This is a genomic window from Planctomycetota bacterium (assembly GCA_016125255.1).
In the GTDB taxonomy this organism is placed as follows: Bacteria; Planctomycetota; Phycisphaerae; order Phycisphaerales; family Zrk34; genus RI-421.
This window is the reverse complement of sequence record WGMD01000006.1, coordinates 57,672-115,342: the sequence shown is the minus strand read 5'-3', so window position 1 is coordinate 115,342 and position 57,671 is coordinate 57,672. Positions and strand designations below refer to the sequence as shown.

The window sequence follows — 57,671 nt, the reverse complement described above, 5'->3', positions numbered from 1 at the left end:
GTTCATTGGTTATTACGAGAAATATGAACCGCAAGTGAAGGCGAAACTCGACGCGCGGCTGGCAAAGCAGGACGCGGATGCAGAGTTTTATGAAGAAGCATTCCAAGGTCGGCTGTATTCGACGGATGGTATCAAATGGGTGGCTGCCGAGTCGCCCGAGGGATTCAAAATCGTCGAAGATTTGATGAAAAAATGTCCCGAAAAGCAGCTTCATTATTGCCCGCCGGATTGACATTTGTCGATCAGTGAATGCTCAACGTCGGCGCTTCGGTTTCGGCGTCGTGGGCTTCGATCTGTTCGAGGAAGCGGTCGACGAGGGCGTTGAGTTCGGCGGCGAGTTTGTCATCGTCAAAGTTCGCGGTCGGATTGCCGGCGTCGGAGTTGGCGCGGAGGGGCATGCTGATGGGGACCTGGCCCAGGACGGGGAGCCCGAGGCGCTGGGCCATCTGCGTCGCGCCGCCTTTGCCGAAAATGTCGTACTCCTTGCCGTCGTCGCCGATGAAGTAGCTCATGTTCTCGACGACGCCCAGCACATCGACCTCAAGCTGCTTGAACATCGCCGCGGCGCGGACGGCGTCATCCTGCGCGACTTTCTGCGGCGTGCAGATGATCACCGCGCCGGTGAGCGGCACCATCTGCGCCATCGTAAGCGGCACATCGCCCGTGCCCGGCGGCAGATCGATGATCAGAAAATCCAGATCGCCCCAATCGGTTTGAAGGGCGAGTTGGCGGAAGGCCCCGTGCGCCATCGGGCCGCGCCAGATGAGCGGCTTCTCCGGCTCGACCATCTTGCCGATGGTCATCGCCTTGATGCCGTGCACCTCGAAGGGGTAGAGCGTCTGCTGCGACCCGGTGAGCTGGGCTGCATGCAGGTCCAGCAGCGTCGGCGCCGACGGGCCGTAGATGTCGCCATCGAGCAGCCCGACGCGCAGCCCCCGCCGGGCGAGGCCGACGGCGAGGTTGACGGACACGGTGCTCTTGCCGACGCCGCCCTTGCCCGCTCCGACGGCGACGACGTGACGCACCTTGGGCAGAGGGTTGTCCTTGCGGGCGTTGTGCTGGGCGGACGGGGGGGCGGGCGGATTGACGAAGTCGATGTCGATCCGCTTGATCTCCGGGCCGAGCGTGCGGACGGCGGCCATGATGTCGTTACGGATCCGGTCGCGGAGCATGTCCGCAGCGGCGATCCGCAGAGCGACGTTGCCATCGCAATACGCCACGTTCGCCACCATGTTGAGCGTCACAATATCCTGCTGGCTCCGGGGTTCGTGCACCCGCTTGAGCGATTCGACAATGTCCTGCTTGGTAAGGGCCATGGGCTTCCTTCGTCTGATAAACCGGACTAAATTGGTACGGGATCATAGAGACATGCATCCGACACGACAAGGCGGCGGGACGATGCGTAAAGATCGGCAATACCCGCGTGTGATTAACGTTGGCCTTGTGGAAACACCTTTCGGAAACAACCCTTTCGGAGATCCGCTCATGAAGCTGCTCACGGCGATGATGATCTGCGTTCTGACGTTCACCATGGCGCTCCGCGCCGAAGACAAGAAGCCCGCCGAGGGCGATCGGCCCCGGCATGCCGAAGGCGACCGCCCGCACCGGCCCGACGGCCCCGGCGACGGCGAACACCGCCCCGGCGAGCGGATCATGGGTCTGCTCAAGGACTTGAACCTCACCGACGATCAGAAGGGCAAGGTCCATGAGATCGTCGCGGCCTTCGGCGAAGAGATGAAAAAGTTCCATGAGGAGCACAAGGCGGAGCTGGAGCCGCTCTTTGAAAAGATGAAGGCGGCGCGCGAGGCCAAGGATCGCGAAGCGGCGATGGCCGTCGGCAAGCAGATTCGCGAGATCATGGAAAAGGGCCCCAATCCGCGTGACCTGATCGAGAAGATTTCGGCCGTGCTGACCCCTGAGCAGGCCGCCAAGCTCAAGGAAAAGGCGGCGGCGATGCGTCCCGACGGTCCGCGCGAAGGCGGTCCGCGTGACGGCGGCCCCCGCGGCGGCGAAGGCGATCGGCCCAAGCATGGTCCGGCCGAAGGCAAGGACAAGTGATCCGACGCCCGTTCTGATATGGCGATCAAGGCCATCCCGCGACGGGGTGGCCTTTTTTCATGGATGGGCGGGAACGGCCGTGCGGGAATGCGATGACTTGAGCGATGCGCCCAAGTCGTCTATCCTCAACGGTAGAAGCGATCAACGGCAGGGGATCGGCGCCTATGGTTTCCCGCAATCAACTCAAGGAGCGCTACCGGCAGCTCATGGACCGCGTCGGAGCCGCCGCCGAGCGCAGCGGTCGCCGCGCGGAGGATATCGTGGCCGTGGCGGTCACGAAAATGGCCAGCCCCACGCAAATCCGCCAGCTCATCGAACTGGGCCACTGCGACCTGGGCGAAAGCAAGGTCCAGCAGCTTCAGCAGCGCGTCGCCACCACCGAGGAGTTCCTCGCCCGCCATCGCATGCTTTCCAGCGGCCGCAGCGACATGCCCGCGCAGGTCCGATGGCACATGATCGGGCATCTGCAGCGCAACAAGGTCAAGGCGGCTCTGCCCTTGATCAAACTTGTGCATTCCGTCGACAGTCTCCGCCTCGCCGAGGAAATTCAGTCACACGCCGGCAAACTCGATCACGAGGTCGAAGTTCTGCTTCAGGTCAACACGGCCGGGGAGGCCCAGAAGTTCGGGCTCGCGCCGGCGGCGGTGGGGCACCTGGCCGAGCAGATTCAGACGATGATTCATCTTAAACTGCGCGGCATCATGGCCATCGCCCCTCAATCCGACAATCCCGAGCACAGCCGCCCGGTCTTTGAGCGTACGGCTGAACTGTTCAACGACATGCGGACCGAAGGCGTGTACGGCAGGGATTTCAACATTCTTTCGATGGGCATGACCGATGATTTCGAGGTCGCCATCGAGTGCGGCGCCAACATCGTCCGCGTCGGGCGGGCGCTGTTCGGGGACCCCGTGGCGGCGGCGAGCGACCTTTCGAGCACCGGTGGTTGATGTACCCAGTCACGAACGCACAACACAACGCGACCGCCCCGCTGGCCGTCATCACCGGCGCCTCCAGCGGTATCGGCCGCGCGACCGCACAGGCCCTCGCCCGGCGCGGATACACGACCGTGCTTCTGGCCCGGCGGGACGATCGGCTCGCGCCCGTGGCGCGCGAGCTTGTCGCGCATGCCCCCAGCTTCGCCTATCCGCTCGATGTGTCGCAGCGGCAGATGGTGCAGACGCGCTTCGCTCAGATCATCGACCGACACGGCCCGCCGCGCGTGCTTGTCAACGCCGCGGGGTACGGCCAGTATCAGGCCTTCGCCGATATGACCCTTGATGATCACGATCGGCTCATGCGCGTCAACTACTTCGGCACGCTCTGGTGCATTCACAGCGTGCGGCAGGCGATGCTCGATCACGGCGGCGGGCACATCATCAATCTCGCCTCGATCGCGGCGCGCATGGGGCCGTGGGGACACGCCGGGTACGCCGCCGCGAAGGCGGCGGTCGTCGCGCTGACGCAGAGTCTTGCCGGCGAGCATGCCCGGACGCCGCTGCGGTTTTCGGTGGTCTTGCCGGGTATTGTCGACACCGCCTTTTTCGACAAGCCCAGCTACGCCGCCCTCGCCCCGCAGGCGTTGCGCCACGCCATCACCCCCGACCGCGTCGCCCGCGCGATCCTCCGCACGATCGATCGGCCGAAACTCGAAGTCGTCGTCCCCGGTCACTACCGCGCGCTGGACGTCATCAAGCTCTGCTCCACCAAACTCGCCCACCAGATCGTCACCGCCAACAGCCGCCCGATCCCGCCGTCGCCCGAAACCCCGCGCGACCCGCTCGCCGCGGAATGAGGACACGTGTTTTGGGAACGACGTAGCGCCAGGGCACAAAACTGAAAAGACGGTCAGCCATGAAGGCGCGAAGACGCGAAGTAAGACAGAAGCAGGGATTTGCAATGCCTTTCGCCGCTTTTGCCTTCCTTCGCGTCTTCGCGCCTTCGTGGCAAAATTCCCGGCTTACTCATGTTGAATTCGCTATTCCCGCCGCGTGCCGATGCAGTAAAGATTTTCGTACGTGCGGATGAAGATCTGACCATCGCTGAACGCCGGTGTGGCGCGGGTGCGCTCCTTGTCGCCGAGCGGATTTTTCGCCACTTCGTTAAATTCGCGACTCGGCACGAGCACATGCGTCACGCCCATCTGGTCGGTCACATAAAGCCGATGCAGCCCCAGCAGCATCGAGCCCCATGACGATGCGCCGACCCGCTGCTCCCAGATGACGTTCCCGCTCGCCGCGTCGATGCAGCGCGCGATGCCCGGGTCGTCGAGCATGAACACGTTGCTGTCGAGCAGCACGCCGGTACCGACGCGTTGTGCGTTTTTCTCGACGCGCCAAAGTCGATGCGTCGCCGTGATGTCGCCGCGCGCCTCGGCGCCGGGGCGGCGCAGCCCGATCGCCGGGCCGGTGAAGCCGCTCATGGCGATGACGTACTTGTCATTGACGAGCGGCGAGGTGTACACCAGATCGCTCAGCCCGCCGCAGCGCCAGTACTCCTGACCCGAATACGGGTTGAACCCCATGACCCAACCCGGCAACGACATGATCATTTCCTTCTGATCGTCGTGCTCGACGATCATCGGCGTGGACCACGACCCCTTGTACTCCTTCTCGTCCTTGCAAGCTTCTTCCGGCAACGCGTGCTCCCAGATCGTCTGCCCCGTCCGCTTGTTGAGCGCGATCATGAACGGCTTGACGCTCGGGCCCACGTGCACGATCACCATGTCCTCAAGCAGCACCGGGCTCGATGCATTGCCCCATTGATGCCGCACCGGCCCGAGGTCGCGACGCCAAAGCTCCTGACCGTTCATGTCGTACGCGATCATCCCCGCCGACCCGAACCATGCGTACACCGCATCGCCGTCCGTCGTCGGCGTCGCCGAGCAATACGGATTGTCATCGTGCGTCGGCTCGTCGCCGGCGAAATCGATGGAGCTGATCCAGATCGTCTTGCCAGTCGCGCGATCCAGACACACCACCGCCCGGCGCTTGCCCTTGTCCAACGCGGTCGTGATGAAAACGCGATCCTTCCACACGATCGGCGACGAATTTCCCGGCCCCGGCATCGCCGTCTTCCAGATCACATTCCTGGCCCCGTCCCATTCGATGGGTAGTCCGCGCTCGTAACTGACCCCGTCCCCCCGCACGCCGCGCCACGCCGGCCAGTCGTCCGCATGGACGCTCGTGACCCACATCAATCCCGCGATCAGTATGAATCGCACATGTCGTTGCATGGCTATTTGCTCGCCACCGGCACACCTGTGTCGTGCTCGCAGCGCGTCAGCGTCATCAGCGCGAAGGCGGTGCCGTACTGCTGGTGATAGTTGTAGAACGGGAAGTCCCACCATGAGCCGTCCTTTTCCTGAAGCGTCAGCAGCACGCGGGCCAGGTGATCCTGATAGAACGGCCGCTGCGTCGGCGGCAGGGCGTCGATGCAGAAGCCCGCGTAGTAGTGTCCGAAGTAGAAAAAGTAACCCGCCACCTGGAAAGGCGCTTCGTGCGGCACCGGGCGCTTGCGGCCGTTGGAGAGCCAGCCGTTACGGGCGAACAGGCGGTCGAGCCAGGTCTTGAGGATGTCATCGGTGATCGACGTATCGCCCCAAAGCCGCAGCGCCGCGTTGCACGCCTGCGACCGTCCCAGCGAACCCGGCGGACGGTTGATGGGCCGCATCGGATAATTGTCGAAATTCCCGCTGTAAAGATACGTGTTGTCGGGTTTACGCTGGTGTTCGATCGAGCCGAGCCCGCGCTCGATGAGGCGGGGGGGGATCGTGTAGCCGGCGTCCTGCGCTTCGCGCAGCGCGACCATGACCGCCGCCGTCACGAAACTGTCCGACGGGCTGCCAGGCCGCTGCGTCTCCTGATAAAAGTCGTAGTAGCCCCATCCGCCATCGACATACTCATAGCGCGTCAGCCGATCGATCTGCGACGCGACGAGATCATCGATGATCTGTCGCCGGCTTGCATCGTCGGGTTTGAGCGTGCGAAGCCGGACCAACGCCTGAATCGAGTACGTGTGAGTCCAGTTGTTGTAGAGCGCCATCGTGTTGGCGCGTTTGACGTGCGGCAGTTCTTTGAACAGCCACGCCTCCGCCCGATCCAGCGCCGCGGCGACGGCCGGTTCGTGCGCCTTGCCCGTATCGATCAGGGCGCTGATGCACATGCTCGTCACCGCCGCGCGAAACGCCTGATGCGCCCCCGGAATCGGCGCATAGATGTTGAGTTCCTTCGTCTTCGTCGGCGTGCCCCATGAGCCGTCCTTGTTCTGCGTGTCGAGCAGGAACGTCACGCCGCGGTCGATCGCCGCGTGAATCTCGCTGGGCGGGGGCGGATCGATCGCCGCGGGTTTTGGCAGCGGCTTCGTCGTCGCGCAGCCGGCGAAGATTGCCGCCGCGCAGATCGCAATGAAGGCACGTGCTCGCATCAGCCGGCGTTCTCTTTGGCGGCCGCGTCGAACCGGGTGCGGACCCATTCGCCCGCCTTGAGGCCCTCGACGATCTGCGCCTGCGTGTCCGTGCGCCAGCCGATCTTCACCGGTCGGGTGATCACGCTGTCCTTCTCGCCGCGCACCTGAAGCCGGGGGCTCAAGGGGTCGTCGAGATTCAACGCCGACAGCGGCACCGTCAGCGCCTTGTCATCGGAAAAGCTCGTCAGACGGATATTGCACGTCATGCTCGCGTTGACCATCGGCGCGGGGCCTTCGAGCTTGAGCGTCACCTCGTACTGCCCGGGCGTGACGCTTACCGGGTCGACCGATTCGACCGTCACGCGCTGCGCCGCATCGGGCAGTCCCGCCGGCGTCGCCCAGCCGATCATCTTCGGCGAAACGCGATAGAGCATCTTCTCCGGCGCCGAGGCATGCACGCGCAGTTTCTGATTGTCGACGATCGTGACGAGCGTGACATTGGGGCGGAACCCGCCGTCGAGCCGCATGTTCGCCGCCACCGCCGCCGCGTCCTTCCATCCGCCGGCTTCATAGCGCCCGTAATACACGACGCCGTCCGCCGGCGCATTGACGTACAGATTTGCCCGGTCGCGCATCAGCCGCTCGAGCACCGCGACGGACCGATCGTAGTCCTGCTGCATCTTGGCGAGCGTGATCTTCTTCTGCGAAAGCGTCAGCGGCGAAAGCGTCTGCGACCGGTCCAGCGCGACTTCCGTATCCTTGAGCCGATCCTTCCAATCCTCATCGCGCCGGGGAAGGATGACATTGAGCGTGCGCTCGGTCTGAAGCGCCACCCGGTCGAGTCCGAAACTCGCTGCCTCGACCGCCCACTGCTGTCGTTTGAGGATGATCTCCTCCGTCTCTTCGGTCAGGTCGTCCGCATCGTACATCTTCTTGAGCTGATTCAGTTCTTCCTGCGCGTAGGCGAGCGTGTGCTGGGCCTGCTTGAGGTTCTGCTCCGCCTCGCGCTGCGTCGCCGCGCGGTCGACTTTCAGGTAACTGGCGTAGTCGGCCTTCGCGCGATCCAGATCATCCTTCGCGCCTTTCTGCTCCAGCGGCAGGGAAATCTCGCTTAAGCGCACATCCTCCCTGAGCGCCGCGATGTTCGCAGACGTGACCTGCTGGTTCATCTTCGTGTCGGTGATGATCCGGTCCAGGTCGGTCGTGTCGAAACGGATGAGGTTGTCGCCTTTATGGACGGCCGTGCCCTGCGGGATGCCGGTCACGACGTGAAGGGTCGTCGTGTTCCACTCATCAAGATGCACGCCGACCGGCCACATCTCCGTTGATTCATAGTTGCCGGCGAGGTCGGCCGTGACCTTGAACGGCGCGGGATTGATCTGCTTCCAGGGCGACTCGGGCTTGGCGTCCGCGCCGGTCCCCGCCTCGGCTCCGATCGCCGCGGCGCTGATCGCCATGACCCACATCAGCGTGCCGATCCGTCGCATCATGCTCGTACCTTGCCTTTGTCAGCGGGCATGGAAGCTCGCAATCGCTCGATGGCCCGCGGCACCGTGGCGATGGCATAGTCGATTTCCTCATCGGTCGTGTAGCGCGAAAGACTCAGGCGGATGGACCCATGTGCGACGGCTTCCTCGATGCCCTGTGCGAGCAGCACCGGCGAGGGTTCGAGCGATCCGCTGGAACAGGCCGCGCCTGCCGCGGCGCAGATGCCGCGCTCGCTGAGCAGCACGAGAATCGCCTCCGACTCGAGCGGGGGGAATCCGATGTTCGTCGTGTTCCAAAGTCGCGGCGCGCCGGCCGAGTTGAGCACGCTGCCGGGGACTTCGTCTAGAATCGCACGTTCGAGTCGATCTCGACGGGCCTTGCCGACGACCGGGCCGTCGGAGGCGAGAAACTGCTGAGCCAGTTCGCACGCCACGCCGAGGCCGACGATGCCGGGCGTGTTCTCGGTGCCGCCGCGTCGTTCGCGTTCGTGCGGTCCGCCGAGGGTTTGCGGAACGAGTCCGGTGCCGCGTCGGATGAACAGGCCGCCGGAGCCCTTGGGGCCGTGGAATTTATGACCGGCGAAGCTCATGGCGGCGAAGGGCAGTTTCGCCAGATCGCAAGGCACTTTGCCGATGGCCTGCGTCGCATCCGAGAAGAACGGCACGCCGTGCTGAGCGCACAACTCGCCGATGCGCTCGATGGGTTGAATCGTGCCGGTTTCGTTATTGATCCAGTGAATCGCCACCAGCGCCACGTCGTTTGCGTTGCTGCGCAGATGCTCATCGAGCGCGTTCAGGTCGACGAGGCCGTCGATGTCGACGGGCAGATAGATGACGTTGTAGCCGTCAATCTCGGCGAGCCGGGCGCACGGCTGTCGCACGGCGGAATGTTCGAGTCGCGTGGTGATGACGGTGCGGCGGTTGGGTCTTGCCGCGAGCATGCCGCGGATGGCGAGGTTGTTGGACTCGGTGGCGCCGCTGGTGAAGACGAGTTCGCGGGGTCGGCAGTTGATGAGCCGGCAGACCTGCTCGCGGGCGAGTTCGACACGCTGTCGCGCCTGCTGACCGAAGCGGTGCACGCTCGAGGGGTTCGCCCACTCGTCGCGCAACATGACGAGCATCGCTTCGACAACTTCGGGAGCGGGACGACTTGTGGCGTTGGAGTCGAGGTAGGCGGTCGTGGTCATCCGCACATGATATGGCGGCCGGGCTCAGAAGTAATCCGGCTTGCCGAGCATCTTTTCAAGCTCGTTCTGCTGGAGGATGAGCTGCACGCGGGCGTCGCGGTGCGAGGCCTCGACCTCTTTCTGCGTGAGGGTCCAGAGCCAGTAGAGCCGCCAGTCGCGCAGCGGCTCGCCGAAGCGGCGGCGGCGCGGGCGGCGGCGGAGACGCTTGTCCGGGGCGTGGTCCTTGAGCAGCGGGTCCTGAAGGCAGAGGATGAACTGAAACGACCCGGGATCGCCTTGCCGGGCGCATCGACCGACGAGCTGGCGATCGACGCGGGCCGATTCGTGACGCTGGAGACTGACGACATGCAATCCGCCGGCTTCGCGCACGGCTGGGTCGAGCTTGATGTCCGTGCCGCGACCGGCCATGTTCGTGGCGATCGTCACAGCGCCCGGTTGACCGGCACGCGCGATGATCTCCGATTCGTCCTTGTCGGAAAATGCGTTGAGCACGTGATGCTCGATATTCATTTCGTCGAGCAGTGCGGAGAGGCGCTGACTGGTGGCGATGTGCGTCGTGCCCACGAGCACGGATCGACCGGCGTCGCGCACCTTGCGGATTTCCTCGGCGGCGGCGCGGAACTGCTCGATCGGCGTGGTGTACACGATCGTCGGCCAGCCGACGCGCCGGCACTTCTGATGCGTCGGCACCGGCATCGTCCGCTGTCCGTACACGCAGTAAATCTCCCGCGCGGCGTTGAACATCGTGCCGCTGCAACCGCACAGACGTTCGTACTGCCATAGAAACTGCTGCACGGTGACCTGCGCAAGATGGCGCGTCGGGCCGTCGAGCGGCAGGCCTTCGCGCAGCGTGATCGCTTCGTATAGTCCGTCAGACCACCGGCGCCCGGGCATGCGGCGGCCGGTCTTTTCGTCGACGATGACGATCTCTTCGTTCTCCTCGTCGACGATGTAGTTGACGTTGCGGCGGAAAAAGAGTCGCGCCCGTAGGGCGGCGAGGACGGCGGCTTCGGCGGTGATGGCCTGCTCGGTGGATAGGTCGCGCGTGATGAGGCGGCGGCCTTCGGGGGTGAGCGCGACCTGGCCGGGGCCGAGGATGTCAAAGTCGATTTCGGGGCGGAGCGGGGCGGTGACTTCGTAGGCCCACTTGAACAGCGGCGTGCGGCTGGCCGCGCCGGCGACGGACTCGGACAGCAGCATCGGCGTGCGGGCCTCGTCGATCATCACCATGTCCGCTTCGTCGACGAGCGCGACGCGCAGGCGGGGCATCGAAGGCATGGCGCCGTGGCGCGAGATGGCGATGCGGTCGCGCAGCCAGTCGAAGGCGACTTCGTGCAGCGTCGAGTAAAGCATCGACTTGCGGTAGAGCTTCTTCTTCGCTTCAGGGTCGGCCTTGGGATCAAGGAACGCCGCGGTGAGGCCCATGCGTTCGGCAACCTGTGCGCCCAGTTCGCTGTCGCGCTCGGCGAGGTATTCATTGGCGGTGAACACATGCACGGGGAAATGATCGAGGGCGTAGGAGCAGGCGGTGAGCAGGGCGGCGAGCGTCTTGCCTTCGCCGGTCGCCAGTTCGATCATCCATCCCCGCCGCATCGCGATGGCTGCGACGACCTGATTGACGTGCAGGCGGAACGTCGTCTGCCGGCGGATCGCCTCCAGCACGAGCGGGAAGTTGGAGCAGTCGGCATCCACGTCCCGCGTCTTGATCGGCCGGGCGTAGTGCAGTTGCGATCGCGAGAGCAGTTCGTGATCGCCCAGCGATTTGAGGGCGTGGGCCTCTGCGATGAGCTTGCGGGCGAGTCGACGGCAACCGGCCAGCGCGATGCGGCGGCCGGGCAGACTATGGCGATAGCGCGGGAGCGGACCCCATTTCTGGATGACGATGCTCTTGACGGGATACATGCTCATGCGCGGGCCTCACGAGCCCAAAGCATAGGCGTCATCACGTGTGATAATCGGCGTTGATGGTGATGTATTCACGGCTCAGGTCGCAGCCGAGGAATTCGCAGCGGGATTTGCCCATGCCCAGGGCGAGCGTGATGACGACTTCGGGCTGGCGCATGAGTCGGCCGAGGGCGTGCAGGTCGGCGGAAGTCGGCTGGCCGTCGCGGTAGACTTCGATCGCGCCGATGTTGACGCGGAGTTTGTTGGCGACGACGGCGGCGCCGGAGCGGCCGGCGGCGGCGGTGAGCCGGCCCCAGTTGGGGTCGCCGCCGTGCACGGCGGTTTTGACCAGCGGCGAGTCGGCGACGGTGCGCGCGACCTTGAGCGCATCGGCGGGGGACTTGGCGGCTTCGACTTTGACACGGATGACGCGCGTGACGCCTTCGCCGTCGGAGATGATCTGATAAGCCAGGTCGCGGCAGAGGTCGGCGAGGGCGTCGGCGAATTTCCTGTAGGCGGCGCCGCGCGTCTTGATCGGCGCGTGGCCGGCCAACCCGCTGGCGAGCACGGCGACGGTGTCGGACGGGCTCGTGTCGGTGTCGACGCTGATGCGGTTGAAGGAGGCGTCGGCATTGACGGCGTCCTTGAGGGCGGCGCGGAGAAGCGGGACGGAGATGGCGGCGTCGGTGGTGATGAAGCCGAGCATGGTCGCCATGTTCGGCGCGATCATGCCCGAGCCCTTGGCGATGCCGCCGATCGTGACGGGTTTGCCGCCGAGGTCGAGCTTGCGGAGGGCGGGCTTGGCGACGAGGTCGGTGGTCATGATCGCGGCGGCGGCGTCGGCATCGGGGCGCGACCCGCGATTGAGCCGGCCCACGAGCGTGTCGATTCCTTTGTTGATTTTGTCCATCGGCAGACGGCGGCCGATGATGCCCGTCGAACAGGCGAGCACCTGCTGGGGTTTGCATCCGACATGCTTGGCGACGGCGGTGCACATGGTCAACGCGTCTTCGAGGCCCGGCTTGCCGGTCGAGGCGTTGGCGCAGCCGGAGTTGATGACGATCGCCTGCAGCGATCCGCCCTTCATGTGCTTGCGGCCAAGCTGCACGGGCTCGGAGGGAATCTTGTTTTGCGTGAACATGGCGGCGGCGGCGCACGGGGCATCGGCGACGATCAGGCACAGATCGCTTTTGCCGGAGGCCTTGATGCCGAAGGGACCGGCGGCGGCGCGGAAGCCATGCGGGGCGGTGATGGAACGGTGAGCTTTGAGCATGTGCAATGCCTGCGCGATCAGCGCATCAGGAAGGGGTTGCGCGTGACGGAGCCGGGGCCGTGAATGCCTTCGGGCGCCAGGGCGATGCCGATGCTCGACACGTCGCCGACGGTATCGAAGTCAAAGGCGACCATGAGCAGCCAGCGGGGCAGCCGGCGTGTGACGGTCAGCGTGATGTTGCGGGTCTGACTTCGGTGAATGTCGAAGGCCTGGCTGAAGGCGATCTGGTACTTGGGCGTGAGCATGTATTCGAAGCCGTAGGACAGGATGAAGCTGTCGACTTCGTCGATGAGTCGGAGGGTGGTGAAGCTGGAGAGGCGGGGGTCGTGATCAAGCTGGAAGCCGATGTTCCACTGCTCGATCTCATTGCGGTCGAGGTTGTAGTTGACTTCGGTCATGGCGGCGAAGGTGTCGGTGACCTGCCAAGCGACTTCGTTGTAGAGGAAGTTATCGTAGAGACTCATCTCGGGGCGATAGTCGAAGAACCGGGCGATGTGCGATTCGCGCTGTGTTTCGCCGGTGGCCATGACGAAGTCGGTTTCGATGCGGAGCCAATCGACGGTGCGCCAGTTGCTGGGTCCGCCGCGCTGGGTCTGCAGCGTGTTGCGAAGGCCGAACTGCACGATGCCGCCCTCGGCGAGCGACTCGACGCCATAGTCGTAGACCGGCAGTTCCTCCTGATTGATCGTCGTCTGTGCGTAGAGCAGATTGACGGACGGTTCGATGATGTGACGGATCTTGTGCAGGTCGAACAGGGCGCTGTCGACGTCGCCGTAGGTCTTGCAGAACGCGGTCGACGCACGCAGACCGCCGCCGCCCCAGAGCCGCACTGCATCGTCCGACCCGCCGTACGTCGCAAAGTCATCGTCATAACCAGTCACACGGCCGACGACATACGGCGTAATGTTGACGTCGCCGATGTGCAGCGGGGCGTCGAGTTCCTGGCGCGAGTCGATGCGGTAGCGGGTCTGCTCATCGAGACCCAGACCGGCGTAGGCGACGTCGAAGGGGGTGGTGTTGGAGGCGATACCGAAGAGGGCGACGGACTGAGCAGGCGTGAATCCGCGCTGGCCGGGTTGATCCTTGGGCAGATTCAGGCGCATGACCGAAGCGCGGTTCTCGCTGTACCAACTCAGGCGATCGTCCCAGAGACTGGTGCCGATGCGGTAGTAGGCGATTTCGGGGAGTTTGTCGGTGGTGTAGCCGCCGGGCGTGGCGCCGATGCCGGTTCCGGCGGCGACGTTGCCGCGCGTCTGAAGCAGATCGGACTGGGCTACGAAGTCCTGTAGGTCATACTTGGTCAGGAAGGTGAACGCCCAATCCTCGCGCTGCTGCTTGAGATAGATGAGCGATTCGTATTCCTTGGACGCCAGCGCGTCCTGCGTGAAGAACTCCTCCAGGAACGTCGGGTCGGACAGATAGCTCAGCTCCGCTGTCGCCTCCCAGTTGTCGGGAAGCTGATGCCGATGACGCCAATTGATGCGGCCGCGGTTCTCGGCCTGCGGGTCGATGTCGTTGCGCCCGCTGGGCCGGTCTTCGCCGTCGTCATGAATGTAGTAGCTTTCGAGCGAGCCATAGGCATTGGGCACGTCGTAGTTCATATCGAGCCCGATGGCCGGCCCGCGCTTGGTGTAGCCGTCGACGAGCAGTTCGGCGTCGACGCCGTTGGGCTTGGGCTGATCGATCAGGTTGAACAGGTCCCACTTGGTTTCGAAGATCGCCCCGCGGCGATTGGACGCGCCGACGTTGATCGACTTGAGCGCGGTGTCGGTGGCGTTGCCCGTCATCTTGGGCCAGAGGAAGACGCTGTGCGAACCGACGTCGGCGGTCATGCCCTCGGCCGTGTACTTGTACTCGCGCTCCCCGCCGGGGGCTTCGTCAGCGGTGACGGTCAGCGACTTTGCCCCGATGGCGAAGTGCGGCTCGAAGAATTCGCTCGTCGTGAGCTTGGCGTTGTCCGCCGACCATTTCTCACCCGAGTGCTGCTTGAGCTTTTCCGCGCGGACATAGAGCGGGACCTGACGCTGCACGTCCCATGTGTAGAACACGGCGTCGAGCACGACGGCCCGATTGTCGGCGATGTCATAGTAGATGCGCGGACCGCGCAGCGTGTACTGGCCATCGGTGGCGATGACATTGTCTTCGAGATACACGCCGCGAATCTGCGACGCCGGGGCGCTGGTCGCCTGATTGTCCGCCGTCTGCTGCGAGACGAAGAGCACGGCCTTGTCCGCCGTCAGATTCAGCCGCCGGTTCGTTTTCGGATCGACGTACATGACCTCGATGTTGTCCATGAGGATGACGTACGCTTCGTCAGGGCCCTTCTTGTAGACGACTTTGCCGGCGTGGAAGTCGACCTGCGCTTCCGCCGACGATGCGGCGGGCACGATCGCTTCGCCCGGTGCGGGCGTCGGCGTCGTCGGCTTGGGCTTGATCACCAGCGGCGGGGGCAGCGTCTCGGGCTTCACATCGCGCAGCTCCGTCCGCCGCTCCTTGCGATGATCGAACGTCTGATCGGAAATGAGCGGATCGCCCGGCTCGATGGGCTTCGTGTTCGCCGCCACCGCGTTGCGATAGCGCTCGATGCGAGCCAGTCCGGCGGCGACCAGGTTGTCGCCGTTCATCGCCTCGCGCTTGAGCAGGGCGGTTTCGAGCTTGACCTTGCCGACGACGGTGGCGGTCACGAGCAGTCGGCCGGCTTCCTGCTGGATCGGGCCGTACCCGCCCAGTTCAGTGACATGCTCCAAGTAGACCGACACATCGCGGGCGTCGAGGCCGGGGATCGAACGCGGCGTGATGACGACGAAGGCCTTCTCCGCTTTGAACCCATACGAGCCGATCGCGATGCGCACATCGCCCGTCAGCAGCATGCGGTGTGACTGGCCCTCCATCCATGCCGACACGCCGTTGCCTGCCAGTTCGACGTCGGCCGGCACAGGCGCGCCGGGCGCGATGAGGCCGGTCGCGCTGTGCTGAATCATGTGATCGATGTTGCGCCCGCTTTCGCCGGGCGGCACTTGCGCGGGTTTATCCGCGGCGCGGAGCGAAGCGGCGGCGCCGAGACAGAGCATCGCCGTCAGCGCGGCCAGAAGCGAAGTCGGTATGCGTCGATTGTTCAAACCCAAACGTGCGGTCATGCCAGGCCCCATCGTCCATGATCGGTCGCGACCCATAACTGCGTCGATGATAAGTTGTCCGCGACACAGGAGCAAGCGGATTGGTGCACGCTTCCGACCGATCCCTGACCCCCGACTCCTGATCCCCGCACGTTACGCCGACTGCTGGCAGGCGAAGGCGGCGAGGTTTTGTGCAGGCGCTTCGTCGGCGACGCCGTGGCTGAGCACGACGATGCGCCAAAGATCGACGGCGCTGAGCTTGAATTGATATTGCATCTGAAGCTGAGTTCGGCCCAAAAGATCGCTTAAGGCCAGATCGCTCCGCCAACCCAGCTGCATGCACAAGGGGTTGATGGCCTTCTCGGCGACGGCGACGAGGCGTCGAGTCGATTGAAAATGATTGAGCAGGACGACGCGGCCGCCGGGTTTGACGAGCCGGGCCGCTTCGTGCAGCAGGCCGATCGGGTCGTGTACGACGCTGATGACGTGCGTGATGAGAATATGGTCGAAGCTGGCGTCGGCGAAGGGCGTCCGCAAGGCGTCGGCCTGCACCAGTTCGACGTTGGTCAATCCGCGTCGCTCAACTTTCTGGGCGGCCTGCCGGAGCATGCCCGCGCTCATGTCCACGCCGACGATCCGCACGTGATTCGGATAATGTTCGAGCGTCATGCCCGTGCCGATGCCCATATCCAACACGCGTTCGCCCGGCGCGGGGCGAAGCTCGCGGATCGCACGCATCACGCGCTGCTCCACGAGCTTGCCGAACGTGTGGTCGTAGAACTTGGACCACACATCGTACTTGCGTGTTACCTTCGCTTCATGCGTCATGAACGTCGCACTCGCATTGCCTTGCCAACCCCTAACACGTTACCCGCCGACCGCCCCTTTGGCCAGTCGGACATTGTCGGGGCTGGGCAATCGCCCGTGGGCCCCTTATCATGTCTGATCGGCTCACCACACGCCGAGGCGCTCATTCCATCGTCCGACCCGCCACGCACGAAAAGGAACCGCATGAGACGCATCCTCCTTGCTCTGATCCTCTTTACATCCTTTGTCCCATGCCGACCCGCCGGCGCTCAGCCCGCCGACCTCAAGGACGGCGACCTCGTCGCCCTTGTCGGCTCCGCCTTCATCGAACGCGAAGGCAAGAAGGGATACATCGAAACCGCCCTGACACTGGCCCATCCCGATCGCAATGTCCGCTTTCGCAACCTGGGATGGTCCGGCGATACCGTCTGGGGCGAGTCCCGCTCATACTTCGGCCCGCCCATCGACGGCTACAACAACCTCATCAACGAACTCAAACGCCTCAAACCCAGCGTCATCATCGTCTCGTATGGCGCCAATGAAAGCTACGCCGGCGCGGCCGGCTTGCAGGCGTTCACCGATCAGTTGAATCACATGCTCGACGACATGACCGCCGTCACGCCGCGCCTCGTCCTGCTTTCCCCGCTGCCCGTCGAGACGCTCGGCCCGCCGCTGCCGGACATGACCCGACAGCAACAAAACGTCGAAATGTACGCCCAGCGCCTCCGTGAAATCGCCGAGGCGCGACATCTGACCTACGTCGACCTGATCGGCCCGTTGCTCAACGCCGACAAGTCGCAGCCCCCGTTGACTTACAACGAGATTCATCTGACCGATAGCGGCTATCAGCGTGCCGCGCATGTTATTGCCGCCGCGCTCGTGCCGGGTACGCCGCCGATCGACTTCGCCAAGCATGACGATCTCCGCAAGCTCATCATCGAAAAGAACGATTTCTATTTTCACCGCTACCGTCCCGCCAACACGACCTATCTGTTCGGCTTCCGCAAACACGAGCAGGGTCGCAACGCCGTCGAGATTCCCCAGTTCGATCCGCTCATCGACCAGAAGGACAAACAGATCGCAGACCTTCGCGCGAAGGAGTCCCACTGATGAAAGCCCTCCTCGCCGCTTGCGGCTTAGCACTACTTCTGTTCGTCCAGCCAATCTTCGCCATCGACGGCGTCCCCGACCCCGACCCGATGAAGGAGATGGCCGAACTTCAAATCGCCGACGGTTTCGAGATCAGTCTCTTCGCGTCGGACCCGATGATCGTCAACCCGACGCAGATGAACTGGGACGAGAAAGGCCGGCTCTGGGTCGCCTGTGCAAGTCTGTATCCGATGATCGCGCCCGGCGAAACGCCCGATGACAAGATCGTCGTCCTCGAAGACACGGATCACGACGGCAAGGCGGACAAGAGCACCGTCTTCACCAGCAATCTGCTCGTCCCTACCGCCGTCATCCCCGGCGACGGCGGCGCCTACGTCGCCAACTCCACTGAGATGCTCCACCTCGTCGATACCGATGGCGACGGCCGGGCCGACACGCAGCGCGTCGTCCTCAGCGGCTTCGGCACCGAAGACACGCATCACATCATTCATACCTTCCGCTGGCTCCCCGACGGTCGCCTCTACTTCAATCAGTCGATCTACATTCACAGCCACGTCGAAACCCCGTGGGGCCCGCGCCGACTTGGAGCAGGCGGCATCTGGCGCTTCGAACCGCATTCGCTCAAGCTCGACGTCTACGCCCGCGGGTTCATCAATCCGTGGGGCCACTTCGTCGATCGATGGGGCCAGTCCTTCGCCACCGACGGCGCCAATGGCGAAGGCGTCAACTACGTTTTTCCCGGCGAAGCGTTTCCAACCGCCAAAGACGTGACCCGCATCATGCACGGTCTGAACCCCGGACAACCCAAACAGTGCGGCCTCGAGATCCTTTCCGGCCGTCATCTGCCCGATGACTGGCAAGGCAACCTCCTCACCAATGACTTCCGCGGTCACCGCGTCAATCGCTTCGTTCTCTCCGACTCGGGCTCCGGATACATCTCCCGCCAAGCCCCCGACCTGATCCGCACCAATCATGTCGCCTTCCGTCCCGTCGACATCAAGATGGGCCCCGACGGCGCGATCTACATCGCCGACTGGTACAACCCGATCATCAACCACGGCGAAGTCGATTTCCGTGATCCCCGCCGTGACCATACGCACGGGCGCATCTGGCGCATCACCGCCAAGGGCCGCCCGCTGGTGACCCCGCCGCAGATCGACGGCGCGACGGTTGAGCAGCTTCTTGAAATGTTGAAGCTGCCCGAGACATGGACGCGCGATCAGGCCCGGCGCATGCTCAAGGAACGGGGCGCTCAAACCGTGCTGCCCGCGCTGGGGTCATGGAGCAAGACGCTCACCGATGATCACGATCGACTCGAAGCACTGTGGGTGTACCAGTCGCTTGATACACCCAATGAAGAACTGCTCACATCGCTGTTGAAATCAAATGACCCGCACGCCCGGGCCGCCGCGGTGCGCGTGCTCGGCGATTGGGTGGAGCAGATCAACGATGGGCCGGCGCTGCTCGCGACCGCCGTGGCGGACGATCATCCGCGCGTACGGCTGGAGGCGGTGACGGCGCTGCGCCGGCTGGATTCGACGCAGGGCGTGTCGCTCGCATTGGCAGCGATGGACAAGCCGATGGACCCGAACATCGACTACGCCCTCTGGCTCACTGTGCGCGAGGGCAAGGATCATTGGCTGCCCGATCTCATCGCGGGCAAACTCAACTTCGAAGGCAAGGCCGACCGCATGGTCTTTGCCGTCAGCGCGACCGAGGACCCGGCGGCGCTGGGACCGGTCGTGGCGATGTACACCGCCGGGAAGATCGCCGAGGCGGATCGGGGCCGCGTGCTGGACCTGATCGCCGCCAAGGGCGGTCCGCATGACCTGCGCATCCTGTTCGATCAGGCGATGGCCAAACCTGACGGGCGCGTGACATTGCTGGGCGCGCTCGATGCGGCGGCGCGCCGCGGAGCGAAACCGGAAGGCGACCTCAAGTCGATCGTCACGCTGTTGAGCGACGGCGATGACGCCACGGCTTCGGCGGCGGCGACGCTCGCCGGCCGGTGGAAAGTCGAATCGGCGCGCGACACGCTCGTCAAACACGCCGCCGACGCCGCGACGTCCGCCTCGGTTCAGGCCGCGTCGATCGAATCGCTTGGCCTGCTCGGCGGCGCGGCGGGCAAGACGACGCTGACGGACCTGGCCGGCGGCGAGCACCCGGCGGCGGTCAAGATTCGCGCGGCGACGGCGCTTTCGATGATCGACCTCAACCATGCCGCCCGCGTCGCCGCCGACGTACTCGGGCAGGTCGATGCGTCGGCGGACACATCGCCGATGATCGCGGCTTTTCTGGCTCAGAAGCAGGGTCCCGGCGCGTTGACGGCGGCGCTGAAGGACAAGCATATCGCGCCGCCGGTGGCGACGGCCGTGGTGCGGCAGGTCAGCTCGACCGGGCGCGACATGAAGGGCCTTATCGCCGCGCTGAACGAAGCAGGTTCGCTCGGTCCGATGCCCGCCTCGCTCACGCCCGGGCAGCTTGCGCAGATGATCAAGGATGTGCAGGCACACGGCGACCCGGCCCGCGGCGAGGAAGTCTTCCGCATGGCGGCGATCGCCTGCACGACCTGTCACGCCATCGCCGGAGCCGGCGGGCACGTTGGGCCCGACCTGGTGAGTCTCGGCGCCTCTGCGCCCGTCGATTACATCATCCAGTCGATCCTCGAACCCAGCGCCAAGATCAAAGAGGGCTACCACCTGGTCGTCATCAACACGCGCGACGGCAAGGTCTACTCCGGCACGATCGTTCAGCAGAACGATCAGCAGGTCGTTCTGCGCGACGCGACGGATCATGTGAACACGATCGCCGCCTCGGACATCGCTCAGCAAAGCATCGTGCCGACTTCGCTGATGCCGCCGGGGCTAACCGCGTCGCTGCGGCGGGACCAGTTCGTCGACCTGGTGCGATTCCTTTCGGAGCTTGGCAAGGAAGGGGCGTACAAGGTCAGCGCGACGCCGATGGTGCGGCAGTGGCGGATGCTCGAATCGTCGGTGCCGCTGGAATCGAAGCTGCGGGAGTTCAGCATCGAGCTCGCCGCCGGCGACGATCCGCTGCTGTCATGGAAACCGATCACCAGTCATGTCAGCGGCGTTCTGTCGCTCGATGAACTGCCGCTCATTCACCGTTTCGGGGCCGAACAGTACAAGATCGCACGCTTTGACATGAAGGTCACCGCCGCCGGCAAAGTCGGCCTCAAGTTCACGCCCGCTACCGGCATCGAAATGTTCGTCGACGGGCGTCGCACGGCGGTCGCCCCGCTGACGGCGGTCGATTTGGCGGCGGGCGTGCACACGGTGACGCTCGTCATCGACCACAACACGAACGCCTCGCATTTGCAGGTGGAATTCGCCGATGTGCCCGGCTCTTCGGGTCATGCGGAAAATATTTTGGCAAATTGAGATGCTTTTGCGGGTATCCACCCAAAGGTCTCTCGTCATTTAAGGAGTCGCTCGCGTGCAGCAGATGATTCAACAAAGCCGGACAGTTCTGATGCTCGCTTTGATCACCTTGTGTTTCGCCGCCGCATCGCAGGCCGCGGAGCCGACGCCGATGTGGATCTGGGCGCCGGGTCAGCCGGGCGCGGGGCAGAAGGCGAACTTCCGCAAGGTGGTGGTGCTGGACGATCGCCCGAAGCAGGCGATGTTCGTCGGCTCGTGCGACAACAGCATGAAGGTGCTCGTCAACGGCAAGTCGGTCGGCTCGTCGGGCGAGTGGGGCGATCCGCTCGTCGCCGACATCACGCGCAATCTGCACGCCGGCGACAACGTCATCGCCATCGCCGCCGAGAATACCGACGGACCGGCGGGCCTGATCGCGCGGATCGCGATCATGCCGGCCAGCGGCGACGCGATCACGCTGGTGACCGATGCAAGCTGGAAAGTCGGCGCGGAGATGCCCGCTGGTTGGACCGGTGCGAAGTTTGACGATGTGTCGTGGCCCGCAGCCGCAGTGGTCGCCAAGCTGGGCGACGGGCCGTGGACCGCCATCAACGACCAGACGCTGACGTTCGTCGCACCGCAGCAGCCCACTGCCACGCCGCCGGACCGCATCCACCTCCGCGTGCCCGGCTTCAAGGTTGAATTGCTCTACTCGGTCCCGAAAGCGGAACAGGGGTCATGGGTCAACATGGCCGTCGACCCCAAGGGCCGGCTCATCGTGTCCGATCAATATGGCATGCTCTATCGCGTCACGCCGCCGGCGATCGGCTCCGATGCCGACGTCAAGATCGAACCGCTCGACCTGAAATTTAAAGACGAAAATGGCAAAGAAACGCCTATCGGCGGCGCTCAGGGAATCGTCTGTGCCTTCGATAGTCTCTACTTCGTCGCCTCAGACAAGAATCAGGGACTCTACCGTGCGCAGGACACCGACGGCGATGACATGTACGACAAGGTGACGAAGCTGCGTTCGATTCCCGGCGGCGGCGAGCACGGGCCGCACGCTGTCATCCTCGGCCCGGACAACAAGCTCTACGTCGAAGCGGGCAATCACACGAAGATTCCCGACCCCGACGAATCGCGCGTGCCGCGCATCTGGGGTGAGGATCATCTGCTGCCGCGCATGTGGGACGCCAACGGGCACGCCCGCGGGATTCTCGCGCCCGGCGGTTGGGTCTGCCGCACCGATGCGGAGGGCAAATCGTGGGAGCTGTTCTGCTCGGGCTTCCGCAACGAGTTTGACATCGCATTCAACCGCGAAGGCGAGTTGTTCACGTACGACGCGGATATGGAATGGGACATGAATACGCCGTGGTATCGCCCGACGCGCGTGTGTCACGTCGTCAGCGGCGGGGAGTTCGGCTGGCGCAGCGGCACGGGCAAATGGCCCACATATTACCCCGACAGTCTCCCGCCCGTCGTCGAGATCGGTCCTGGTTCGCCGACCGGCGTCACCTTCGGTTACGGCGCGAAATTCCCGGCCGAATATCAGAAGGCGTTTTTCATCTGCGACTGGAGCTACGGCAAACTTTACACCGTCAAGATGACGCCCGACGGTTCGACCTATGACGGTAAACTGGAAGAGTTCATGTCGGCCGCGCCGTTGCCGCTGACCGACATCGTCGTCAACCCCAGGGATGGCGCGATGTACATCACGGTGGGCGGGCGCCGTGTGCAGTCGGGCCTGTACCGGCTCACGTATGTCGGCGACGAATCGACCGCCCCCGCACCGGCCGACGACGCCGGCGCGGATCAGCGAGCGATCCGTCACAGACTCGAAGCGTTTCACGGTCATCAGGATGCCAAGGCCGTCGACACGGCTTGGCCTTACCTGGCGAGCAAGGACCGCTTCCTGCGCTACGCTGCGCGCACGGCGATCGAATGGCAGCCGGCTGGTCAGTGGGCAAGCCGGGCGCTGGCGGAGAAGAATCCGCAGGCGCTGATCGAAGCGATGGTCGCGCTGGCCCGGGCGGGTGACAAGTCGCTTCAGCCGAAACTGATTGAGGCGCTGGGGCGGCTTGAATGGTCGAACCTCGACATCGATCAGCAGCTTGCGACGCTGCGCGCCTACGCATTGGTGTTCACACGCATGGGCGACCCGTCCGACGATCTCCGCAAGACCGTCATCGATCGCCTCGACCCGCTTTACCCGGCGACGGACCCGCGGCTCAATGCGGAATTGAGTCTCATCCTGATCTATCTGGAAGCGCCCGACGCGGCGACGAAGACGATGGACCTGCTCGCCAAGGCGCCGACGCAGGAGGAGCAGCTTCGCTACGCGCTCTGGCTCCGCAACCTCAAGACGGGCTGGACCATGGACCAGCGCAAGGCATACTTCACATGGTTCCAGAAAGCGGCCCATTACAAGGGCGGCAACAGCTTCGCCAAGTTCATCATCAACATCAAGAACGACGCCATCGCCAACTTGAGCCAGGCCGAGAAGACCGAGCTCAAGCCAATCATTGAAGGCGAGATCAAATCCGACGCACCGACCGCGCCGGTCGCCCCGCGTCAGTTCGTCAAGAACTGGACGATTGATGAGCTGGCGCCGATCGTGGACAAGGAGGTGCACGGGCGGGACTTCAATCATGGCCGTGAGCTTTTCGGCGCGGTGGGCTGTTTCAACTGCCACCGTTTCGCCGGCGAAGGCGGATCATACGGGCCGGACCTGACGGGCGTGTCGGGCCGATTCAGCTCGCGCGATCTGCTCGAGTCGATCATCGAGCCCAGCAAGACGATCAGCGACCAATACCAGTCGACGATCTTCACGCTCAATAACGGCCAAGTCGTGATGGGCCGCATCGTTAACCTCGGCGGCGACGGGTACAGCGTCAGCGTGAACATGCTCGACCCGAACCAGCTTGTGCGCGTCGAATCGCGTGATATCAAGTCGATGCAGCCGTCGCCGATTTCGATGATGCCGCCGGGTCTGCTCTCGACGCTCAACAAAGACGAGGCGCTCGACCTGCTGGCGTACCTGCTTTCCCGCGGCGATCCGAACAGCGACATTTTCAAGAAATGACGCGTCGGTGTTAGACTGTTGGGCCCATGGCGCAAATGAAGCATGTGGCTCTGCTGATCGAAACGTCGCGTGCGTACGGGCGCGGGTTGCTGCGCGGCGTGGCGCGCTATAACCGCGAACACGGGCCGTGGTCCATCTATCTGCGCCCGCACGGGCTGGGCGATCCTCCGCCCAAATGGCTGCGCGCATGGAAGGGTGACGGGATTCTGGCGCGTATCAACGACAAGCGCATGGCCGAAGCGGTCAAGGCGACGCGCCTGCCGGCGATCGATCTGCGCGGCGCTCTCGATGGGCTGAAGCTGCCCTACATCAGCGTGAACAATCGGTCGGTGGCGAAGCTGGCGTTCGATCACCTCATCGACCGCGGGTTCCGCCGCTTCGGCATCTGCGGCGTGCAGCGCGGCATCGACCGAGCCGCCGACCGGCGTTGCGATGAGTTCATCAAGCTTGTCGAAGCGGCGGGACTGCCTTGCATGTCATTCGAGGCGAAGGTCGGGCGGACCCGGCCCGACGCATGGGAGATCGAGCAGGAGAAGATCGCCGAGTGGATCGCCGAGCTGCCCAAGCCGATCGGCGTCATGGCCTGTTACGACGATCGCGGGCAGCAGGTGCTTGATGCTTGTCGCCGGATCAACGTCGCGGTGCCCGATGACGTCGCAGTGATCAGTTGCGACAACGATCCGATTCTGTGCGGCCTGGCGACGCCGCCGATGACGAGCATCGACATCAGCCCCGATCGCATCGGATACGAGGCGGCGGCATTGCTGGATCGGATCATGGAAGGCGAGGCGCCGCCGAAGGACCCGATCTACATCGAGCCCGGCCGCGTCGTGACTCGCCAGTCGACGGATGTGTTGGCGATCGACGATCGGCAGGTGGCGGCGGCAGTGGCGTTCATCCGCGCCAGCGCGTGCAGCGGCATCGGCGTGGCGGACATCGTGCGCTCCATCGGCGTGTCGCGATCGAGTCTGGAGCGACGCTTCAAAAAACTCTTCGGCCACTCGCCCAAGGAGCACATCCTCAAAGTCCAGTTCGATCGGGCTCGGCAGCTTCTGACCGAATCCGATCTGCCGGTGGCCTCCATCGCTTCGAAAATCGGCTTCACTTACACCAAGTATTTCATCGAAGTCTTCAACAAACGCCTCGGCTGCTCGCCGGGGGTGTACCGCAAGAAATTCCGCACGTGGGGTTAACTCCCGCTTCGGTTGACGAAGTCGTCGATTGGCGTCATCGTGATGGGTATGGATGCACACGCGCCGCGACCGTTCATTCTTCATGAAGCCAACGATGCGCAGTTGCGCAAGACGCCGCCGAACGTGGCGGTGCTGCCGTGGGGCGCGACGGAGGCGCACGGAGGTCATCTGCCGTGCGGCACGGATGTGATCGAGGCGACGTGCATCGCCGAGCATGCCGCCGCTCTGGCGTTTGAGCGCGGGGCCCGGCCGATCGTGCTGCCGACGATCCCTTTCGGCAACAACGCCCAGCAGCAGGATCAGACCGCGACGATTCACCTGAGCACGACCGCCGCCGCGGCGATCCTCAACGACGTCTGCGCCTCGCTCAAACGACAGCACATCGACCGACTCGTGATCCTCAATGGGCACGGCGGCAACGAATTCAAGCCCCTCGTACGCGACGCCCAGCTTGCGCATCAGATGCTCATCGTCGTCGCTGACTTCTTCCGGCAGGCGCTGGACGTGCATGCCGACACATTTGAAAAGCCCGGCGACCACGCCGACGAAATGGAAACCTCGCTGATCATGCATCTCCGCCCGCAGTGGGTCGTGATGGAGCAGGCGGGCGACGGCCGGCGCGTGCCCTTCGCTATCAAGTCGCTGACCGGCGGAACATTCTGGACGCCGCGCCCCTGGTCGCAGTCGCATCCGGACACCGGGGCGGGCGACCCGTCGAAGGCCACGCCGCAGAAGGGCAAACGCTACTTCGAAGCCGTCTGCGGGAAGATCGCCGACCTTCTCGTCGACCTCTCCGCCGCGAAGAGGGGTCAGCTTCCGTACTTCTGACCGGAGGCCGCTCATGTCACGATCATGGCTCGCGCCGCTCATCTTGATCAGCGTCATGGCGACGATCAGTGGATGCGACGCGTCGATGGGGCGCATTGTCGTCTCTCCGGACGCGCGCGGCTTCGTCAAATCTCCGTCGGGCGAGACGTTCACGCCGTGGGGCTTCAATTATGATCACGACCGCAACGGACGATTGATCGAAGACTACTGGGAAAACGAATGGGCGACGATCGAAGCGGACTTCGCGGAGATGAAAGCGCTGGGGGCGAATGTCGTGCGCGTGCATCTTCAATTCGGCAAGTTCATGGAAGCACCCGATCGGCCCAACACCGCGTTGCTCGGCCGGCTCGCGAAACTGGTTGCGCTTGCTGAGCGTACCGACCTGTACCTCGATGTGACCGGACTGGGCTGCTATCACAAGCCCGACGTTCCCGCATGGTACGACAAACTCGACGAGTCATCGCGCTGGCAGGCCCAGGCGCGGTTCTGGGAAGCGGTGGCGACTACCTGTGCCTCCAGCCGCGCGATCTTCTGTTACGACCTGATGAACGAACCCGTTGTGGCGGGCGGCGACACGGATCGCGATGACTGGCTCGCGGGCGCGCTGGGCGACAAGCATTTCGTGCAGTTCATCACGCTCGCCGCACACGGCCGCGACCGCCCGACCGTCGCGCGAGCGTGGATCGACAAGCTGGTCGCCGCCATCCGCCGGCGCGACGGCAAGACGATGATCACGGTGGGGCTCGTGCCTTGGAGTCTCGATCGGCCGGGGCTCTCGTCGGGTTTCGTGCCGGACAAAATCACCGGCCCGCTCGACTTTGTGGCCGTGCATCTGTACCCGGAAAAGGACAAGCTCGACGCCGCGCTCGACACGCTCGCCGGCTTCGACGTCGGCAAGCCGATCGTCATCGAGGAGACCTTCCCGCTGCGCTGTACGCGCGAACAGATGCGTGCTTTTCTCGATGCGTCGACGAAGCACGCTGCCGGATGGATCAGTTTTTACTGGGGCAAGACCATCGACGAGTACAAGCATGGTTCGACGATCAATGACGCGATCATCGGGGACTGGCTGACCGAGTTCGCCAAGGGGCCGCCGCGGTGAGATTCTCACGCAACGCTCACGCGTGTGGCGCGCATTGTTGACGGCGTGATCGCTTGATCTGAACATGTTTCTAACAGATGCACGATATTCTTCCGCCGCTCGAAGATGTGAATTGCGAGGAATATGAGTTTCTGAGCCGATTGCTAACCGTTTGTTAATGGCGATTCCCTAAGATCGCCAGCTCGCCCCGAGCAATAGCGAGACTGCAAATGGTTCGCGTGTTTCGTCATCTTGTGCTTCTGGTATGTTGCTTCATCGCCGTCGCGGTGTCGCCGATGCTTCGCGCCGACGAGGCGGTCCCGGCGGCGGAGTCCGATGCTTTCGTTACGCTCAATTTCCCCGAAAATCTCGATCTGAAGGTGCTCGTCGACTATGTCTCCAAGCGCCTGAACCTGAACATCCTCTACGACGAGTCGCTGGCCAATCAGCATGTGACGCTTCAGGCCCCGAGCCGCATTCCGGTCAGTTCGCTTCTGGGCCTGCTCGAAAGCACGCTGCGCGTCAAAGGCATGGCGCTGATCGACGGCGATCAGCCCGGCTGGAAGCGCGTCGTGCAGGTGGCGAACCTGGTGGCGATCTCCGGTGCTCCCGGCAATGGCGCGGTGGGCAACGCCAACGCCGTCATCACAAGCGTCTTCCAACTCGATCACAGCGATCCGACGCGCGTGGACACGATCATCAAGCCGTTTCTCACTCAGCCCGGCGGCAACAGCTTCTCCGTCGACGGCTCCAAACTGCTGATCGTCACCGACTACGCCTCGAACATGCAGAGGATCACGAGTCTGATCGCACTGGCGGATCAGCCGCAGGAGCAGGTCGCCATCGAGTTCATCCCCATCGCACATCAGGAGGCGGCGAAGCTGCTCCAGCAGGCGATGAACATCGTGCGGTTCAAGTCGCAGGCGATGGCGGGCGGGCAGGCCAAGCCCGGGGCGACCGCCGGCGTGGAACTCACGAGCGATCCCCGCACGAATCAGATCATCGCCGTCGGCTCCAAGGAACGTGTCGCCGACGCGGTCAAGATCGTCAAATCGCTGGACGTCTCACTGGGACTTTCGACGAAGATTTACCAGTTCAAGGTTGCTTCGCCGGACCGGATCGACAAGCTGCTCGCCGAATTGATCGGCCCGGTCGATGCGGGTCGGCTCTATCACTCGGCGGTTGATGAAGAGGGGCGGTTTCTGGTCGTGACCGCCACGCCGGAGATTCACGAGCGCGTCGAGTCGCTCAAGCGCGATATGGACGTGACGCCGACGGAAGCCGAAAGCCCGATTCGATTTTACAAGCTGCAGAACGCCGACGCGGCGGATGTGCTTGAAACGCTCGGCGCCCTCGAAGGCGGCGAGTCGTCCAGTCATCAGGACTCATCCAGGAAGCAGGACGCCGGCGACGAATCGATCGCCGGGTCGAATATCAATCAGCAGGCCTCGCCAACGGGCGCCCCCGCCGCGCCGCCGCAGGGTTACAGCAACAGCGCGGAATCCGCACCGCACGGGCTGACGCCGATGAGCGATGGCGATGCGTCGAAGAAACAGGGGGTCACGACCGTTCGCAGCAAGCGTGCGACGATCACCGCTGACGTCAACACCAACAGCATCATCATCATCGCCAAGCCCGATGTGCAGTCGATCTTCGAAAAGCTCATTCGCCAGCTCGACCAGCGCCGCCCGCAGGTGCTCATCGAGGCGACCGTCGTCGTGCTCGATACGAGCAACGATTTTTCGCTGGGTGTCGAACTCGGCCAATCGGCGGCGATCGACGGGGGTCGCAATGCACTGGTGTTCAGCTCCTTCGGCCTGAGCACGATCAATCCCTCGACCGCCGCCGTGTCGCTGATTCCGGGCGTGGGTTTCAATGGCGCGATTCTCGACACGAAAGTCGCCGACCTCGTCATTCAGGCGCTCAAGAGCGATTCGCATGCGAAGGTGGTTTCAACACCGCGGATCCTCGTCAATGACAACGCCAAAGGTACGCTCGACAGCATCTCCGAAGAGCCCTACACAAGCGTCAACGCATCGACCACCGTCTCGACCACCAGCTTCAGCGGATACGTCAAGGCCGGCACGACCATCAACGTCAAGCCGCACATCAGCGAAGGCGATCACCTGACGCTCCAGTACGCCGTCGAACTCAACAGCTTCACCGGCAAGGGGACCAACGGTATTCCGCCGCCGCGCCAGACGACGTCGATCGAGAGTCATGTCACCGTGCCCGACGGGTTCACGGTCGTCGTTGGCGGACTGCATCGCACCGACGACAGCTCCACGCTCGACGCGATCCCGTTCCTCGGTGAAGTGCCAGTGCTCAAGCATCTGTTTCAGAAGCAGACGGACACCAGGTCCGATTCGACGCTCTTCGTCTTCATCCGCCCGATCATTCTTCGCGACGATCAGTTCGCCGACCTTAAGTTCATCTCGTCTGGCCAGCTCGACAAGGCGGAGCTCCCGGGCGACTTCCCCACGAGCGAGCCGCTGGTTAGCGAGTAAGCCGCTCAAGGACGCAGACCCGATGATTCGAGGATACGTGCAGGAGAATACGCTTAGCGATCCGCCGGTCAGTGATGCACCGTCGGACGATGCGATCTGCGCGTGCGGTCAGACCGATGGCGCGGCTGATCTGGCGACGCTGGCGCGACAGTTGGGCGTGACGTATCTCGATTCGCTTCAGGATCACAAGGCCAGCGCCGTGTTCATCGAGCGGATTCCGATCAGCTTCGCGCGTCAGCATGGCGTGCTCGGTTTCGAGGACCAAGGCGATCGGATACCGGTGGCGATCGGTGATTCTGCGGCGTGGGAAATGCTCGATCTGGTGTCGCGCTATCTGGGCCGGGATGTCGAGCCCGTGTTCGCTCCCGCCGAGCAGATCGCCGCCGCGATCAATCATGCGTATCAGGAACGTCAAGGTCAGGCCCAGCAGTTCATCGATGGCCTCGACCGGCAGGACGTGCTCGCCGAAGTCGGTCAGCTCGGCACGCGCGAAGATCTGCTTGACGTGGGCACACGGGCGCCGGTGATCAAGCTCGTAAACCTCGTGCTGTTTGAGGCGGTCAAGGCGATGTGCTCCGACGTGCACATTCAACCCTACGAAGACCGCATTGCCGTCCGCATGCGGATCGATGGCGTGCTGACGGACATCTTCACGCTGCCCAAGCATCTTCAAGATGAAATCGTCAGCCGCATCAAGGTGCTTTCGCACATGAACATCGCGGAAAAGCGTCTCGCACAGGACGGCCGGGCGACCGTGCAGGTCGGCGACCGGCAGATCGACCTGCGCGTGTCGTCGATTCCGACAAGTCTCGGTGAACGTGTGGTGATTCGACTGCTCGACAAGACGGCTCAGCTCTACACGCTCGACCAACTCGGCATGAATCCGACCACGCTGACACGCTTCCTCGATCTGATCACCGTCGAGCATGGCCTGATCCTCGTCACCGGGCCGACCGGCTCAGGTAAGTCGACGACGCTTTATGCGGCGCTCCAGCAGATCAATTCCAAGGAGCGCAACATTCTGACTCTCGAGGACCCGATCGAGTACCAGCTTCCGGGCATCAGCCAGACGCAGGTCAGCGACAAGAAGGGTATGACCTTCGCCAGCGGGCTTCGCAGCGTGTTACGACAAGACCCGGACATCATCATGGTGGGCGAGATTCGCGATCATGAAACGGCGGTGATGGCGATCCAGTCGGCGCTGACGGGGCACCTGGTGCTGTCGACGATTCATACCAATGACGCGCCCAGCGCCGTGACGCGGCTGCTGGACCTGGGCATCGAGCCGTACCTTGTGGCCAGTTCGCTCGTGGGCGTGCTGGCGCAGCGGCTGGTGCGGCGGGTATGCGATGCGTGCGGACGACCGTTCGAATTGTCGGCTGGCGATTGCCGGACGCTCGGCGTTGAAATGGCGCGTGCGTCATCGGGTTCGCCGCGGCGCGGGCACGGTTGTTCCGCCTGCCGTCAGACCGGCTATCGCCGGCGCGTTGGCATCTTCGAACTGCTTCGCGTCGACGAATCGATTCACGAACTGATCAACGCCCGCGCCACCGCTTCACAGATCAAGGCGGCGGCGGTCTGCGGGGGCATGAAGACGCTCACTGACGACGGCGTCGACAAGCTGCTGGCGGGCAAGACGACCGTCGAGGAGGTGCAGCGCGTGATGATGAGGACGGAGAGCTGACATGGCGGTGTTCGCATACAAGGCGACACAGTCCGGCGGCGCGATCAGCGGGACCGTCACGGCCGACACTCCCCGGCAGGCGCGCGACATTCTGCGCTCGCGCGGCCTGACGATTCAGGATGTCCGCGCGCAACGCGCCTCGCTCAATCTCAAAAGTTGGATCAAGCCCTTCCGGCCCCGGTTCAGCACGGAAGTCGTCACATTCGTCCGCGAGTTGTCGACGCTGCTGGCCGTCGGCATTCCGATGCTCGAAGCGATCGACACCATCGCCCGACAGCACCACGGTCCGTTCCATGCGATGCTGCTTACGATCCGCGACCGAGTGTCGTCGGGCATTGGGCTGGCGGAGGCGATGCGCGAACACCCGGCGGTGTTCGACGATCTGTGCGTCAACATCGTCGAAGTCGGTGAAAACGCCGGCACGCTCGAGTCCGCGTTGGTGCGCCTCGCGCAGTTCAAGGAGCGCTCCGCCAAACTCAAGAACCGCGTCGGGTCCGCGCTGGTGTATCCGTGCATCGTGCTGACGGCGGGTGTAGGCGTGAGTCTGTTTCTAATGACGTTCGTCGTGCCGAATCTCCTGGCGACGTTGCAGGAAGCGGGACACGAGCTGCCGCTGGCGACGCGCGTGGTCAAGGCGATCAGCGACGCGTTGATTCACTGGGGTTGGCTCATCGCGCTGGCTGTGGTCGCTGTTGCGGCGGGGGCGAGCGCGATCGGGCGCACGCCGCGCGGACGATGGTTCATCGATTGCATGACGCTGCGCGTGCCGATCCTCGGATCGATGATGCGTCGGCAGGCGATCTCACGCATCGCGATGGTGGTGTCGACACTGATGAAGAGCGGCGTGCCGTTCGTGAAGGCGATCCGCATCGCGCAGAACACGACGCGTCATTTGGTGCTGCGCCGGGCGCTCGATGCATGCGAACAGGCGGTCTATGCGGGCCGGGACATCGCCGAAGCGCTGGAGGATACGGGGGTGTTTCCGCCGATGGTGATTCAGATATTCGCGGCCGGTCAGCAGTCGGGCCGGCTCGAGGAGATGCTCGACCGTCTGGCCGAGGACTACGACCAGCAGGTCGCCACGCTGGCGAATCGGCTCACGCTCGTACTGGAGCCGGTGCTCATTCTAATGCTCGCCGTGATGGTGGGCTTCATTGCGTTCGCGACGTTCATGCCCATCCTGGAGGCAGGCGATGTGCTCTAACCGTTCCGTCCGCGCCGCCAACTCGGCGCGTCAAGCAGGATTCTCCTTCATCGAAGTCATGGTCGTCGTCGTGATCATCGGCCTGCTCGCCGGCGCGGTGGCGATCAAGGTCAGCGATTACATCGACAAGGCCAAACTCAACCGCGCCAAGTCCGACATCGCCACGATCTGCAACGCGGTCGAATCGTACTACGCGGACAAGGGCGCGTACCCGTCGAATGATCAGGGACTTGGCGTGCTGCCGCTCAAGAATCTCAAGGACCCGTGGGGCCGGGACTATCAGTACAACACGCCGGGACGCGACGAGCCGTATGAGGTGATCTGCTACGGTGCCGACGGGCGCGAGGGGGGCGAGGGCGCCAATGCGGACATTAGCAGCGAAAGTCAGGAGAAATCGCACTGATGCACCGACGGGCGTTCTCACTCATCGAAGTCATGACCGTGCTGGTGATCATCGCGATCACGGCGGCGGCGGTGATGATGCGCCCCATGGGATGGTTCACGGCGGCGAAACTCGATGATGCCATCGGCCGCGTGACGTTCATGGATCAGATGACGCGCCAGGCGGCCCGACGATCGGGCAAGGCATTTGAAGTGACATTCGACCTGCGCGAGGGCGCGATCGAGCGGCGGGAGATCGGCGAGGGCGCGATTAGCGCGGGGTCGCATCGAGTCGCGCTGCCCGACGGATACGTCATGCGAAAGGTCATCGTCAACGGGGACAATGCAGTGACGGTGCGATACACATCGGACGGCGATGCGGACAGCTTCGCCATCGAGATTGCGGGGTCCGATGGGATATCCACGTGGGTGCTCATAGCGGGGTTGTCGGGGCAGGTGACGCGGATGGCGCATGAGCAGGAGGTGACGCATGTGCTTGCATCGCTCACTTCATAATTCGCGCCGGCGTTGGGGGTTCACGCTCATAGAAGTGCTCGCCGGCTTGGCGATTCTCGGCACGGTGATGGCGGGGGCGATGATCGCCAAGGCGCGCTGCACGCGGCAACTGGCTCAGGCGGATCGACGGTTGGCGGCAGCGGCGGCGGCGGATCGGATGCTCGAATATTGGTTCGCCGACGACAAGACGCTGCCGCGCGAATCGAGCGGTAATGTGCCGGGCGAGTCGGACATGACCTGGCGGACACACACGCAACGCGACGAATCAAACCGCATACTCAAGCTGGCGATCACGCGGCTGGAGGTGTTCGACGGGCGCGCGATACGGCCGGATGAGGCGATTCTGTCCGTCGAACTGCTTGTGCCGGCATTGCAGACGAAGGGTAAATCATGACACGGCGGGCATTCACCATCATTGAGCTCTTGCTGGCGACGGCACTTGCGGTTGTGCTCATGGCCGGGTCGATGAAGGTGCTCGCCGCTCTGAAGGCCGATGCGACGACGGACACATCGGCGACATCGACGGCGACGATCGAACGCACGATCATCGACCTGATGCAACACGATCTCGTCGAATCGCGTCTGCTCGGACAGCAGCAGGGCACGATCACGATGATCGGCTACGCGTCGATCCCCGCCGCCCATACCGATGACGCGTCCCGCGAATCCGCCGGAGTGTCTCACGAACCAGTGAAGATCGAATACTTCGTGCGGTCGATGGACGATCGAAGCTGGCTCGTGCGGCGGCAGACGCGGATCAACGAGCGGTCGAATCGCAATCGCTGGTCGGAACTGGTCTGCGCGGGTGTGACGGGGATTCGCATCGAGCGGGTGGTGCCGGCGGGCGTGCGGCAGGACGATCCGATGATCGGGACGGACGCGACGCCGACGCCGGATCGGGTGCGCGTCATTGTCGAAGGGGATGTGAACCTTGATGTGAAGGTGGATGTGCGATGACGCGATGCGACACAAGCCGATCGAGCGGATTCGCATTGCTGATGGCGATGCTGTTGGTGGCGTTGGTCAGCGTCGCGCTGTCGGGCGTCGCGCGGCGGTCGCTGAGCCGGGCGAACGCGGCGAATGCGGCCGCGACGGACTTGCAGAAGCGGTGGGGCGAGCGGAGCTGCGAAGCGGCGTTCGTCACGCTGGCGGTCGAACAGATGAACAAGCGCGAGGAAAAGACGCGCGAGCCGGTGACGCAGCAAGCCGGGACCGTCACGCTTGGCGGCGTGCGATTCGACCTGTTGGTGCAGGACGAAGACGCGAAGGTCAACGTCAATCATCTTGAGGCGATCATCGGTGAAAAGAGTATGGGCAAGGCGATCCGGGACATGGTGCGCCGGGTGCAGCGGGACGCCGTGCCGGTCCGGCTCGAACCGCTCAAGGCATCGATCGGTAACGCGGCGCAGCAGCGGGCGATGCCGCGCTATGGGGGATACGAGCAGGTGTTCAATATGACGCCGAGCGCGTATCTGGGTTCGATGACGAAGCCGAATGCGACAAGTACGCTGTTTACTTGCTGGGGCGAGGGGCGGGTGAACTATTTGCGAGCGACGCCGGCGGCGCTGGCGGCGATCGGCGACGGCGTGATCGATGACGCACAGGTGTCGCAGATCATCGCCATGCGAAAGGCGAATCCGAAGGCGACGATGGCGACGTTGACAAGCGGACTGATGCTTTCAAAGAATGATCAGGCGAAGCTCGCAGGTCGGCTCACGGACGAATCACGATGGTACTCGCTCTGGACGCGCGTCGATGACGGACAGCGTGAACGTTATCGGCTTGCAATCATGACCGTCACGAAGACGGAGCTGACCGATGCGAACGCGAACGGCAAGGTCGACGGGCCGGCGATGAGCCGGATCGTGCACGAGGTGTTTACCTGGTAATTGATGATGCGGATGCGACAGATGCAACTCGGTCTCTGGTTGATCGCCGGCGTGTGCATGCTCGGCGCGGCGGGGGCGTTGGCGATGGCGCTGTGGCTTCCATATGCAGAGGCGGAGGCGCGGAGCACCACGATTCGGCCGGCGGTGACGGGATCGGACCATCGCACGCTCGTCGCGACATTGCCATCGGCGGGGGATCCGATATGGATGACGCCGCTGCGGCGATCGCTGACGGAGGAACCGGCGGCGGAGGCGCCGACGGCGGCTAGCACCGTGCCGTTCGCGTCGGCGCTGGCGGGGACGGTGATCGAGCCGGGGCGTTCGATGGCGCTGTTTGTCGCGCCCGATGGGCGGACGCAGCTCAAGGCCGAAGGCGAGATGGTGGACAACGCGAAGGTGATTCGCATCACGGCCGACCGGGTCACGATCGAATGCAACGGCCAGCGCGTGGAGATGGCGCTCCCGAAGAAGGAGAGGATCTGATGTCGCGCGAGGGTTTGATGCTGTCCATGCGAGCGGGGGTCTGGGCGCTGTGGCGCGCAGGCGAGGCGGCGGAGCCGATCGCGCGGATTGCGCTGGATCCGGAAGCGGACGATGCGATCGAGCGCGCGGTGATGCAGCTGCGCGATGCGATGCGGACGCATGCGGCGGACGGAGCAGGCCTCGTGCTCGCGGCGTCGTCGGAGGATTGTCTGGCGACGACGATTGATGCATCGGATCAGCCGAGACGCGGGGCGCGCCAGGCGATGCTCTATCGACTTGAGGAAAAGCTGCCGATGACGGCGGAGCAGGTGACGGCGGATTTCGTCGGCGAGGATGCGCAGGCGCTGGGCGTCTGCGTCGAGACGGCCCGGTGGGAGCGCATCATCACGGCGATGAAGTCCGCTCAAATCGCGGTTGAAATGATCAGCCCGATGGCCTTGCTTGCGACGCAGCATGTGTTGTCAGCGGAGGAGACAGCCGGGGCGAACGTGATGGTTCTCGCGGGCGCGGGGCGGGTCGATTTGATCGCATTGAAGGACGGGAAGCCGCGGCTTTGGCGAAGCGGCGCGGCGGTTGGGGCGGACATGGAGCGGCAACTGAAGATGATGGCGCTGCAGGGCGGGGAGCCGCTCAGGTTGATCGTGCGAGCGGACGCCATCGAGACGCTTCGGCGGCGCATCGACAAGTGCGGCGGCGAAGTGGTGTCGGCGGCGGAGATGGACATCGATCACGCGGCGGCGCTTGCGGCGTCGGCGATAACGGCGGGGCGGATGGAGCCATGGGTGAATTTCTGTCGGGATGAGCTGGCGGCGGCGAATCCGATGGGGCAGCTTCGTCGACCGCTCAGGTGGGCGATCGCGGCGGTGCTGGCGATGTGGCTTTCGGCGGCAGGGGCGATGTTGTGGCGGGCGGGTCAGTATGACGCGCTGGCGGCGACGAGCGAAGCGCAGCAGGTGACGATCTACAAGAATTTGTTCGGCGAGCGCGCGGTACCGATCAATGTCAGGTCGCGGCTCGAAAGCGAACGGCGGGGCATGGCGGGGATGCGCATGAGCGATGCGGACGCCACGCCGGCGCCGACTTCCATTTTACCGACGCTGCATCAGACGCTCGCCGCGATGCCGACGAATCTCCGCTTCTCCATCCAGGACATTCAGCTTGACGAGACGAATCTGTCGATCGACGGCCTTGTCAACGCCCACAGTAGCGCCGACGCCATCGCCACAGCGCTCAAGCAGGCAACCGGATGGCAGGTTCAGCCCCCGAGCACGGAACTGCTCAGCAACGGCGGCGTCGGCTTCACGATCCGCGCGACGGCTCACGACCCCGATGCGCAGGCGGCCAGGTGAACGCACATGAAGACGAACGGCTCAAAACTCGTTGAACGCAGACACACCGTCATGGCGGCGGGGCTCTTCGCCGCGCTGCTCAGTGTTGGCGCGATGATTTATGGGCACATGGCCGAGGCACGGGCGGCGGCGGTGACAGCGATGAGCGATGCGAAGGCGTGCGAAGAGCTGGCGAGCGAAATTCGTTCGCTGCGCGAGCGCCCGTCGCTAGCCAAGTCGCAGGAGCTGGCGCATCAGGAATTGACGCAGCGCATCGAAGCGGCGGCGCAGTCGGCGGGCATCGGGGTACAAAGTCTGATCCGTATCACACCCGAGCCGGCCCGGCGCGTGACGCAGACGGCGTACGAGCGGAAGCCGACGCAGGTGGTGTTGCGCGATGTGAAATTGCCGCAGTTGGTGGCGTTCTTGGAGCAGATCGGTGCGGAGGACGCTGGGCCGCAGGTGACGCGGCTTCGGCTGGACGCGCCGGCGGAGCAGGACGGCGGCGATCAGTGGGGAGCGGAACTGACCTTGACCTATCTCATCTACTCACCGGAGGCGAACCGTACGCGTTCGCCCGGTACGGAGCACTGACCGATGACGCGATGGATCAACCTCAGTCGAGTATGCGTTCTTGCGGCGACGGCGATGCTGCTGGCGGGCTGCGCCAATTCGCAAAAGAGCGGCGGGGCCTATGAAACCGTGGCTGACGCGCCGAATCGCGACACGGAGATGGCGCGGGCGGAGAATCACCTGGCACTAAAGCTGCTTAGCGAAGGCAAGTACCCGGAAGCTGAAGCGGCGCTTAAGAGCGCGCTGACGGCGGATGTCACCTTCGGCCCGGCGCATAACAACCTCGGCAAGGTCTATTACCACCAGAAGAAGTTCTACCTCGCCGCGTGGGAGTTTCAGTACGCGATCAAGGCCATGCCGCATCAGCCCGAGCCGCGGAACAATCTGGGGATGGTGATGGAGATGGTCGGGAAGCTGGACGAGGCGGTGGAGATTTACGGGGAGGCGGTGGATATGGAGCCGGACAATCCGCAGATTCTCGGCAATCTCGTGCGGGCGCGCGTGCGGCGGGGCGATCATGATCAGGAAACGCAAAAGTTGTTAAGCGAATTAATCATGCGAGATACGCGACCGGAGTGGGTGGCGTGGGCGAAGGAGAAATTGGTAATGATGACAAGTGTGCACCACAAGGATGTTCCCTAGCGTGGTTTGAACGCTTCATGAACAATGCTCTACAAGTCTGCCACGGCGATTGTTCAATTTCTGCGAGTCACATGAGCAAGATTTACGGCCTCAGTTAACTCAATCAAGCGCCAAGGCAAACGCTGCACAAACATTGGCGTGTTTTACTGGACGTAATGACGAGTCGGGATGCTGCGGAGAGCGACAAGCATGTCGCTCGCGGTGAGTTTTCCACAGGAAGCGTGCGCGATGATTGTGCGCGTCAAAGGAAAGGAGTGCTTAACGGAACTAACAGAACCATACACAACGCTCACGCAATGCAAACAATCGAGACTTATCTTTCGGACCGTTCATCCACCAAATAGCAGAAAGGGTTAGGTGTGAAAAACACAGCAAGTGCAATCGCAGCGATGATGCTGCTGGCTCTGAGCGTCGCGTCGGTGCAAGCCGGCGGCGTGCAGGGCTACAACGCCATCACGATTCCGCCCGGTACCGACGTGCGCGTCACTGTGCCGTTCAATCAGAAGGTTGAAGGCACGTTCACCGTGTCGAGCAAGAGCGGCAACGTGATCACCGTCGGCGGCGGACTGACCTCCGGCGCCTTCAACGGCAGCAAGTTCTACGTCCGTTTCGTTGACGGCACGGGCGAGGGCCTCTGGACTACGATCACCTCCAACACGGCGACGACGCTGACGATCGAAGATGCGAACGTGCTGGCCCAGGTCTCCAACGGCAACACGTTCCGCATCTACAAGCATCACACGATCCGCAGCATCTTCCCCGAAGGTTTCCTGGGGATTTCGTTCCTCAACAACTCGACGCAGATTCTCGTCTACAGCAACTCGTTCCCGCTGTCGAAGAATCGCTCGGCGTCGGCGACGAGTCTGCATGTCAACGGCAACTGGGTCGGCAGCGCCAACAACAACACGATCCTCAAGCCCGAGACGCAGTTCATCGTCCGCAACACCTCCGGTCAGCAGCTCAAGCTCTTCACGTTCGGCACCGTGCCGGACTACACCGTGAGCATGCTCATCGGGCCCAACGGCGACATGAACATCGGCACCGGCTACCCGGTGGCGGTCGTGCTCAAGAACGCGGGCCTGAGCGGTTCGCAGCGTCAGGTGCTCTTCTACAACAACGCTTCGACCGGCACGAACAAGTCGGCGTCCAAGACCGCGCTGTCGGTCGGCGCCAACTGGGTCGGTGCGGGCGTGACGGGCAATGAGCTTTTCAATCCCTCCGAATCTTTCACTTTCCGCCTGCCTTCGAGTGAAGCCGGCACGAAGGTGAGCATCACCAAGCCTTACTAACTAAGGACGAAGGAACTCAGTATGAACACGACGAAGATGATGATGGGTGCATTGATGGTCATGGCTGTGATGGCTGTGTCCGCCAAGGCGACGGTGACGTTCTCGCCCTTCGCCGGCACGAACACGCCGCTGGCCGATCAGAATGGCGTGACGATCACCGATGGCACGTACGTCATGGTGCTCGACCTGGACAATGATGGTTGGAACGGCCGTGCGTACACCGATCAGGCCGTGGCCCCCGAAGACAACGCCACCAGCTTTGTCTGGGACGCCGACGACCTGATCCTCGATCTGGGTCAGATCACCGACGGCTTCGCCTTCCCCTTCTCCAGTCTCGATCCGGCCGGTGTGAGCGGTTACACCGCCGGCGTCGATCACTACTTCTTGCTGGCGTTCGCCAAGGCGTTCAACCCCGCCGACTCCGGTCCGGGCGCGGGCGTCTTCTACAGCGCCACCGACCTGGGCACGGCCGGCAACGACGGTGACACGCTCACCCCGTTCGCTGATCCGGGCAACGCCAACCTCGTGACCGTCGGTCCCACCACTGGTGGCGGCGATGTTCCCGAGCCGACCTCGGCGTTCGTGGCTCTCATTAGCGGCGGTCTGCTCGTCAGCCGTCGCCGCAATCGGGCGTAAATTTCTACGTCCAACTGACTGCTGAATTCATCAAAACCACACAAAAATAACCAAAAGGATACAGATATCATGAAAAGTCTGAAAAACATTGCGGTTGCCGGTCTGATGACCGGTCTGGCCGCCACCGGGGCCCAAGCTGTCAAGGTCGACGTGACCCAGAACATCTCGGTCTCGCAGACCTGGACCGCCAACAACACCTACAACCTCACCAAGCAGATTTACGTCCTGCCGGGCGCCACGCTCACGATTGAAGCCGGCACGCTCGTCCAGTCCGACGCTCAGGCCAACGGCGGTGGCTCTCTCGCCGTCACCCGCGGCGCCAAGATCTTCGTCAACGGTACCGCTGACAAGCCCGTCATCATGACCTCCTCACTCGATGACCTGCACAACTGGCACGAAGGCGTCTCCGAATGGGGCAACCTCACGATCATGGGCAACGCTCTGATCTCCGCCTCGCACACCGGCAAGTCGCCCAACCACGTCCCCGTCGTCATTCACGGCGTGCAGAACACTGCGACCCCGACCGGCCTGAACCAGCAGTTCATGGAAGGTCTGACCCCCGATGACGCCAACGACACCAAAACCCAGTACGGCGGCAACAATGACAACGATGACAGCGGTGGTCTGCACTACCTGTCCCTCCGTTACGGCGGCAAGGTCATCGGTCTGGCCAACGAGCTGAACGGCCTGTCCATGGGCGGCATCGGCCGCGAGACCGACGTCGATCACATCGACATCATGAATAACGTCGACGACGGCATCGAAACCTGGGGCGGCACCGTCTGCTACAAGTACATCAACATCTGGAACATCGGTGACGACTGCTTCGACATCGATCAGGGTTGGCGCGGCAAGGCCCAGTTCCTCCTGCTCGTTCAGGGATACGGTGCTGACGCGGCTCAGGGCTCGGGCGTCGGTGACAACATGTTCGAAACCGACGGTGCCGAAGACGCCTTCGCGCAGCCCGTCACCACCGCCGTCATCTACAACGCCACCGCCATCGGTCAGCCGATCGCCGGCGACCAAGGCACGGCTTGGCGCGATGGTGCTCGCATCCAGTATCGCAACTGCATCTTTATGGACCTGGGCGAACAGCTCATCGCCAACGATGACAACGACGGAGACGGTGCGATCGGCTACGCCGCCAGCGCTGCCCAGTTCGGTACCCTGACCTTCGCCCAAATCTGGACCACCCCCTTCACCGCCCACTCGACCGTCAACGCCGGTACCTTTACCCCCGGTGCCTTCAATGACCCGGCGGTCCTCTATCAGTCCCAGACTTCCGGCATGCTCGCGGAAATGAACGACAGCGTCTTCTTCCGCAACCTCGGCGGCGGCAATGGCGGCAACAACTACACCACCGCCACGGCCGTCGGCGTTGTCCCCGGCAACTCCACCAACCATAACGTCGTGCTCGATCAGAACGGCGCGCAGCCCATCAAGGACATTCAGCGGCACGCACCTGAAACCAAGGGTGGCCTGACCGAACTTCGCGTCATCGGGCTTGACCCCCGCGCGGCCAACGACGCGGTGACCAGTTTCGCTTCGGCTCCCGCCGACGGCTTCTTCACCCCGGCTCCCTTCCGCGGTGCTTGCTCCAAGGATGTGAACTGGGCCCGCGGTTGGACCGCCGCCGACGCTTACGGCTTCTTCACCGGTTCGGCCAATGCGACCGACCCGGCGACCGCCGAGATCAAGCTCACCGCCTCCACGTCCTTCGCGACTGTGGCCGGCGTGGTCTACAGCGTCGAGTCCTCCAGCGACATGAAGAACTGGTCCCCCGTCGGCACCATCATCGGTGACGGCACGACCAAGTCCATCACGGACATCAAGGACTTCGACAATGCGAAGTTCTACCGTGCGATCGCTCAGTAATCTCAAAGCACGTGCTGCGAGATAAGTGAATCGAAATCCTGATGGCGGGGCTGAAAATGCCCCGCCATCAGGTCTTTTGGAACGAATCGATTTCAGCCATGACTCCTCTCATCAGACACACCGCATGGACCGCCGCACTGCTTCTGACCTTCGCGTCATTCGCACTCGGCGCCGCGCCCGTGCCAACGCCGGCTTCGTCCACCCCCCAAGCCGAATCGGCCGCGCTGACGGATAAACCCCTCGCGGCCTTTCAGACCGACCTGCTCGAACTCGCCTTCGACGCAGCGACGAAAATTCCCGTGAATCCGCACATCAAGGACCGCTCGCGCACGCAGGCCGAAGTCGTTGCCACATGCCTCACGCTTGAGCAACCCAAGCGCGCGTTGAGTTACATCCCCAAGATCGACAACTGGCAGCGCCTCGGCGCCTATGGCGATCTGGCGTTCTACCTGGCGCGACACGACGCCGACGACGCGACGGTGCATCATTACATCGAACTGGCGTCGCAGTTGCCCAAGGACCTCGCCGAATGGCGCGCCGATCAGGTCAACGTCAAAATCGCCCAGACGCTGGCCTGGCTCGGCGACAACAAGCGGGCTGACAAGTATCAGGCCGGTGTGGCGGACTTTCAGAATGGCAAGGTCGACCGCGTCCGCGCCATGCAGGCCGACGAAGAGTCCTACAAGTCCCAGCTCGCCGCCATCGACAAACTCGTCGTCGGCGAAAACTTCGACCTCAAGAACAACGGTCTGGATGGCTACGCCGCGCTCTACGATCGCTTCTACGCCGATGCCGCCAAGCGGCAGGAACTTGAGAAGCGCATCACCGATGGTACGAAGAATTTCCCCGGTTTCATCGTGATCAATCTCTACCTCTCGCTCTCGGAGTCGGCCCGCAAGCACGATGATCAGCCCAACGCGCTGCGATTGGTCAATGAAGCGCAGAAGTTGTTTGACGCCGCTCAGTGGCCCATCGAATTCGGCGTGCCCATGCGGGCGCGACTGGCCGGCGCGCGTGGCCTGGCGGGCGACAAAGAAAAGGCCAAAGCCGATGCCGACGCAACGCTCAAGCTTTTCCACGAGAAGATCGATCTGATCGTCAATATCTACCGCGGCGGCGCCTTGCGTCCGCTCGCCGAAGCATATCAGGCAATGGGCGACACGGCCTCGGCGCTGGCCGTCTACAAACTCGCCGTCGATCAGGGGGTCCTCAATCCCAATTCCCGTCCACGTGCTGAAGACCTCTCCGCGACCTGCCGGTCGATGGCGATCGCCGCCGTCGAGCCGGACGCGGAATTGTGGGCACGGATGCGCCACATCAATGAGGAACTCAAAGACCCGTGGTGAAGCGTTTTTCGTGCCGGCTGTTCATTTTTGCCGCACTGCTGATGACGACCACCGCCGCGGTGGCCCAGCAGGCGGGGTCTATTCGTGGCATGGTCTATGACAAGGACTTTGATGCGCCGCTGCCATTGGCTCAGGTTCTCATCGCGGAGACGGGCGAGAAGGTCGTGGCGTCCGACGAAGGCAATTACGTCTTCGGTCAGGTCGTGCCCGGCAAGTACACGCTGGTCTTCTCCAAAGACGGATACACGCGGGTCGTTAAGGCGGATGTGGTCGTCTCGCCGGGCCAGCTTACGGAAGTCAATGTTCAGCTCACCGGCGACTTTACCGACATGGAAGAGTTCATCGTCCAAGACCTTCAGATCGGCGGCGGCTCCGAGCAGGGGCTTCTGAACCTGCGATTTGAAGCGCCGCAGCTTCTGGACTCCGTCGGCGCTGATCTGATGAGCCGGGCCGGTGCTTCCGACGCCGCGGCTGCGCTGAAGCTCGTCTCCGGCGCCACGGTGCAGGACGGTAAGTACGCCGTCGTGCGCGGTCTGCCCGATCGCTATGTCAACTCGCAGATGAATGGTGTCCGTCTACCGACCGCCGACCCCGACAAGCGGGCGGTCCAGCTTGACCAGTTCCCCTCGGCGGTCATCGAAAGCATTCAGGTCAGCAAGACCTTTACGCCAGATCAGCAGGGCGACGCCTCCGGCGGCGCCGTCAACGTCGTCCTCAAGGGCCTGCCTACTCAGAACATCTTCAGCGTCAGTACCGAGTATAGCGCCAACACGCAGGTCACCGGCAAGAGCCATTTCCTCTCCGATCAGGACGGCCTGAGCTTCTTCGGAATTGACGACGGATCACGCAACGAATTTGCCACGCCCTCCGTCTCGCGCGACGCGGTCGGCCCCGAGCTTATTGATGCGCCCATCGACTACAAGTGGAACATGGGCGGCGGCGGCAAGATCGACCTCGAAGACGGATTCAAGCTCGGCGGTTTCGCCAACTTCTACTACAAGCACGATTCGAGCTTCTACGACAACGGCATTGATGATCAGCTTTGGTCGCTGGGGCCGCATCAGCGACTCTCCCCTCAGTTCACGCAGGGCATGCCCGACAACAATGTCCCGCAAAGCGGCTCGTTCAATACGTCCCTCCTGGATGTCACGCAGGGCAGCGAAGAAGTGCAATGGGGCGGTTTGGGCACCATCGGTCTCGAATCCGAATTCAACTCCGTCAACGTGCTCTACATGTACAACCGCACCACCGACAACACCGACACGATTGCCGAGGACACACGCGGCAAGGCCTACTACTTCCCCGGCTACAACCCCAACAACCCGACGGATCCCGGTAACCAAAGTCCGCAGGCCGCTCCATATCATCGCAACGAAACGCTTCAGTACACCGAGCGATCGACCGAAACGCTGCAGTTTCATGGCGAACACAAACTCCCCATCGACCCCTTCGGCTCCGAAAAATACTTCACCATCCTCCCACCCGAGTTCGACTGGACCTACGCCATCAGTTCCTCGACGCTCTATCAGCCCGACAAGCGGCTCTTCGGCGAGCAGTTCTTCGCTCCCGCGTTCAATCCCGGGTTCCCGCCGTTTGTGCCTCCCTTTACGACACCCAATCAGCATCTGCCCTTCAAGCCCGCCGCAAACTTCACCGTGGGCAATCTGCAGCGCGTTTGGAAGGACATCTCCGAAGACAGCGACCAATATTTCGTCAACCTCAAGTTCCCTTTCCGCAACTGGACCGGACAGAAGGGCTACGTCAAACTCGGCTACTTCAATGATCACGTCCAACGTTCTTACGATCAGAATTCCTACAGCAACTTTGGCGACAATGCCGCCTCGACGCTCGACACCGGGCCCTTCGAATCGCGATGGAGCCAGTTCTTCCCATGGGAGAACCACGTCGTCTCCGCCGCCGATATTGACGTCGACTACACCGGCGATCAGAAGATCACGGCCTGGTACACCATGGCGGATATGCCGCTGACCGAGTGGTTTCGACTCATCGGCGGCGTCCGATTCGAGAAGACCGAACTAAGTATCGTCAATCAGGCCGAGAAGGACGCCACCTGGATCCCGCCCAGCTCCGGCGTCGCCGTCAAACTCAACCCCGGGGACGCCGACGTCGATTTCCGTCAGAACGATGTGCTGCCCGCCATCGGCTTCGTCTTCTCGCCCTTCGACAAATTCACGATACGCGGAAATTACGCCGAAACCATTGCCCGGCAGACGTTCAAGGAACTGTCGCCGATCCAGCAACAGGAATACCTCGGCTCTGACGTATTTGTGGGCAATCCCGATCTGACCACCGCTTCGCTCAAAAACTACGACCTACGCTTCGACTACAAACCCTATCAGGGTGGCCTCGTCTCCGTGTCGTATTTCTACAAACAGGTCAAAGACCCCATCGAGTATGTGCAGGCCGCGACCAACGAATTCGTCTACACCACCGCCGAGAACTTCCCCAAGGGTCGTCTACGCGGATTTGAGTTTGAAGTGCGCCAGGATTTGGAGCAGATATGGGACGAACTGCATGGCTTGTCGATCGGCGGCAACGCCACGCTCATCGACTCGGAAGTCACGCTCCCACCCAATCCCTTCAACCGCCACGACAGCCGACCGATGACCAATGCGCCCGAATACCTCTACAACATCTTCATGACCTATGACGTCGAAACGACCGGAACCCAGTTCACCGTCTTCTACACCGTCAAGGGGGATACGCTCATCGCCGGCGCCGACCCCACCGCCGGAAGCATTTTCATCCCCAATGTCTACGCCGCCGAGTATGGCACGCTCAACTTCACCGTCACTCAGAAGCTCGGCAAATATTTCAAAGTAAAATTCCAGGCCAAGAACCTGACCAACCCGGATATCGAGACCTATTACCAGTCCGGATTCGGTCCGGTCACCAAAACGTCGCATACCAATGGTATCGATCTGTCGATCAGCATTGGAGCTGACTTTAACTTCTGATGTCCGCATAAGGAAGCGATTCTCATGAACTCACCATCGCATATCTCTAAAATGACACTTCTGATGGTCATCGTCATCGGTATCGCGTCCTCAGGTGTGATGTTCGCCGACAAGGCCATGGTCGAAATCGACAATACGCGGGCGGCACTGGAGCGCTGGGTCGAGACGCGCCGCACCATCTCACAGGAACAACGCGACCTGGAACTGTCCAAGCAAACACTCAATGACCGCATCGAACTGGTGCAGCGCGAAATCGATGCGTTGCATACGAAGATCGAAGACGCGAACAAATCCATCGCCGATGCGGACAAGAAGCGCCAGGACATGATGTCCGAGAACGAAATGCTCAAGGCCGCCTCCGCCGGCCTCAACGAAATGGTCGCTGGCTTGGAATCCCGTACAAAAATCATCCTCAAACGTCTGCCGGATCCGATCCGTGACTTGGTCAAGCCGCTTAGCCAGCGCATTCCTGAAAAGCCCGAAGACACCAAAATGACGCTCTCGGAGCGGTTCCAGAACGTCGTGGGCATTCTCAATGAAATCAACAAGTTCAACCGCAATATCACTGTCGCCAGCGAAGTGCGGTCGCTGCCGGACGGAAAGTCGGCGGAAGTGACGGCGATGTATGTCGGCTTGGGGCAGGGCTACTACGTCAGCGCCAATCGTTCCGTCGCCGGGATCGGTACGGCGACCGCCGATGGCTGGGTCTGGACCCCGGCTAACGAATCCGCCAACGCCATCGCCGATGCGATCGCAATTCTCAAGAACGAGAAAGTCGCATCATTTGTCAAACTTCCCATTACCGTCAAATAAACAGGTAAATACCCGTCATGAATACTAAAATGATGCTCATATTGATATCGCTTCTGTTGACCGGTGCACCGGTGTGGGCGGACGACGCGCCCGCCGCACCAGCCGGCGGCGAGACATTCGACCAGGCCGCCGCGGATGTGCAGAACCAGCTCAAGGACAGTCTTGAGGAACTGGCCAAGCTCCGCAAACGTGTGGCCGATGAAACGATTCCGCTCAGTAACAAGCTCAGCGCCGCCGAAGGTGAACTGACGAAAGTCCGCCTCGACTATCAGCAGACGACCCGCCTGCTCGATTCGCGCACGCTGGATCTGAGCAACCTGCGCACGGAGATCAAGTCGCGTCACGAGGAAAGCACCTACCTGTCGAACCTCCTGAGCGAATATTCCCGCAATTTCGAGTCCGGCATGCATATCGCGGAGCTTCAGCGATACGCCGCTCCCATCAAGGAAGCGAAGCTCGCGGTGGAGAACACCGCTCTCTCAGAACAGGACATCTTCAAGGTGCAAGCGGCGCTGTTAGCGACGTCGCTGGATCGGATTGAAGACGCTCTCGGCGGATCGCGATTTGACGGCAAGGCCGTGGACGCGACCGGGATCGTTCAGCACGGCAAGTTCGCCCTCGTCGGTCCCGTCGCCCTGTTCGTGTCGGAGGATGGCACGCATGTCGGCTCCGCCGAACAGCGGCTCGGATCACTGGAGCCGGCGGTGATCCCTTATGCGATGCCTGAAGATGCGGCCGCCGCGGCTGCGGTCGTCAAGAATGGCAAGGGCCAGTTCCCGCTCGATCCTTCCATGGGCAACGCTCACAAGATCGAGGCGACGCACGAAACGATTATCGAGCATATCAAGAAGGGTGGCCCGGTCATGGTGCCGATCTTCGCACTCGCCGGTGCGGCTCTGCTCGTGGCCATCTTCAAGTGGCTGGGTCTGATGCTTGTTCGCAATCCGTCACGCAAACGACTCAAGGCGCTGCTCGACACCGTTGCCGCTCACGATAAGGAAGCTGCGGTCAAAGCTGCCAACGCGATTCCCGGTCCCTCTGGCAAGATGCTTCAAGCCGGGGCTGAGCATTTGGGCGAGCCCAGCGAACTGATCGAGGAGATCATGTTCGAGCGCGTCATGTCTACGCGGCTCAAACTCAATCGCTTCCTTCCGTTCATCGCGATCTGCGCATCGTCGGCGCCACTGCTGGGTCTGCTCGGCACAGTGACGGGCATCATGAACACGTTCACGCTCATCACCGTGTTCGGCTCCGGCGACGTCAAGACGCTCTCCGGCGGCATCTCCGAAGCGCTTATCACCACGGAGTACGGTCTGATCGTAGCGATCCCCGCGCTGCTCCTGCACGCATTCCTCTCCCGCAAGGCACGCGGAGCGATCGATCAGATGGAGAAATCGGCCGTGGCGTTCATGAACCAGATCGGCAAGTCGCACTACGGCGAAATGGACAAGGCGGCGTAAGGCGGAAGCATCATGGACTGGAACACACTCGTCAAGCATATTCAGGACCTCTGGCAGCAGGCGGCGAAGATCTGGCTCGCCGGCGGATGGGGCATGGCGGGCATCGCGCTCGATGCGCTGGTGCTCTTCGCGCTCGGCACGCATATCTGGCTGAACCTGCGCAGCAAGGGGTTCCTCTCGGTGCCCGAGCGTAAGTGGCGCCGCTGGATCGATCACCCGTCCGAACGCAAAGGTCCGATCGGCGACATGCTCGACTTCGTCACCGGCGGCAGCACGATCAGCGACACCGCCATGTTCTTTCAGGAACTGCGCACGACGGAGGTCGCGCCCTTTGAGCGCGACCTGCGCGTGATGAAGATCTGCGTCAGCGTAGCGCCGCTACTGGGACTACTCGGCACCGTGACGGGCATGCTCGCGACCTTCGCCGCGTTGTCCTCCGGCTCTGGCGGCGAGAAGACGATGGGGCTCATCGCCCAAGGCATCTCCGAAGCGCTGATCACTACCGAGACCGGGCTCGTCATCGCGCTGCCCGGCCTGTTCTTCCAGTATCAGCTCTATCGCAAGCATGAACGGTACAAGGCCTTCCTGGCGCATCTCGAATCGGTGTACTCGCAGGTGCTCTATCGGAAGATGAAGGAAACGAACACCACGAGCGAGACCGCCGCGGCGGCGGTCTGAAACTCGGAGATTACGAACATGGGACGATTTCGCGATACTGGATCAGATGACGGCAACGAGCCGGGGATTGACATGTCCCCAATGATCGACTGCGTGTTCATCCTTCTGATCTTCTTCATCGTGACGACGACCTTCGTCGAGGAGACGGGCGTGCAGGTGGACAAGCCACAGGCGGCCTCGTCGCAGCGTCTTGAGAAAACGAGCATTCTTATCGCGCTGACCAAGAAGGGCGAGATCGTCTATGGCGGTCGTGAGATCGGCATCAGCGGCGTACAGCCCCTGATCAAACGCATGCTTCAGAAGGAAGAAATCCCCGTAATTATTCAGGCGGACAACAATTCACAGTCCGGAATGCTCGTGCGGATCATCGACGAAGCGAAACTCGCGGGCGCGACGAAAGTCAGCGTTGCGACCAGCAAGGCCAAGAGCTGAGCGAAACTCCAGTGACGAAAAGTCCCGCCATAACGAGCTTCAAATGGGTCATTCACCGGTTGGCCGTCGTGGCTGGCGCGATGGTGATGACGTTGACATTGTTCATGGTCCTGCCGCTGCTTCAGGCCATCAGCAAGCCGCCGACGCAGGATGTCATCGTGCAGAACATCGACACGGCAGAGGCGCCTCCGCCGCCTCCTCCGCCGCCGGAGGAGCCCAAGAAGGAAGAGGAGCAGGAGGAGAAACCGCCGGAACTGACGCCCGAGGCACAGCCGATGGATCTTCAGCAGTTGGCGATGGCCCTGAACCCGGGGATCGGCGACGGCTGGGGCACGGTGGACATTTCCACAAAGCTCAACACGATCGGTCAGAGCAGCGCCGGCGGAGATGGTCTGTTCAGCATGGACGACTTGGACCAGAAACCGCGCGCGATCTATCAACCCGGGCCTTTGCTCAATACGCAAATTCGCAAAAAGGCGCCTGGCACGGTCTATATCATCTTCATCGTTGATGCCTCCGGCCGCGTGCAGAATCCGATTGTTCAAAAGTCGAGCGATCCGGTCTTCGATCAGCCGGCGCTCAATGCGGTCAAACAATGGAAATTTGAACCCGGTAAACGAAACGGCGAATCGGTGCGTTTTCGAATGCGCGTGCCTATCACCTTCCCGAAAGAGTAGAACCATGAATCGAATCATCGCCGCCGCAATGTTCCTATTGACGATGTCCGCGCTGCTGGCGCGGGCCGCGGATAACGACGCCCCGGCCGTGCCGCTCAAACCCGCCGCCGCCTCGGCCATGACGGAGGATCAGCTCAAACTGTGGAACTCGCCCGCATTTCAAAAGGAGTTCACGCAAAGCTACATCGCCGAGACGGAGATCGAGCCGCGCGTCACGGCCGAGGAGCGTGATGAGATGCAGAAGATTCTCGGGCTCATGGCCGCGGACAAGGTGGATGACGCGGTGCAGATGATTCTCAAGAAGCGCACGCCGGCCTCAAGCGCCGTCTTCGACTTTACACTGGCGAATATCTATTTCCAGAAGGAGCAGTTCGATCAGGCGATCGAGGAATATCAGGCGGCGGTGAAAAAGCACGACAAATTCCGTCGTGCATGGAAGAATCTGGGCATCATTTTCATCAAGCAGTCAAAATTTGAACAGGCGCTGCCGGCGTTGACGAAAGTCATCGAACTGGGCGGCGGGGACAAGACCACATACGGTCTGCTCGGCTTCGCCTATGCGTCGATCGGCGATAATCTGGCGTCAGAGTCGGCGTTCCGCATGGCGATCCTGATGGACCCGGGGACGATGGACTGGAAGATGGGGCTGCTCAGCGCGCTGTTCAAGCAGCAGCGGTACACGGATGTACAGGCCCTGTGCGGGCAGCTCCTTTCGGACAATCCCAACCGCGCGGATCTGTGGATGATTCAGGCCAATGCGTTCATCGGGCTCAATGATCCGATGAAGGCGGCCCAGAACTTCGAGATGGTGGATCGGCTTGGCAAGAGCACGCCCGCGAGTCTGAATCTCCTGGGCGACATCTACATCAACAGCGAGCTGTACGGACTGGCGGTTAAGACCTATGAGCGGGCCATGATGTTGGACCCGAAGGCCAAACCGGACCGGGCGATCCGAGCGGCGAAGGTGCTCACCACGCGCGGCGCGATGGACGAGACACGCGACATCGTCGCGAAAATCGAGGAAATCCACAAGGACGATCTGGCGCCGGAGGACAAAAAGGATCTGCTCAAATTGCAGGCACGGTTGGCGGTTGCGGCAGGGGCGGGCGAAGAGGAGGCGAAGGTGCTCGAACAGATCGTCGAGATCGATCCGCTGGACGGCGAGGCGTTGATTCTGCTCGGTCAGCATGCAGGTCGCGCCAACGACGATGCCAAGGCGGTCTTCTATTACGAGCGTGCGGAGGCGCTGCCGGACTACGAAGCGGACGCCAAGGTGCGTCACGCCCAACTGCTCATCGGCAAGGGCAAGTACGACGAAGCGCTGCCGTTGTTGCGCCGGGCGCAGCAGATCAAGCCGCGGGAGAACATTCAGAAATATCTGGAGGCGGTGGAGAGGATCGCGAAATCGAAATGATCAACGGGCGCGGGGAGACTGATGTCTCCTCGCCTTGCTTATTCGGGCAGGGTGAGATTGTAGAAATTCACGGCGGTTTCGCCGAAGATCATCGCGCGTTCGCGGTCGCTGATGGGGCCCAGCGCGGTGTTGATCGCCTCGTAAACCTGCTGGTAGGTGCCGGCGAGTTCGCAGACGGGCCAGTCGGAGCCGTACATGCAGCGTTCGGGCCCGAACGCGTCGAGCGCGGCATGCACATAGGGCTTGAGGTCATCCGCGGTCCACTTGCGCCAGTCCGCCTCGGTGATCATGCCCGACAGCTTGCAGTACACATTGTCACATTCGGCGGCGGTCTTGAGATACGGAAGCCAATCGTCGATGGCGTGATCCTTGATGCGCGGCTTGCTGAGGTGATCGATGACGAGCGGCAGGTCGGGCACATGACGCGCGACGGTCGCCGCATGTCTGAGATGCTTCACGTAGAAGAGCAGGTCGTACGGAATGCCCTGCTTTTGAAGCACCTTCAAGCCACGCAGAATGTCAGGGCGGATGATGAAATCATCGTTGGGTTCATCCTGCACGATGTGACGGATGCCGACGAATTTGTCGTGGTCCTTGAACTCGGCGAGTTGATCGGCGACGGCGGGCGAGGCGAGGTCGACCCATCCCACGACGCCGACGATGAACGGGTAATTGTCGGCGAGTCCGAGGATCCAGCGGTTTTCGGCGAGGTTGTGCTGCGTCTGCACGAAGACGGTGTAGTCGACGCCGGCGTGAACGAGATGCGGCTGAAGGTCCGGAGGCATGAAGTTGCGGCAAATCGGTGCGAGCGGCTCGGCGTCCTGCCATGTGTAATCGAACTGCGTATTGCGGCGATCCCAGAAATGCTGGTGCGCATCGATGACGGGCATCAGGGTGTGTCCTTTTGGCGGACGTGATCATGGAGCCGATCACGGATGTAGGCGACATGCAGACGCAGGTTGTAGAACTCCTGCATGTAAGAGAGCGGGACTTTCAGCGCGGCGATTTCCTTTTCGAGGTTCAACAGATCGCTGCGCATCTGCGTCACCTGCTCCGCGTCCGCTCCGTCGCGCAGGTCGGTGTCGATGCGGCGGAGCGTCACATACCAGCGATAAATCCGCTTGCGGATGCTCCAGCGGTAAAGCGGCGGGGCGATTCGCATGAGCGGGATCAGAATGACAAGCAACGGCACGATCAGAATGACGACGCGCATGATGAGCACGGCGAGCCAAAGCGGGAGCATGCGCTGAAGGATGTTGGGCCCGTGCGTCATGTGATAGCGGGCGTCATCGCCGATCGGCAGCTCGGTGTAATTGAGCGAGGGGAAGACGCCGGCGTCGGCGATCCAGTTGGTGCGACCGTGAATGCGCTGAGCGGCCTGCACCATGAGCTGAATCACCGCGGGGTGCGTATTGCTGTGTGCGATCAGTGCGGCGGCGGGGGCGATCATATGCACATCATGCGCGGGTAGATTGTGCGCCAGATCGACGACGCCTTCGTAGAGCGTCATCGTGGACAGGTCCTCGTAACGATGGGCGTATGCTTCTGCACGCTCAAAGTCCATCAGGTGCATATTCCGATCGGCGAGGAGCTTGGCGATGAACGGCGCGCTGGGGGCGACGACGAAAACGGCGGCATCGATGTCGCCGCGCTGCAGGGCGTCGGCGGCCTGCGCGGAGCCGAGGTCGGAGAGCGTCGTGTTCTCGGCATTGAGTCCATTGTCGGCGAGGAGTCGGAGGGCCAGAGCGCGTGTGCCGGAGCCGTCGGGGCCGATGGCGACGCGGCGATGGGCCAGTTCGGTGAGGAGGGCGATGGGCTTGTCGCGTGTGAAGACCCAGACGGGTTCGAAGGCGATGCTGGCGATGGCTTCGAGGCCGGGGCGCTCGGCAGGAGGCGGAGCGGTGCCGCCCTGCACGATGGCGAGGTCGACGCCGGCGGCGGGATCGCGCATCAGATTGTAGTTCTCGGCGGACCCGGCGGTGGGGCGGATGACCAGCTCGATGCCCTGCGCCTTGAAGTAGTCGGCGTACTGCTGGGAGAAGGCGTAGTAGGCACCTTGGGGCGAGCCGGTGGCGATGACGACGCGCGAAGGCGGGGCGGGCTGCACGAACTGCCATGCGATGGCAATGACGATCGCGCAGATGACGGCGATGGCGAGCACATACTTGAACCATTCGGCCCGGGAAATGACACGGCGCGACGGCGGGGGCGGTGGAGGCGTCATGAGGACGATTATACAGGAAGGGGGTTGAGGGAAGGGAATAAGGCGTGCGAAGCCGCGAGCGGCTAGCGTAGAGCACGGGCGAGTTTGCAGACGACGGATTTGGGGTTGGCGGCGGCACAGACGATGGAGCTGACGGCGACGCCGCGGGCGCCGGCGGCGACGACGGCGTGGATGTTGTCGGGCGTGATCCCGCCGATGGCGAGGTGCGGTACGGCGGGGTAGCGTGTCACGAACTTGGCAAGGTACGACGGGCCGGACGGTTTGCGGGGTTTGGTCGAGGTGGGGAACACGGCCCCGACGCCGCAGTAGTCGGCGCCATCGGCGATCGCGCGGCGGGCTTCGGCGAGGTTGTGCGTGCTGGCACCGAGCAGCAGTTGCCGACCGGCGATGCGGCGGGCGGCGGGAAGCGGCAGATCGCGCTGACCGAGATGCACACCCGTCGCGCCGGCGGCGAGTGCGACGTCCAGACGATCATTGACGATCACGGCGGCGCGACCGGCGGCGAGTTCGACAAGCTTCGCGGCACGGTCGAGCAGCTCGCCGGTGTCGAGCGACTTTTCACGCAGTTGCAGGCAATCGGCTCCGCCAGCGAGCGCGGCGGCGGCGACGGCACGCCACGGATGATGCACGCACAACGATTCGGTGAGAATCACGCAAACCTTCCACTGTCGGGTGAGCGGCGAGCCGAGGCGAATATGAAGCTGACGCTCCAGTTCGTACGCCCGGTAGCGGAGCTGCTTGATCGCCGCGGCGACAGCCAGGTCGATCAGCTTCGTGTATTCTTCGAGGCATCGAAGCGATTCGCCGAGGCGTTTGCCGGCGGCGATGACGACATCGGCGATGCCGGCGCGGGTGTGCTCCGCCTTCGTCGATAGCGAGGTGCCGACGTCGCCGGGCGTGTCACGGTGCAGTTCCAGCGAGCGAATCGGCTTCACCGCCGCCGCCAGATCATGCCGCAACTGCTTGAGGGCCTTGCTGAGTTTCACGTCATCGAGCACGAATCGCGCCGCTTCCTCCATGACCCGCATCGCTTCGCGGGCCCGGTTACCGTTGGCGTCAATGATTCGGCGGACATCGGACATGGGCAACAGTGTATCGCCCCTCACAGAAAAGTCGCGATGCGGCGGGGGGAATGAGCCGATATGGTATGGGTCATGACACGGATGAAACGAAGCAATTTTCTGGTGGTCAGCGGGGCGCTTATGGGTGTGGCCGCGCTGGTGCTGACGCGTAAGGCGTACTTCTGGAGTGATACGACACAGGCGGTTGTTCTACCGCCGATTGGTGCGGCGTTGATGATGGGCATGACCATCTGGATAGGACGGGAGCTGTTCGGACGAGTCACCGCGTTGGGGGCTGGCGCAATCTGCATTTCGTGCTTTGCGATGATCGAAGCCTATGGGCATGTGTATGTTGATACCGCGATGCTTTACGCTGCACTGTGCATGGCGATCGTTGCGCTGTTCCTGCATGCATGGCGGCGCCATTCACGGTGGGCGAGTGCGGGTATGTGGGGCGCAGCGGGATTAGCCGCGGCGATCAACGGATTGCTAATGCCGGTGACGCTGCTGGGCAGTGTGACGGCCGTGCTTCTGACGCATCGTTTGATGATCGAAGCGGCGAAGGCCGCGCGAGGCGAAACAGAGGATGAACCCGATAGAGATGCGTCGTCGGGGAGTGGTACGATCGAGACGACTCTGCGCGTGATGCAACCATTAATTGGGATGCCGCTCGCGGCTGTGATCATTTTGACGCTGTGGCGGTATCGTCCACTTGATGGGAGCATCTGGGGTTACGATTTGAGTTGGGGGGCGGCGATGGATTTTTTCTACTTCTACGCGCCGTGGATACTTTGGCTGCCGTGGGTGCTGCTGTGGCCGTTGATGGTCATGCACATGTTTCGGCAGGGCGCGATCGACGCGAGCAGCCGTCTGCTCGGATGGATTTTGATGGTTCAGATGAGCGTACTCAGTTGCCTGTCGCCCAAGCCGCTCGAAGCGGCGCTTCCGATGTTTGGGATCGGTTGCGTTCTGGCGGCGTTCGCGGCGCGGCGCGCCTCCGGGTGGCTGTGGCGGAGATTCGGTGTACGATCGCGTGGCTGGATTCTCGGCGTGCACATTGCTGTGGCGGTTGGCATTCTGCTCGGTTGGACGCAGAGCATCCTTGGCGTCGTCGTCGTTACGGCGACCGCATTTGCCGGATGTTTGATGCAGAAGCGATGCGGCTGGCGATCATGGCAGGCAATTCAGAATGAATGGCTCATTGCGGCGGCGATGTTTGTCGTTGTTTGGATCGCCAGTGGCTGGGGATGGCCCGGACGTTAATTACTGGCCGACGCTGCGGACCATCAAATCCTTCATCTCGCGCACGGCTGATCGCAAGCCGACGAAGACCGCGCGGCTCACGATGGCGTGGCCGATGTTGAGTTCCGCCATCTGATCAATCGCGGCGACGGGCGGCGTGTTGACGTAGTTGAGCCCGTGACCGGCGTGCAGGCGGAGGCCGAGGTCGACAGCCAGCGCTCCCGCTTCGACGAGTCGGGCGAGCTGCTCGGCGGCGGCGGCGCCGACGGCGTTGGCGTACGTGCCGGTGTGCAGTTCAATGGCTTGAAACCCAAGCTGCGCGGCTTCTTCGACCTGCCGGCGGTCGGGGTCGATGAACGCGCTGACGAAAATCCCGGCCGAGCGGAGCACTTCGACCGCACGGCGGGTCCGCTCGCCGTGCGCGACCAGATCGAGACCGCCTTCGGTCGTGATCTCCATGCGGTTTTCCGGCACGAGCGTCGCCTGATCCGGGCGAACCTGCGCGGCGATGCCGACGATCTCGTCCGCGAGACTCAGCTCGAGATTAAGCTTCGTCGTCACCGACTTGCGCAATTCGTGCACATCGCGGTCCTGAATGTGGCGACGATCTTCGCGGAGGTGGATCGTGATCGAGTCGGCCCCGCCTTGCTCGGCTTGAGCGGCGGCGTCGACAAGATCCGGCTCGGCGGCGCGGCGGGCCTGACGGAGCGTGGCGACGTGATCGATGTTGACGCCCAGTTCAATCATGGTGAGGCAATGATAGCGCGATGCGCCCCTGGAAATGCAAGCAACGGACGACGCGAAGTTACTTGGCGTTCATGCGCGGGAAGAGCGGGTCGCCTTTGGCGATGGGCGTGCCGGCCTGAAGACGGCCCCATTTGCACCAGGCCGCCAGATCGCCCTTGTGTGTGTCATAGCGCACGCCCAAAAGCTTCCAGAGCTGTTCGATCTTGCCCGGCAGCACGGGCCAGAGGCCCAGCGACGCGATGCGAAGCGCCTCGGCGCAGTTGTAGAGAATCGTGCCCAGCCGATCCTGCTTGGATTCATCCTTGGCGAGTTTGAACGGCTGGGTCTGCTCGATGTAGTTGTCGATCGCGCGGACGACGTTGAGGGCGGCGTCATTGGCGCTGGCGACGGCGACTTTCGAATAGAGCATGTCGACCTGCTCGAACATCGCGCTGGCGGCGTTGCGAAGCTGCTTGGCCTCGTCGTCATGACAGCCGGGCACGGGGGCGGGCAGCTTGCCGTCGAAGTAGCGCGCGATCATGTTCGTCACGCGCGCGGCACAGTTGCCGAGCGTGTTGGCCAGGTTCGTGTTGTAGACCTCCAGGAACTTGTCGTGCGAGAAGTCCGAGTCGGTCGAGCCGAGGGGCCCTTGCGTGCAGAGGAACCAGCGCATCGCGTCGAGGGAGAACTCGGCGACGTACTGGTCGATCTTCTCCAGATCGA

At 62.8% G+C, this 57,671-nt stretch carries 48 protein-coding genes (2 of these 48 cut by a window edge); 34 read left to right on the top strand and 14 right to left on the bottom strand.

The annotated features are described in order from the left end of the window. Positions 1 to 232, top strand: the 3' end of a protein-coding gene (locus GC162_07195; protein MBI1368426.1) for a hypothetical protein. The gene continues 2,417 nt to the left of window position 1, outside the view; 232 of the gene's 2,649 nt are visible here — the last part of the coding sequence; the start codon falls outside the window, past its left edge; the stop codon is at positions 230 to 232. Positions 233 to 242: 10 nt separating this feature from the next. Here the strand turns inward: GC162_07195 and GC162_07190 are convergent, their stop codons facing one another. After that, positions 243 to 1,316 (bottom strand): P-loop NTPase, encoded by a 1,074-nt coding sequence (locus GC162_07190; GenBank protein ID MBI1368425.1) that lies wholly within the window; start codon positions 1,314 to 1,316, stop codon positions 243 to 245. Here GC162_07190 and GC162_07185 point away from each other — a divergent pair. The 3 genes from GC162_07185 to GC162_07175 all read left to right on the top strand — a co-directional run bounded on the left by GC162_07185 (position 1,171) and on the right by GC162_07175 (position 3,850). Next, positions 1,171 to 2,058 (top strand): hypothetical protein, encoded by an 888-nt coding sequence (locus tag GC162_07185; protein ID MBI1368424.1) that lies wholly within the window; start codon positions 1,171 to 1,173, stop codon positions 2,056 to 2,058. The two genes, GC162_07190 and GC162_07185, sit on opposite strands and share 146 nt — an antisense overlap. Positions 2,059 to 2,162: 104 nt before the next feature. Then, a complete protein-coding gene (locus GC162_07180) occupies positions 2,163 to 3,005 on the top strand; it encodes a YggS family pyridoxal phosphate-dependent enzyme (GenBank protein MBI1368423.1) in 843 nt (280 codons plus the stop codon). After that, positions 3,005 to 3,850 carry an SDR family NAD(P)-dependent oxidoreductase gene (locus GC162_07175; GenBank protein MBI1368422.1) on the top strand — a complete coding sequence of 282 codons (846 nt, stop codon included), beginning with the start codon at positions 3,005 to 3,007 and terminating at the stop codon, positions 3,848 to 3,850. The genes GC162_07180 and GC162_07175 overlap by 1 nt, the downstream gene beginning before the upstream one ends. Positions 3,851 to 4,033: 183 nt before the next feature. Here GC162_07175 and GC162_07170 read toward each other — a convergent pair whose 3' ends face one another. The 8 genes from GC162_07170 to GC162_07135 form a co-directional block, all read right to left on the bottom strand. Continuing rightward, on the bottom strand, positions 4,034 to 5,404 hold the full coding sequence (locus tag GC162_07170; protein ID MBI1368421.1) for a PQQ-binding-like beta-propeller repeat protein: 1,371 nt from the start codon (positions 5,402 to 5,404) through the stop codon (positions 4,034 to 4,036). Then, positions 5,293 to 6,528 (bottom strand): hypothetical protein, encoded by a 1,236-nt coding sequence (locus GC162_07165; GenBank protein MBI1368420.1) that lies wholly within the window; start codon positions 6,526 to 6,528, stop codon positions 5,293 to 5,295. Before GC162_07165 ends, GC162_07170 begins: the two co-directional genes overlap by 112 nt. Continuing rightward, a complete protein-coding gene (locus GC162_07160; GenBank protein MBI1368419.1) occupies positions 6,480 to 7,952 on the bottom strand; it encodes a hypothetical protein in 1,473 nt (490 codons plus the stop codon). The genes GC162_07165 and GC162_07160 overlap by 49 nt, the downstream gene beginning before the upstream one ends. Continuing rightward, complete coding sequence (locus GC162_07155; protein ID MBI1368418.1) at positions 7,949 to 9,136, bottom strand: aminotransferase class V-fold PLP-dependent enzyme; 1,188 nt, start codon at positions 9,134 to 9,136, stop codon at positions 7,949 to 7,951. The genes GC162_07160 and GC162_07155 overlap by 4 nt, the downstream gene beginning before the upstream one ends. A 24-nt stretch (positions 9,137 to 9,160) precedes the next feature. Continuing rightward, entirely contained in the window at positions 9,161 to 11,044 is a 1,884-nt protein-coding gene (locus tag GC162_07150) for a hypothetical protein (GenBank protein ID MBI1368417.1), read from the bottom strand. A 34-nt stretch (positions 11,045 to 11,078) separates the two neighbouring features. After that, positions 11,079 to 12,293, bottom strand: a complete 1,215-nt coding sequence (gene argJ / locus GC162_07145; GenBank protein MBI1368416.1) for a bifunctional glutamate N-acetyltransferase/amino-acid acetyltransferase ArgJ — start codon at positions 12,291 to 12,293, stop codon at positions 11,079 to 11,081. Between the two features lie 17 nt (positions 12,294 to 12,310). Next, positions 12,311 to 15,466, bottom strand: a complete 3,156-nt coding sequence (gene lptD, locus GC162_07140; protein MBI1368415.1) for an LPS assembly protein LptD — start codon at positions 15,464 to 15,466, stop codon at positions 12,311 to 12,313. A gap of 96 nt (positions 15,467 to 15,562) precedes the next feature. Next, complete coding sequence (locus GC162_07135) at positions 15,563 to 16,237, bottom strand: methyltransferase domain-containing protein (protein ID MBI1368414.1); 675 nt, start codon at positions 16,235 to 16,237, stop codon at positions 15,563 to 15,565. Here GC162_07135 and GC162_07130 point away from each other — a divergent pair. From GC162_07130 to GC162_06990, 29 genes are all read left to right on the top strand, one after another. Beyond that, entirely contained in the window at positions 16,229 to 17,326 is a 1,098-nt protein-coding gene (locus tag GC162_07130) for a hypothetical protein (GenBank protein ID MBI1368413.1), read from the top strand. The genes GC162_07135 and GC162_07130 overlap by 9 nt on opposite strands. Continuing rightward, positions 17,326 to 20,727 carry a sorbosone dehydrogenase gene (locus tag GC162_07125; protein ID MBI1368412.1) on the top strand — a complete coding sequence of 1,134 codons (3,402 nt, stop codon included), beginning with the start codon at positions 17,326 to 17,328 and terminating at the stop codon, positions 20,725 to 20,727. Before GC162_07130 ends, GC162_07125 begins: the two co-directional genes overlap by 1 nt. A 151-nt stretch (positions 20,728 to 20,878) precedes the next feature. Then, positions 20,879 to 23,788: a c-type cytochrome gene (locus tag GC162_07120; GenBank protein MBI1368411.1), complete on the top strand. Its 2,910-nt coding sequence runs from the start codon at positions 20,879 to 20,881 to the stop codon at positions 23,786 to 23,788. Between the two features lie 26 nt (positions 23,789 to 23,814). Beyond that, positions 23,815 to 24,981 (top strand): helix-turn-helix domain-containing protein, encoded by a 1,167-nt coding sequence (locus tag GC162_07115; GenBank protein ID MBI1368410.1) that lies wholly within the window; start codon positions 23,815 to 23,817, stop codon positions 24,979 to 24,981. Positions 24,982 to 25,023: 42 nt separating this feature from the next. Further along, complete coding sequence (locus GC162_07110; GenBank protein MBI1368409.1) at positions 25,024 to 25,809, top strand: creatininase family protein; 786 nt, start codon at positions 25,024 to 25,026, stop codon at positions 25,807 to 25,809. A 55-nt stretch (positions 25,810 to 25,864) separates the two neighbouring features. Next, positions 25,865 to 26,911 (top strand): cellulase family glycosylhydrolase, encoded by a 1,047-nt coding sequence (locus GC162_07105; protein MBI1368408.1) that lies wholly within the window; start codon positions 25,865 to 25,867, stop codon positions 26,909 to 26,911. Between the two features lie 209 nt (positions 26,912 to 27,120). Continuing rightward, complete coding sequence (locus tag GC162_07100) at positions 27,121 to 29,397, top strand: hypothetical protein (GenBank protein MBI1368407.1); 2,277 nt, start codon at positions 27,121 to 27,123, stop codon at positions 29,395 to 29,397. A gap of 22 nt (positions 29,398 to 29,419) precedes the next feature. Next, complete coding sequence (locus GC162_07095) at positions 29,420 to 31,081, top strand: type II secretion system protein GspE (GenBank protein ID MBI1368406.1); 1,662 nt, start codon at positions 29,420 to 29,422, stop codon at positions 31,079 to 31,081. Between the two features lies 1 nt (position 31,082). Then, on the top strand, positions 31,083 to 32,285 hold the full coding sequence (locus GC162_07090) for a hypothetical protein (protein MBI1368405.1): 1,203 nt from the start codon (positions 31,083 to 31,085) through the stop codon (positions 32,283 to 32,285). Further along, positions 32,275 to 32,688, top strand: coding sequence for a prepilin-type N-terminal cleavage/methylation domain-containing protein (locus GC162_07085; GenBank protein ID MBI1368404.1), 414 nt, complete (start codon positions 32,275 to 32,277; stop codon positions 32,686 to 32,688). Before GC162_07090 ends, GC162_07085 begins: the two co-directional genes overlap by 11 nt. Beyond that, the gene (locus GC162_07080) at positions 32,688 to 33,182 is read left to right on the top strand and encodes a prepilin-type N-terminal cleavage/methylation domain-containing protein (GenBank protein MBI1368403.1); all 495 of its coding nucleotides are present in this window, start codon (positions 32,688 to 32,690) and stop codon (positions 33,180 to 33,182) included. The genes GC162_07085 and GC162_07080 overlap by 1 nt, the downstream gene beginning before the upstream one ends. Beyond that, positions 33,157 to 33,576 carry a prepilin-type N-terminal cleavage/methylation domain-containing protein gene (locus tag GC162_07075; protein MBI1368402.1) on the top strand — a complete coding sequence of 140 codons (420 nt, stop codon included), beginning with the start codon at positions 33,157 to 33,159 and terminating at the stop codon, positions 33,574 to 33,576. The genes GC162_07080 and GC162_07075 overlap by 26 nt, the downstream gene beginning before the upstream one ends. After that, positions 33,573 to 34,139, top strand: coding sequence for a hypothetical protein (locus GC162_07070; protein MBI1368401.1), 567 nt, complete (start codon positions 33,573 to 33,575; stop codon positions 34,137 to 34,139). The genes GC162_07075 and GC162_07070 overlap by 4 nt, the downstream gene beginning before the upstream one ends. After that, the gene (locus tag GC162_07065; GenBank protein MBI1368400.1) at positions 34,136 to 35,071 is read left to right on the top strand and encodes a hypothetical protein; all 936 of its coding nucleotides are present in this window, start codon (positions 34,136 to 34,138) and stop codon (positions 35,069 to 35,071) included. Before GC162_07070 ends, GC162_07065 begins: the two co-directional genes overlap by 4 nt. Before the next feature lie 12 nt (positions 35,072 to 35,083). Further along, positions 35,084 to 35,554, top strand: coding sequence for a hypothetical protein (locus GC162_07060; GenBank protein ID MBI1368399.1), 471 nt, complete (start codon positions 35,084 to 35,086; stop codon positions 35,552 to 35,554). Further along, complete coding sequence (locus GC162_07055) at positions 35,554 to 36,903, top strand: hypothetical protein (protein MBI1368398.1); 1,350 nt, start codon at positions 35,554 to 35,556, stop codon at positions 36,901 to 36,903. The genes GC162_07060 and GC162_07055 overlap by 1 nt, the downstream gene beginning before the upstream one ends. 6 nt (positions 36,904 to 36,909) lie before the next feature. Next, positions 36,910 to 37,476 carry a hypothetical protein gene (locus tag GC162_07050; GenBank protein MBI1368397.1) on the top strand — a complete coding sequence of 189 codons (567 nt, stop codon included), beginning with the start codon at positions 36,910 to 36,912 and terminating at the stop codon, positions 37,474 to 37,476. 3 nt (positions 37,477 to 37,479) lie between these two features. After that, on the top strand, positions 37,480 to 38,097 hold the full coding sequence (locus GC162_07045; GenBank protein ID MBI1368396.1) for a tetratricopeptide repeat protein: 618 nt from the start codon (positions 37,480 to 37,482) through the stop codon (positions 38,095 to 38,097). 389 nt (positions 38,098 to 38,486) lie between these two features. Continuing rightward, positions 38,487 to 39,386 (top strand): TIGR02597 family protein, encoded by a 900-nt coding sequence (locus GC162_07040; protein ID MBI1368395.1) that lies wholly within the window; start codon positions 38,487 to 38,489, stop codon positions 39,384 to 39,386. 21 nt (positions 39,387 to 39,407) lie between these two features. Beyond that, the gene (locus GC162_07035; protein MBI1368394.1) at positions 39,408 to 40,022 is read left to right on the top strand and encodes a hypothetical protein; all 615 of its coding nucleotides are present in this window, start codon (positions 39,408 to 39,410) and stop codon (positions 40,020 to 40,022) included. A 69-nt stretch (positions 40,023 to 40,091) separates the two neighbouring features. Then, entirely contained in the window at positions 40,092 to 41,897 is a 1,806-nt protein-coding gene (locus GC162_07030) for a hypothetical protein (GenBank protein ID MBI1368393.1), read from the top strand. A gap of 98 nt (positions 41,898 to 41,995) precedes the next feature. Then, positions 41,996 to 43,243, top strand: a complete 1,248-nt coding sequence (locus GC162_07025) for a hypothetical protein (GenBank protein MBI1368392.1) — start codon at positions 41,996 to 41,998, stop codon at positions 43,241 to 43,243. Between the two features lie 41 nt (positions 43,244 to 43,284). Beyond that, entirely contained in the window at positions 43,285 to 46,221 is a 2,937-nt protein-coding gene (locus GC162_07020) for an outer membrane beta-barrel protein (protein MBI1368391.1), read from the top strand. 24 nt (positions 46,222 to 46,245) lie between these two features. Further along, positions 46,246 to 47,034, top strand: coding sequence for a DUF3450 family protein (locus GC162_07015; protein MBI1368390.1), 789 nt, complete (start codon positions 46,246 to 46,248; stop codon positions 47,032 to 47,034). Between the two features lie 17 nt (positions 47,035 to 47,051). Then, the gene (locus GC162_07010; GenBank protein MBI1368389.1) at positions 47,052 to 48,494 is read left to right on the top strand and encodes a hypothetical protein; all 1,443 of its coding nucleotides are present in this window, start codon (positions 47,052 to 47,054) and stop codon (positions 48,492 to 48,494) included. 12 nt (positions 48,495 to 48,506) lie between these two features. Beyond that, positions 48,507 to 49,172, top strand: coding sequence for a hypothetical protein (locus GC162_07005; protein ID MBI1368388.1), 666 nt, complete (start codon positions 48,507 to 48,509; stop codon positions 49,170 to 49,172). An 18-nt stretch (positions 49,173 to 49,190) separates the two neighbouring features. After that, a complete protein-coding gene (locus tag GC162_07000; protein MBI1368387.1) occupies positions 49,191 to 49,604 on the top strand; it encodes a biopolymer transporter ExbD in 414 nt (137 codons plus the stop codon). Between the two features lie 59 nt (positions 49,605 to 49,663). Further along, a complete protein-coding gene (locus tag GC162_06995; protein MBI1368386.1) occupies positions 49,664 to 50,281 on the top strand; it encodes a TonB family protein in 618 nt (205 codons plus the stop codon). Beyond that, complete coding sequence (locus GC162_06990) at positions 50,187 to 51,695, top strand: tetratricopeptide repeat protein (protein MBI1368385.1); 1,509 nt, start codon at positions 50,187 to 50,189, stop codon at positions 51,693 to 51,695. Before GC162_06995 ends, GC162_06990 begins: the two co-directional genes overlap by 95 nt. Before the next feature lie 38 nt (positions 51,696 to 51,733). On the opposite strand, the gene GC162_06985 is transcribed toward GC162_06990, so the two are convergent. The 3 genes from GC162_06985 to thiE form a co-directional block, all read right to left on the bottom strand. Beyond that, a complete protein-coding gene (locus GC162_06985; GenBank protein MBI1368384.1) occupies positions 51,734 to 52,588 on the bottom strand; it encodes an amidohydrolase family protein in 855 nt (284 codons plus the stop codon). Next, positions 52,585 to 53,919 carry a C4-dicarboxylate ABC transporter substrate-binding protein gene (locus GC162_06980; GenBank protein MBI1368383.1) on the bottom strand — a complete coding sequence of 445 codons (1,335 nt, stop codon included), beginning with the start codon at positions 53,917 to 53,919 and terminating at the stop codon, positions 52,585 to 52,587. The genes GC162_06985 and GC162_06980 overlap by 4 nt, the downstream gene beginning before the upstream one ends. A 62-nt stretch (positions 53,920 to 53,981) precedes the next feature. Continuing rightward, on the bottom strand, positions 53,982 to 55,001 hold the full coding sequence (gene thiE / locus GC162_06975; GenBank protein MBI1368382.1) for a thiamine phosphate synthase: 1,020 nt from the start codon (positions 54,999 to 55,001) through the stop codon (positions 53,982 to 53,984). 81 nt (positions 55,002 to 55,082) lie between these two features. Here thiE and GC162_06970 point away from each other — a divergent pair, with 81 nt between their 5' ends. Continuing rightward, a complete protein-coding gene (locus GC162_06970) occupies positions 55,083 to 56,243 on the top strand; it encodes a hypothetical protein (GenBank protein ID MBI1368381.1) in 1,161 nt (386 codons plus the stop codon). Here GC162_06970 and GC162_06965 read toward each other — a convergent pair whose 3' ends face one another. Both GC162_06965 and GC162_06960 read right to left on the bottom strand, forming a co-directional pair. Continuing rightward, positions 56,244 to 56,969 (bottom strand): pyridoxine 5'-phosphate synthase, encoded by a 726-nt coding sequence (locus tag GC162_06965; GenBank protein ID MBI1368380.1) that lies wholly within the window; start codon positions 56,967 to 56,969, stop codon positions 56,244 to 56,246. Between the two features lie 58 nt (positions 56,970 to 57,027). Continuing rightward, a protein-coding gene (locus GC162_06960) for a methionine--tRNA ligase (protein ID MBI1368379.1) crosses the window boundary here: on the bottom strand, positions 57,028 to 57,671 show its 3' end. 916 nt of this gene lie beyond the right edge of the window; the window shows 644 of its 1,560 coding nt (coding positions 917–1,560); its start codon lies beyond the right edge, outside the window — the gene reads right to left on this strand; its stop codon occupies positions 57,028 to 57,030.

What these genes read in the sequence shown, in the direction of transcription:
- GC162_07040 (MBI1368395.1), top strand. Translation starts at nt 38,487, where the DNA reads ATGATGCTGCTGGCTCTGAGCGTCGCGTCGGTGCAAGCCGGCGGCGTG.
- GC162_07125 (MBI1368412.1), top strand. Translation starts at nt 17,326, where the DNA reads ATGAAAGCCCTCCTCGCCGCTTGCGGCTTAGCACTACTTCTGTTCGTC.
- GC162_07090 (MBI1368405.1), top strand. Translation starts at nt 31,083, where the DNA reads ATGGCGGTGTTCGCATACAAGGCGACACAGTCCGGCGGCGCGATCAGC.
- GC162_07115 (MBI1368410.1), top strand. Translation starts at nt 23,815, where the DNA reads ATGGCGCAAATGAAGCATGTGGCTCTGCTGATCGAAACGTCGCGTGCG.
- lptD (MBI1368415.1), bottom strand. Translation starts at nt 15,466, where the DNA reads ATGGGTCGCGACCGATCATGGACGATGGGGCCTGGCATGACCGCACGT.
- GC162_07025 (MBI1368392.1), top strand. Translation starts at nt 41,996, where the DNA reads ATGACTCCTCTCATCAGACACACCGCATGGACCGCCGCACTGCTTCTG.
- GC162_06980 (MBI1368383.1), bottom strand. Translation starts at nt 53,919, where the DNA reads ATGACGCCTCCACCGCCCCCGCCGTCGCGCCGTGTCATTTCCCGGGCC.
- argJ (MBI1368416.1), bottom strand. Translation starts at nt 12,293, where the DNA reads ATGCTCAAAGCTCACCGTTCCATCACCGCCCCGCATGGCTTCCGCGCC.
- GC162_07010 (MBI1368389.1), top strand. Translation starts at nt 47,052, where the DNA reads ATGAATACTAAAATGATGCTCATATTGATATCGCTTCTGTTGACCGGT.
- GC162_07120 (MBI1368411.1), top strand. Translation starts at nt 20,879, where the DNA reads ATGTGGATCTGGGCGCCGGGTCAGCCGGGCGCGGGGCAGAAGGCGAAC.
- GC162_07080 (MBI1368403.1), top strand. Translation starts at nt 32,688, where the DNA reads ATGCACCGACGGGCGTTCTCACTCATCGAAGTCATGACCGTGCTGGTG.
- GC162_07015 (MBI1368390.1), top strand. Translation starts at nt 46,246, where the DNA reads ATGAACTCACCATCGCATATCTCTAAAATGACACTTCTGATGGTCATC.
- GC162_07160 (MBI1368419.1), bottom strand. Translation starts at nt 7,952, where the DNA reads ATGATGCGACGGATCGGCACGCTGATGTGGGTCATGGCGATCAGCGCC.
- GC162_07175 (MBI1368422.1), top strand. Translation starts at nt 3,005, where the DNA reads ATGTACCCAGTCACGAACGCACAACACAACGCGACCGCCCCGCTGGCC.
- GC162_06990 (MBI1368385.1), top strand. Translation starts at nt 50,187, where the DNA reads ATGCGGTCAAACAATGGAAATTTGAACCCGGTAAACGAAACGGCGAAT.
- GC162_07075 (MBI1368402.1), top strand. Translation starts at nt 33,157, where the DNA reads ATGTGCTTGCATCGCTCACTTCATAATTCGCGCCGGCGTTGGGGGTTC.
- GC162_07045 (MBI1368396.1), top strand. Translation starts at nt 37,480, where the DNA reads ATGACGCGATGGATCAACCTCAGTCGAGTATGCGTTCTTGCGGCGACG.
- GC162_07085 (MBI1368404.1), top strand. Translation starts at nt 32,275, where the DNA reads ATGTGCTCTAACCGTTCCGTCCGCGCCGCCAACTCGGCGCGTCAAGCA.
- GC162_07105 (MBI1368408.1), top strand. Translation starts at nt 25,865, where the DNA reads ATGGCGACGATCAGTGGATGCGACGCGTCGATGGGGCGCATTGTCGTC.
- GC162_07180 (MBI1368423.1), top strand. Translation starts at nt 2,163, where the DNA reads ATGCGCCCAAGTCGTCTATCCTCAACGGTAGAAGCGATCAACGGCAGG.
- GC162_07065 (MBI1368400.1), top strand. Translation starts at nt 34,136, where the DNA reads ATGACGCGATGCGACACAAGCCGATCGAGCGGATTCGCATTGCTGATG.
- GC162_07150 (MBI1368417.1), bottom strand. Translation starts at nt 11,044, where the DNA reads ATGAGCATGTATCCCGTCAAGAGCATCGTCATCCAGAAATGGGGTCCG.
- GC162_07095 (MBI1368406.1), top strand. Translation starts at nt 29,420, where the DNA reads ATGATTCGAGGATACGTGCAGGAGAATACGCTTAGCGATCCGCCGGTC.
- GC162_07190 (MBI1368425.1), bottom strand. Translation starts at nt 1,316, where the DNA reads ATGGCCCTTACCAAGCAGGACATTGTCGAATCGCTCAAGCGGGTGCAC.
- GC162_07185 (MBI1368424.1), top strand. Translation starts at nt 1,171, where the DNA reads ATGTCCGCAGCGGCGATCCGCAGAGCGACGTTGCCATCGCAATACGCC.
- GC162_07000 (MBI1368387.1), top strand. Translation starts at nt 49,191, where the DNA reads ATGGGACGATTTCGCGATACTGGATCAGATGACGGCAACGAGCCGGGG.
- GC162_07130 (MBI1368413.1), top strand. Translation starts at nt 16,229, where the DNA reads ATGCGTCATGAACGTCGCACTCGCATTGCCTTGCCAACCCCTAACACG.
- GC162_07060 (MBI1368399.1), top strand. Translation starts at nt 35,084, where the DNA reads ATGCGACAGATGCAACTCGGTCTCTGGTTGATCGCCGGCGTGTGCATG.
- GC162_07055 (MBI1368398.1), top strand. Translation starts at nt 35,554, where the DNA reads ATGTCGCGCGAGGGTTTGATGCTGTCCATGCGAGCGGGGGTCTGGGCG.
- thiE (MBI1368382.1), bottom strand. Translation starts at nt 55,001, where the DNA reads ATGTCCGATGTCCGCCGAATCATTGACGCCAACGGTAACCGGGCCCGC.
- GC162_07070 (MBI1368401.1), top strand. Translation starts at nt 33,573, where the DNA reads ATGACACGGCGGGCATTCACCATCATTGAGCTCTTGCTGGCGACGGCA.
- GC162_07050 (MBI1368397.1), top strand. Translation starts at nt 36,910, where the DNA reads ATGAAGACGAACGGCTCAAAACTCGTTGAACGCAGACACACCGTCATG.
- GC162_06970 (MBI1368381.1), top strand. Translation starts at nt 55,083, where the DNA reads ATGAAACGAAGCAATTTTCTGGTGGTCAGCGGGGCGCTTATGGGTGTG.
- GC162_07165 (MBI1368420.1), bottom strand. Translation starts at nt 6,528, where the DNA reads ATGGGTCCGCACCCGGTTCGACGCGGCCGCCAAAGAGAACGCCGGCTG.
- GC162_07020 (MBI1368391.1), top strand. Translation starts at nt 43,285, where the DNA reads ATGACGACCACCGCCGCGGTGGCCCAGCAGGCGGGGTCTATTCGTGGC.
- GC162_07030 (MBI1368393.1), top strand. Translation starts at nt 40,092, where the DNA reads ATGAAAAGTCTGAAAAACATTGCGGTTGCCGGTCTGATGACCGGTCTG.
- GC162_07005 (MBI1368388.1), top strand. Translation starts at nt 48,507, where the DNA reads ATGGACTGGAACACACTCGTCAAGCATATTCAGGACCTCTGGCAGCAG.
- GC162_06965 (MBI1368380.1), bottom strand. Translation starts at nt 56,969, where the DNA reads ATGATTGAACTGGGCGTCAACATCGATCACGTCGCCACGCTCCGTCAG.
- GC162_07100 (MBI1368407.1), top strand. Translation starts at nt 27,121, where the DNA reads ATGGTTCGCGTGTTTCGTCATCTTGTGCTTCTGGTATGTTGCTTCATC.
- GC162_07170 (MBI1368421.1), bottom strand. Translation starts at nt 5,404, where the DNA reads ATGGTGGGACTTCCCGTTCTACAACTATCACCAGCAGTACGGCACCGC.
- GC162_07155 (MBI1368418.1), bottom strand. Translation starts at nt 9,136, where the DNA reads ATGACCACGACCGCCTACCTCGACTCCAACGCCACAAGTCGTCCCGCT.
- GC162_07035 (MBI1368394.1), top strand. Translation starts at nt 39,408, where the DNA reads ATGAACACGACGAAGATGATGATGGGTGCATTGATGGTCATGGCTGTG.
- GC162_07110 (MBI1368409.1), top strand. Translation starts at nt 25,024, where the DNA reads ATGGGTATGGATGCACACGCGCCGCGACCGTTCATTCTTCATGAAGCC.
- GC162_07135 (MBI1368414.1), bottom strand. Translation starts at nt 16,237, where the DNA reads ATGACGCATGAAGCGAAGGTAACACGCAAGTACGATGTGTGGTCCAAG.